Origin of the sequence: Paenibacillus agaridevorans (assembly GCF_018604145.1) — a bacterium.
Taxonomy (GTDB): domain Bacteria; phylum Bacillota; class Bacilli; order Paenibacillales; family Paenibacillaceae; genus Pristimantibacillus; species Pristimantibacillus agaridevorans.
The window spans coordinates 265,344-323,014 of sequence record NZ_CP075889.1; the positions used below are offsets into that span (position 1 = coordinate 265,344).

41 protein-coding genes (2 of these 41 cut by a window edge) are annotated in these 57,671 nt (G+C 52.1%); 35 read left to right on the plus strand and 6 right to left on the minus strand.

The window, feature by feature from the left end; translation table 11 throughout:
* The 3 genes from KJW29_RS01045 to KJW29_RS01055 all read left to right on the plus strand — a co-directional run.
* On the plus strand, positions 1-483 hold the final stretch of the coding sequence (locus KJW29_RS01045) for an ADP-ribosylglycohydrolase family protein (protein WP_214628420.1). The gene continues 1,398 nt to the left of window position 1, outside the view; 483 of the gene's 1,881 nt are visible here — the last part of the coding sequence; the start codon falls outside the window, past its left edge; it ends in the stop codon at positions 481-483.
* The gene (locus KJW29_RS01050) at positions 473-1,306 is read left to right on the plus strand and encodes an amidohydrolase family protein (protein WP_214628421.1); all 834 of its coding nucleotides are present in this window, start codon (positions 473-475) and stop codon (positions 1,304-1,306) included. The genes KJW29_RS01045 and KJW29_RS01050 overlap by 11 nt, the downstream gene beginning before the upstream one ends.
* A 254-nt stretch (positions 1,307-1,560) precedes the next feature.
* Positions 1,561-7,818: a choice-of-anchor L domain-containing protein gene (locus KJW29_RS01055; protein WP_214628422.1), complete on the plus strand. Its 6,258-nt coding sequence runs from the start codon at positions 1,561-1,563 to the stop codon at positions 7,816-7,818.
* A 187-nt stretch (positions 7,819-8,005) separates the two neighbouring features.
* Here the strand turns inward: KJW29_RS01055 and KJW29_RS01060 are convergent, their stop codons facing one another.
* Positions 8,006-8,956: a helix-turn-helix domain-containing protein gene (locus KJW29_RS01060; RefSeq protein ID WP_214628423.1), complete on the minus strand. Its 951-nt coding sequence runs from the start codon at positions 8,954-8,956 to the stop codon at positions 8,006-8,008.
* Positions 8,957-9,077: 121 nt separating this feature from the next.
* Between KJW29_RS01060 and KJW29_RS01065 the strand changes: the two genes are divergently transcribed.
* From KJW29_RS01065 to KJW29_RS01090, 6 genes are all read left to right on the plus strand, one after another.
* A complete protein-coding gene (locus KJW29_RS01065; protein ID WP_214628424.1) occupies positions 9,078-11,282 on the plus strand; it encodes a response regulator transcription factor in 2,205 nt (734 codons plus the stop codon).
* A gap of 326 nt (positions 11,283-11,608) precedes the next feature.
* Complete coding sequence (locus tag KJW29_RS01070) at positions 11,609-12,580, plus strand: ABC transporter permease (RefSeq protein WP_214628425.1); 972 nt, start codon at positions 11,609-11,611, stop codon at positions 12,578-12,580.
* Positions 12,577-13,470, plus strand: a complete 894-nt coding sequence (locus KJW29_RS01075; protein ID WP_214628426.1) for a carbohydrate ABC transporter permease — start codon at positions 12,577-12,579, stop codon at positions 13,468-13,470. The genes KJW29_RS01070 and KJW29_RS01075 overlap by 4 nt, the downstream gene beginning before the upstream one ends.
* A gap of 96 nt (positions 13,471-13,566) precedes the next feature.
* On the plus strand, positions 13,567-15,150 hold the full coding sequence (locus KJW29_RS01080; protein ID WP_214628427.1) for an extracellular solute-binding protein: 1,584 nt from the start codon (positions 13,567-13,569) through the stop codon (positions 15,148-15,150).
* A gap of 51 nt (positions 15,151-15,201) precedes the next feature.
* Positions 15,202-16,365, plus strand: a complete 1,164-nt coding sequence (locus KJW29_RS01085; RefSeq protein WP_214628428.1) for a glycoside hydrolase family 88 protein — start codon at positions 15,202-15,204, stop codon at positions 16,363-16,365.
* 109 nt (positions 16,366-16,474) lie between these two features.
* On the plus strand, positions 16,475-21,499 hold the full coding sequence (locus tag KJW29_RS01090; RefSeq protein WP_214628429.1) for a golvesin C-terminal-like domain-containing protein: 5,025 nt from the start codon (positions 16,475-16,477) through the stop codon (positions 21,497-21,499).
* Between the two features lie 162 nt (positions 21,500-21,661).
* Here KJW29_RS01090 and KJW29_RS01095 read toward each other — a convergent pair whose 3' ends face one another.
* Both KJW29_RS01095 and KJW29_RS01100 read right to left on the minus strand, forming a co-directional pair.
* A complete protein-coding gene (locus KJW29_RS01095; protein ID WP_214628430.1) occupies positions 21,662-22,354 on the minus strand; it encodes a VanZ family protein in 693 nt (230 codons plus the stop codon).
* A complete protein-coding gene (locus KJW29_RS01100; RefSeq protein WP_214628431.1) occupies positions 22,351-22,680 on the minus strand; it encodes a PadR family transcriptional regulator in 330 nt (109 codons plus the stop codon). Before KJW29_RS01100 ends, KJW29_RS01095 begins: the two co-directional genes overlap by 4 nt.
* A 207-nt stretch (positions 22,681-22,887) precedes the next feature.
* Here KJW29_RS01100 and KJW29_RS01105 point away from each other — a divergent pair, with 207 nt between their 5' ends.
* From KJW29_RS01105 to KJW29_RS01125, 5 genes are all read left to right on the plus strand, one after another.
* Positions 22,888-23,340: a GNAT family N-acetyltransferase gene (locus KJW29_RS01105; protein ID WP_214628432.1), complete on the plus strand. Its 453-nt coding sequence runs from the start codon at positions 22,888-22,890 to the stop codon at positions 23,338-23,340.
* Between the two features lie 270 nt (positions 23,341-23,610).
* Positions 23,611-24,063: a hypothetical protein gene (locus tag KJW29_RS01110; protein WP_214628433.1), complete on the plus strand. Its 453-nt coding sequence runs from the start codon at positions 23,611-23,613 to the stop codon at positions 24,061-24,063.
* Between the two features lie 119 nt (positions 24,064-24,182).
* Positions 24,183-24,629 (plus strand): double zinc ribbon domain-containing protein, encoded by a 447-nt coding sequence (locus KJW29_RS36690; protein WP_214628434.1) that lies wholly within the window; start codon positions 24,183-24,185, stop codon positions 24,627-24,629.
* Between the two features lie 46 nt (positions 24,630-24,675).
* Positions 24,676-25,257, plus strand: a complete 582-nt coding sequence (locus KJW29_RS01120; protein WP_214628435.1) for an SUKH-4 family immunity protein — start codon at positions 24,676-24,678, stop codon at positions 25,255-25,257.
* 75 nt (positions 25,258-25,332) lie between these two features.
* Positions 25,333-25,689, plus strand: coding sequence for a VOC family protein (locus tag KJW29_RS01125; RefSeq protein WP_214628436.1), 357 nt, complete (start codon positions 25,333-25,335; stop codon positions 25,687-25,689).
* Between the two features lie 47 nt (positions 25,690-25,736).
* Here the strand turns inward: KJW29_RS01125 and KJW29_RS01130 are convergent, their stop codons facing one another.
* A complete protein-coding gene (locus tag KJW29_RS01130; RefSeq protein ID WP_214628437.1) occupies positions 25,737-26,669 on the minus strand; it encodes an AraC family transcriptional regulator in 933 nt (310 codons plus the stop codon).
* Between the two features lie 367 nt (positions 26,670-27,036).
* Here KJW29_RS01130 and KJW29_RS01135 point away from each other — a divergent pair, with 367 nt between their 5' ends.
* The 14 genes from KJW29_RS01135 (at position 27,037) to KJW29_RS01200 (ending at position 50,631) form a co-directional block, all read left to right on the plus strand.
* The gene (locus tag KJW29_RS01135) at positions 27,037-28,764 is read left to right on the plus strand and encodes a sensor histidine kinase (protein ID WP_214628438.1); all 1,728 of its coding nucleotides are present in this window, start codon (positions 27,037-27,039) and stop codon (positions 28,762-28,764) included.
* A 4-nt stretch (positions 28,765-28,768) separates the two neighbouring features.
* Entirely contained in the window at positions 28,769-30,175 is a 1,407-nt protein-coding gene (locus KJW29_RS01140; protein WP_214628439.1) for a response regulator, read from the plus strand.
* A 162-nt stretch (positions 30,176-30,337) separates the two neighbouring features.
* Positions 30,338-32,008: an extracellular solute-binding protein gene (locus KJW29_RS01145; RefSeq protein WP_214628440.1), complete on the plus strand. Its 1,671-nt coding sequence runs from the start codon at positions 30,338-30,340 to the stop codon at positions 32,006-32,008.
* Positions 32,009-32,077: 69 nt separating this feature from the next.
* On the plus strand, positions 32,078-32,971 hold the full coding sequence (locus KJW29_RS01150; RefSeq protein ID WP_087570070.1) for an ABC transporter permease: 894 nt from the start codon (positions 32,078-32,080) through the stop codon (positions 32,969-32,971).
* A 19-nt stretch (positions 32,972-32,990) separates the two neighbouring features.
* Positions 32,991-33,875 (plus strand): carbohydrate ABC transporter permease, encoded by an 885-nt coding sequence (locus KJW29_RS01155; RefSeq protein WP_087570071.1) that lies wholly within the window; start codon positions 32,991-32,993, stop codon positions 33,873-33,875.
* Positions 33,876-33,891: 16 nt separating this feature from the next.
* Entirely contained in the window at positions 33,892-39,060 is a 5,169-nt protein-coding gene (locus KJW29_RS01160) for a hypothetical protein (RefSeq protein ID WP_214628441.1), read from the plus strand.
* A gap of 24 nt (positions 39,061-39,084) precedes the next feature.
* Positions 39,085-40,188, plus strand: coding sequence for a hypothetical protein (locus KJW29_RS01165; RefSeq protein ID WP_214628442.1), 1,104 nt, complete (start codon positions 39,085-39,087; stop codon positions 40,186-40,188).
* A gap of 162 nt (positions 40,189-40,350) precedes the next feature.
* The gene (locus tag KJW29_RS01170; RefSeq protein ID WP_214628443.1) at positions 40,351-42,102 is read left to right on the plus strand and encodes a sensor histidine kinase; all 1,752 of its coding nucleotides are present in this window, start codon (positions 40,351-40,353) and stop codon (positions 42,100-42,102) included.
* 3 nt (positions 42,103-42,105) lie between these two features.
* Positions 42,106-43,710: a helix-turn-helix domain-containing protein gene (locus tag KJW29_RS01175; RefSeq protein WP_214628444.1), complete on the plus strand. Its 1,605-nt coding sequence runs from the start codon at positions 42,106-42,108 to the stop codon at positions 43,708-43,710.
* Between the two features lie 102 nt (positions 43,711-43,812).
* Positions 43,813-44,745, plus strand: a complete 933-nt coding sequence (locus KJW29_RS01180) for an ABC transporter permease (protein ID WP_214628445.1) — start codon at positions 43,813-43,815, stop codon at positions 44,743-44,745.
* A gap of 12 nt (positions 44,746-44,757) precedes the next feature.
* Positions 44,758-45,696: a carbohydrate ABC transporter permease gene (locus tag KJW29_RS01185; RefSeq protein ID WP_108995539.1), complete on the plus strand. Its 939-nt coding sequence runs from the start codon at positions 44,758-44,760 to the stop codon at positions 45,694-45,696.
* A gap of 87 nt (positions 45,697-45,783) precedes the next feature.
* Complete coding sequence (locus KJW29_RS01190; protein ID WP_214628446.1) at positions 45,784-47,331, plus strand: ABC transporter substrate-binding protein; 1,548 nt, start codon at positions 45,784-45,786, stop codon at positions 47,329-47,331.
* A 131-nt stretch (positions 47,332-47,462) separates the two neighbouring features.
* Positions 47,463-49,019 carry a TolB family protein gene (locus KJW29_RS01195; protein WP_214628447.1) on the plus strand — a complete coding sequence of 519 codons (1,557 nt, stop codon included), beginning with the start codon at positions 47,463-47,465 and terminating at the stop codon, positions 49,017-49,019.
* A gap of 76 nt (positions 49,020-49,095) precedes the next feature.
* On the plus strand, positions 49,096-50,631 hold the full coding sequence (locus KJW29_RS01200) for an ABC transporter substrate-binding protein (protein WP_214628448.1): 1,536 nt from the start codon (positions 49,096-49,098) through the stop codon (positions 50,629-50,631).
* A 114-nt stretch (positions 50,632-50,745) separates the two neighbouring features.
* On the opposite strand, the gene KJW29_RS01205 is transcribed toward KJW29_RS01200, so the two are convergent.
* Positions 50,746-51,321 (minus strand): C40 family peptidase, encoded by a 576-nt coding sequence (locus tag KJW29_RS01205; protein WP_214628449.1) that lies wholly within the window; start codon positions 51,319-51,321, stop codon positions 50,746-50,748.
* A 260-nt stretch (positions 51,322-51,581) separates the two neighbouring features.
* On the opposite strand from KJW29_RS01205, the gene KJW29_RS01210 reads away from it, so the two are divergent.
* The 6 genes from KJW29_RS01210 to KJW29_RS01235 all read left to right on the plus strand — a co-directional run bounded on the left by KJW29_RS01210 (position 51,582) and on the right by KJW29_RS01235 (position 55,704).
* On the plus strand, positions 51,582-51,878 hold the full coding sequence (locus tag KJW29_RS01210; RefSeq protein ID WP_087570081.1) for a LiaF transmembrane domain-containing protein: 297 nt from the start codon (positions 51,582-51,584) through the stop codon (positions 51,876-51,878).
* Positions 51,879-51,935: 57 nt separating this feature from the next.
* Positions 51,936-52,622: a PspA/IM30 family protein gene (locus tag KJW29_RS01215; RefSeq protein ID WP_214628450.1), complete on the plus strand. Its 687-nt coding sequence runs from the start codon at positions 51,936-51,938 to the stop codon at positions 52,620-52,622.
* A complete protein-coding gene (locus KJW29_RS01220; RefSeq protein ID WP_214628451.1) occupies positions 52,610-53,146 on the plus strand; it encodes a PspC domain-containing protein in 537 nt (178 codons plus the stop codon). The genes KJW29_RS01215 and KJW29_RS01220 overlap by 13 nt, the downstream gene beginning before the upstream one ends.
* Positions 53,147-53,150: 4 nt before the next feature.
* Positions 53,151-53,873 carry a PspA/IM30 family protein gene (locus KJW29_RS01225; RefSeq protein WP_087570084.1) on the plus strand — a complete coding sequence of 241 codons (723 nt, stop codon included), beginning with the start codon at positions 53,151-53,153 and terminating at the stop codon, positions 53,871-53,873.
* A 101-nt stretch (positions 53,874-53,974) separates the two neighbouring features.
* Positions 53,975-54,991 (plus strand): sensor histidine kinase, encoded by a 1,017-nt coding sequence (locus KJW29_RS01230; protein ID WP_214628452.1) that lies wholly within the window; start codon positions 53,975-53,977, stop codon positions 54,989-54,991.
* 62 nt (positions 54,992-55,053) lie between these two features.
* The gene (locus KJW29_RS01235) at positions 55,054-55,704 is read left to right on the plus strand and encodes a response regulator (protein WP_214628453.1); all 651 of its coding nucleotides are present in this window, start codon (positions 55,054-55,056) and stop codon (positions 55,702-55,704) included.
* 19 nt (positions 55,705-55,723) lie between these two features.
* Here the strand turns inward: KJW29_RS01235 and mobB are convergent, their stop codons facing one another.
* Positions 55,724-56,290: a molybdopterin-guanine dinucleotide biosynthesis protein B gene (gene mobB / locus KJW29_RS01240; RefSeq protein ID WP_246608531.1), complete on the minus strand. Its 567-nt coding sequence runs from the start codon at positions 56,288-56,290 to the stop codon at positions 55,724-55,726.
* A 166-nt stretch (positions 56,291-56,456) separates the two neighbouring features.
* Here mobB and KJW29_RS01245 point away from each other — a divergent pair, with 166 nt between their 5' ends.
* A protein-coding gene (locus tag KJW29_RS01245) for a molybdopterin molybdotransferase MoeA (protein ID WP_214628454.1) crosses the window boundary here: on the plus strand, positions 56,457-57,671 show its 5' portion. 141 nt of this gene lie beyond the right edge of the window; 1,215 of the gene's 1,356 nt are visible here — the first part of the coding sequence; the start codon lies at positions 56,457-56,459; its stop codon lies off the right edge, out of view.

A 57,671-nucleotide genomic window follows, 5' to 3' on the forward strand; every position in this document is an offset into this window, starting at 1 on the left:
GTGTGGGCAACGGAGAAGGTGATGTTTACACTGATTGGGGCTTCATGTTGGACGGTATGGGGACCTGATAGCAACGAAGGCGTTGAAGCCATGTTCCCCGGAAATCGCTTAGAGTGGGACAAGGCAATAAATACAGACGCGGATGGGTGTTACAAAGCCTCGACGACGCTTTATATCCCGTCGGAGCGCCAGTTTAGCCTTATTGCTGCCGCAGACGGTCCTGTTTCGCTTAAGCTCAATGGGAAAATCGTGATCGACTGCCAGCATACGCTGGAATTTATGCCGGCCTATCATCGCGCTCCCAAGGAACAGCGGGCCCAGTTGACGCTTGAGGCCGGAACTTATAAAGTGGAGGTAGAGGCTATTCAGAAGGGGGCTCCCATCCAGGTGTATGTTTTGCCAGTTGCTACCGCCAATACGGCTGATCCAGGTCCGTATTATTATTACACGGATATGCTCTTCGGTTTAAGAAATGAGGATTGACGCCCACCAGCATTATTGGAAACCAGGGCGCGGGGATTATGGCTGGTTAACTCCGGAACAGGGTATTTTGTATGCGGATTATTTGCCCTCTCTTCTGCATCGTACACTGCAACAACATGGCATAGATCGAACCATCGTTGTACAGGCCGCGCCGACGATGAAAGAGACGGAATTTATGCTTTCCTTGTACGAGGAGGAGGAGTCGATTGCCGGCGTGGTCGGATGGCTTGATCTGGATTCCGAGGAGTTTGAGCAACATTATCAGACATTCCGCGGGCATAAGGGGTTTGTTGGATTTCGTCCGATGTTGCAGGATTTGCCGGACGGCTGGATCCTCCAGGGCAGAGTCATGCGTAACTTGAGGTTAATCGCAGAAGATGGTTTCCCCATCGATTTGCAGTTGAGGCCAAGACATCTGCCTGATATGCATAAGGTTCTTCAGTCCATTCCTTCGCTCCGGGCAGTCATCGATCACGCGGCCAAACCGTTTATTGCCGAGAAAGCGATAGAACCATGGAAGGAACAGTTGTCTGAGCTGGCTCGTTTCCCTGGCATGATGTGCAAGTTGTCGGGCTTAGTTACGGAAGCGGATCAGCAACAATGGAGTCGGCTTGACTTCGTTCCTTACGTGCATCATGTTGTGGAGACATTCGGAACGGACCGAATTATGTTCGGCAGCGATTGGCCGGTCTGCTTGACGACTTGTGAATATGCAGAGGTTCTGGAGGTTTTATTGGAGTCGTTGCCATCAGGTTTGTCGGAGGCAGAATATGAGGCTTTATTCGGAGGCAATGCCGCACGGTTTTATAGATTGAGTATGTGAACGAGAGAATACAATGTAATCAATGACCGGTATTAAGAATATGCAGAAGACTCCATACCACTGTCCAAGTGGGTCTGGGGTCTTTTTTGCATAAGAAAAACAGGTAATAAGTCCTAGTTGTTTCAGGTGTCTGATAGATCTAATGTTCAGTATATGTTCAGCGGCAAGTGGTACTATTTTAATAGAAAATGTCGAATTTTAAAACTTGTTGATGATTTATGTCTTTAGCTGTTACATGAGGAGGATGTTTTAAGATGACTAAAGTCTTGAATCGGTTCGTGGCTTATCTTTTACTGGCAACGATGGTGATGTCGGTATTAGGCGGCATTGGAAGTGGCAGCGTGTCGGCTGCTGCCGGATTGAACGTGACTCAAAATAACGATAAGGCAGCGTTGGTCAATTCAATGTTGGGCAATGGGATCACAGCGTCGAATATTAAATTAACGGGTCATGCCAACGCATTTGGTACTTTTAGTGGAGGCAATGGCATTATCGGTTTTGATGAAGGGATTATACTAAGTACGGGCAAGGCTGTTGATGTTATGGGGAATCACCAGACTCCTAACAGAACAACTCAACATAATACGCCTGGCGATCAAAACTTGACAGACTTAGCAAGTCTCACAACACTCGATGCAGCTATATTGGAGTTTGAGTTTGTTCCTCAAGGGGACAAGATTTCGTTCCAGTACGTGTTTTCATCAGAGGAATATCATGAGTATGCAAATGATGAGTACAACGATGTGTTTGCGTTTTTTGTAAATGGCAATAATGCGGCCCTTATACCGGGTACGACAACTCCGGTTTCGATTAACAACGTTAACGGTGGCAACCCTCTTGGGACAAATCCGAAAAATCCGCAGTATTTTATAGATAATGTTGGATCGAGTGGGAAACAGCTTGGCACTGCAATGGATGGTTTGACTATTGTCATGTCTGTATCAGTTGCTGTTCATCCTGGTGTGACGAATACAATCAAGATAGCTATTGCAGATGGTGGTGACGCCTCCTACGATTCAAATGTATTTATCAAAGCGGGGAGCTTTAACGACCGTGCTGCGATGCCAGGAGAGCTAGTCATCGATAGCAGGGAAGATTTTGATATTACGATTGAACGCACCACTGGCAGCGATGGCGCAATATCCGCGACGTGGACTGCAAAGGACGAGAATGGTGCAACGGTTGGTACAGGCGTGGTGTCGTTTAATGACGGTGAAACGTCTAAAACGATTACTGTACCGGGCAATACAGTTACGATCGAGTTAAGCAATCCTACTAATGGGGCTACTATTGCTGCAGGGAGCCACTCCAAAAATCTCTCGGATATATCAGATGCGGGTGCAGTACTTCCGCCGACAATCAGTTTAAATACAACCGAACCTGCGGATTCGGTGGTTGTCACGTTGTCCGCATTAGCTGGAACCATTGAATATACGACTGATAATGGATTGACATGGCTTCCTTATTCTAATCCGTTCTCTGTTAATGACAATGTGGTCCTTAAGGCTAGAGCTGTAGATCAAGGGAATTTCAGCAATGAAGTTACATATAACATCACTAATATTAATCAGAAAAGCCCAGCTCCAGTTATAGCAGATATCACTGCAGCCGGCACAGCGGCAGAAGTGACGGTGGCGAACGTGCCAGCGGGCGCGACGGTTATCGTGTATGACGGCAACGGTGTTGAAATCGGTCGCGGCACGAACAGCGGTGTGGCAGCAGGAAGCGTGACGATTGAAGCTTTGACAGAAATGACGATCGGCGAAACGATCTCCGTCAGCTTGCATGAGAATAACAAATCGGAGAGCGCGAAAGTGACGGTAACGCCAGTGTTCGAGCGCAGCGCAGCGCCATTAGCACCAAATCTGTCGGCGAATGCAACGACAGATGCTGTGACGGTAGCGAACGTACCGGCGGGCACAGTAGTCACGGTGTATGACGTGACAAGCGGCAACGAGATTGGCACGGCAACAAACAGTGGCGGCAGCGCAGCAACAGTCACTGTCACAATAGCGAGCGGCTTGGTGAATAGCCAGGAAGTCGAAGTCACACTAACGGAGCCGCGCAAGCTGGAAAGCACAGCAACGTCGGTGACGGCGGTGTACGATGTGACAGCAGCGCCGCAAGTTTCGGCGATTACGGCAGACGGCACAGGGGCAGAAGTGACGGTGGCGAATGTGCCAGCGGGCGCGACAGTTATTGTGTATGATCACGATGGCGTAGAAATTGGCCGCGCTACGAATAACGGATCAGCAACAGCAAACGTTACGGTTGAAGATTTGATAGAGTTGACGATCGGAGAGGCGATTACGGTTACGATCAGCGAGACGGGCAAGGCGGAGAGCGCGGCAACTACGGTAACGCCAGTGTTCGAGCAAAGCGCAGCGCCATCGGCGTTGGACTCGTCTGCGAATGCAACGACAGATCAAGTAACGGTGCCTAACGTGCCGGCAGGGGCGATCGTCAAGGTATATGACGAAGCAACTGGCAACGAGATCGGCACGGCAACTAACAATGGAGCAGGCTCCGCTCAAGTGGTCGTCACGATTGCGGGCGGCTTGACGGATGGACAAGAGGTTGAAGTTTCCATTACAGGGCTTCGCAAGTTGGAAAGTACAGCTACGCCGAAGACGGCGGTATACGATGTGACGGCTGCTCCATCAGCGTCCGACATTACGGCTGACGGAACAGCTGCAGAAGTAACTGTGGCGAATGTGCCGGCTGGCGCAAAGGTCATTGTGTATGATCACAATGGTGATGAGATTGGCCGCGGCACGAACAGCGGAGCGACAGCCGGAAGCGTCACGATTGTAGATTTGACACAGTTGGCGATTGGCGACACGATCTCCGTCAGCTTGCATGAGAATAACAAGTCGGAGAGCGCGAAAGTAACGGTAACGCCAGTGTTCGAACGCAGCGCAGCGCCATTGGCGCCGAATCTGTCGGCAAATGCAACGACAGATGCCGTGACGGTAGCGAACGTACCGGCGGGCATGGTAGTCAAGGTGTATGACGTGACAAGCGGCAACGAGATTGGCACGGCAACAAACAGTGGCGGCTCTACCGCAACAATCACTGTCACCATTGGAAGCGGCTTGGCGAATAGCCAGGAAGTTGAAGTTACACTTACGGAGTCGCGCAAGCTGGAAAGCACAGCAACGTCCGTGACGGCGGTGTACGATGTGACAGCAGCGCCGCAAGCTTCGGCGATTACTGCAGACGGCACAGCGGCAGAAGTGACGGTGGCGAACATGCCAGCGGGCGTGACGGTTATTGTGTATGACAGCAACGGCGATGAAATCGGTCGCGGAACGAACACCGGCGCAGCAGCCGGAAATGTAACGATTGAAGATTTGACACAGTTGGCGATCGGCGAAACGATCTCCGTCAGCTTGCATGAGAATAACAAGTCGGAGAGCGCGAAAGTAACGGTAACGCCAGTATTCGAACGTAGCACAGCGCCAACAGCGCAGGAATTAGCTGCGAATGCAACGACGGATAAGGTGACGGTACAAAACGTGCCGGCAGGAGCGATCGTCCAGGTATATGACGTAGCAACTGGCGACGTGATCGGTACAGAAACGAACAATGGAACAGCTTCTGCTCAAGTGGTCGTCACGATTGCAGGCGGCTTGACGGATGGACAAGAAGTTGAAGTTTCCATTACAGAGCTTCGCAAGTTGGAAAGTACAGCTACGCCGAAGACGGCGGTGTTTGATGTGACAGCAGCGCTGCAAGCTTCGGCGATTATTGCAGACGGAACAGCTGCAGAAGTAACGGTGACGAATGTGCCGGCTGGCGCAACAGTCATTGTATACGGTAACGATGGCGTGGAGATCGGCCGCGCTACGAATGGTGGAGCGACAACAGCAGACGTAACGATTGAAGATCTTGAAGAGTTGGCGATCGGAGAGACGATTTCGGTTACATTGACAGAAGAGAACAAATCCGAGAGCGTTGCGACTACGATAACGTCAGTATTCGAGCAAAGCGGAGCGCCGTCGGCGGAATCGGCTGGGAATGCGACGACAGATCAAGTAACGGTGTCGAACGTGCCGGCAGGAGCGATCGTCAAGGTATATGGCAAAGCAACCGGCGACGTGATCGGTACGGCAACGAACAATGGAACAGCTTCCGCTCAAGTGGTCGTCACGGTTGCGGCTGGCTTGGCGGATGGACAAGAGGTTGAAGTTACTATCACGGAACTGCGTAAGAGAGAAAGCACACGTACGCCGTTGACGGCAGTGTACGACGTGACCCTTTGGCAGGCTGAGTCCAGTGATATTGTAGCTAATGCAACTGCTAACAAAGTGGCTGTGCGGGATGTACCTGCCGGCGGAACGATAACGGTCCGCAATAATGACGGTAAAATTTTAGGGACTGCTAAAAACTCAGGCAACAGTCCTGCGGAAGTCACGGTGGATCTCTTAGATCCGGCTCTGATATACCAAGAAGAGATCGATGTTACTTTGACAATCGACAATCATTCTGCCAGCGAGCCGTTAGTCGTAACCGTTAATCGGCAAAGCGAAGCTCCTGCAACTAGCACGATTACTGTAGATGTATTGGCAGGCAGAGCTGTGGTAAATAACGTGCCTGCAGGCGCCGAGGTTGTTGTATATGATGATGGAGCTATCATCGGACGAGGCACAAATACGGGTTCGGTTGCCGGCGAAGTTGTCATTGAAGGATTGGAAGAATTGCAGGAAGGCGATATTCTAACTTTCACTGTTACGGTAACGGGAGATTTGGAGAGTGAGGCCACTGCGATTGAATTAGCTTTAACGGACGGGCAAGCGGTAGCGGAAGCAGCCAGATTGTTAAAAGTCGGCTTTACCGAAGGCGATACATGGGAGAGCGTTACAGGTTCTCTGTTCTTATTGTCGGTTGGAGCATATGCGACTGACGTGAGCTGGACCTCCAGCAAACCTACCGCGGTTGTCATACCCGAATCATCCGAACATACACTTACAGCTGATGTAGTGCGCCAAACAAAAGAACAAAGTGTTATATTAACAGCCAAAATAGAAAAGAACGGCGTTGAAAAAACAAGAACGTTCCTGCTTATTGTGAAAGCGCAAGGCGTAACAAAAGAAGAGGACAGCAGCTACAACAGAAATGTACAGGTCGTAAATCAAACTGATGATACCGTACCGATTCCAATCTCCCGCATCCTTGTAAAAAATGATGCAGGTGAAACGAATTCCAAAATCGACAAAGTGATATTGACGCCAGATCAAGCTGCAGATGTGGTTAGCAATGCCGGGTCTGACGGTAATACAGCAACCATCGTAATTGACGAATTGCCAGAGGATGCGGCGGATGAGATCGCGGTCGAAATCCCAACAGGTGCAATGCTTCTCCTGGCGGAACGAGGCTTTGGCCTCAATATTCAGACCGACTACGCAACGATTACTCTTAGCGAAACTACATTACAGGCTATGGATCAAAATAATTTGGATTTGTTCTTCCGCCTGATTCCGCTCAAGAGCCTGGAACTTCAATCGGAAGTAAGGGGCCGGCTGCCGTCGAGCACCGAAGGACGTTATGTCGTCATGCGTGGTTTGCCATTAATTATTGAAACCAATTACAGCGATTTTGACACGACTTTGTTTATTTCTTTTGCTCAAAACAATATCAACCCATCTGCCGTTAACTTAAATAATCTACGCGTCTATATCGAACACAGCGATGGGGAAAAAGTGATGAGGCAAGGAACGATTGTGCGTGACGAGCATGATACACCTATCGGAATGTCTATTGAGATTAATAAATTTAGTACGTTTACGATTGTCGAACTTCAAACGCCGCCAGCGCCGATCATTATACCTAATGTCGATTCCGGTGAGGATGTGGAAAACGGAGAGGCTGGGGAAGAGGAAATCGGCTTCCATTCCGCGTATATTAACGGGTATCCGGATCGCACTTTCCGGCCGAATCGCCAGATTACGAGAGCCGAGCTTGCTGCGCTGCTGGCTCGCAATTTGGGAGAAACGCCAGAGAACACTGTGGGAACGAAGGTAGTATTTAAGGATGTTGCCGCACAGCATTGGGCAGCGGCATACATTGAGAAGGTAAGAGCATTCGGTCTGATTATCGGTGATCCAAATGGCAACTTCCGTCCGGAAGACGCCATTACAAGGGCCGAAATGGCCGCGATAAGCTCCCGATTCAAGCAATTGGTTGCCGATTCGAAGCAAGGGGCATCCATCTACTTTACCGATCTGAACGGCCATTGGGCTGCAGGAGCGATCGATGCGGCGAAGTCGGCCAATGTGATGAATGGATATCCGGACGGCACCTTTAAACCGCAAAATTCGTTAACTCGCGCCGAAGCCGTTGCTACGATTAACCGTTTGTTCGATCGCGGGCCGCTTTATGGCGTTACGACGGATCTTTGGTCCGACGTTGCTGGGACGAATTGGGCATTTGGAGATATTGCGGAAGCATCCATCGATCATTATTATGTAGATCGTCCTGCAGGCGGCGAACAACGAGTAGATAAACCATAGGATGCCGTTGTCGCTTGTTAGGCAAATACTAGTCTTGGACTGACTTTTAGGAAAAAAAGCTCTTGGGATCAAAATATCCCAAGAGCTTTTTCTGTACAGAATTTTACCCCATCTGATCAAAATAATGAAGGCGCTTACTTCGAGAATGGTTTATACTTCGTCTAGACGGGAGATTCGGCAGCTCTCGTTATTCTCGCCTTCGATAGGCGACAGGGGAAGTTCCCGCAATGGATTTAAATACTTTGCTAAAATAATTTGTATCATTAAAACCCAGAGATAAAGCGATTTCCGTAATGGATAATGTTGTCGCGCCGAGCAGCGACTTTGCATGCTGTACTCGAATTTGGTTGACATATTTTACGAGAGACATGCCAAACACTTGCGAGAAGCAGCGGCTGACATAACCTGTGCTGCAATTGCAGTGTCTCGCTATAGTGGTCAGGCTAAAGGTTTCATGGTAGGTACTTTGCACCCGTTCCATTGCGAGCTTGGCAACAGCCTGCACCCTGGATAAGCTGGTTTCGGCAACTGGAAGTTCGATAGTATCGTTAATCTGTGAGGAAAGCAGCGTAGATTGATAAGCAAGCACGACGAACTGACTGATCATCAGTATGACTTTCAGCAAGTCTTCTATTATCGTTTCATCCAACTTCATGGCGATGTTATTATAAATGTCCAGTAGAACTTCTTGATTGACTTGATATTGCTCTGCTTTGCCGCTGATCCAATCCAAATCCTTTTGATCTCGAGCGCCGAATTGTCCGAGAAACACAACGGCAATCGTTTCGCCTCCGTGAACGACAGGGAAGACGATTTCCTCAACGCCCATATAACACTTTCCGTAAAAGGATCGTTGCTCCGTAGCCGCTTTGCGAACAGAGTATTTCCGATTGACGATGCAGCGCTTCGTATTGTGCGAGTTCTTCTTGACCAAGCTGCAGAAGGGATGCGTATGCATGGCATACGGCTCAAAGGAGGCGCGCAAGGATGCATCTTTGAAGGTGAATCCCTTCGTATCATATATCGTTAAGGCGTATCCAAGAGACTTCGATACATGCTCGAAACAGGCGGCTAATCCGTCAGGATACAGCATCCTTTCTTGCAAACTTCGATTTAACTCGGCTGCTGCAGGGTTCATGAACCCGACCTCCCTTTCAAACAGAATAATACTATATCTCCATGCAAAAAAGAAGGCGCTCGCTTTAATTAAAGCAACTTATGCGATTGATTACGATTGATCTGCAACAGGGGGAATTAAAATGATAGCCCGTTTAAAGGGGAGTTACTTCGCCAAATTAATGATGTCGCATTTAGCCCTTACCATGCTTCTAATTACGCTTAGCGGAGGATTATTGCTTAATAAAACGGCTGACATGATTACAAAGGAAATGAGGTCAACCGGAGAGATGCAATTGGCATCCATGAGGGAGACGCTTGAGAGCCAGCAACTGGAGAGCTATAATTCTGCCCTGCTTAATAAAGCATTGAGTACGGTACGAGTAGAAGCGGAAAGCGAGATCCAGTTTTTTTTGACCAATGGCAAAGGAAATAACTATTACCGGATTACTCGTTTGGCGCAAGATTTAAAAACCCTTTCAATGTCCCTTCCGATGCTGCATAACTTATCGTTTTATTTTGCCAATGACAATTTTGTAGTGGATCAATATTTTCATAATTCGCCGGATAACTCGCCGCAAGCAAAGCTGCTGCAATCTGACAAGCCGATCTTGACACATCAGTGGTTTGTACGTGACGTAGCGACGCAGAGCCTGGATAAAGAAAATAAAATTGTCATCACCTATGTCTATACATTGCCCTATATGGCGCGAGCCGGGCAGATTAAAGGGTATATGATTGTCGATCTGGATGCGGAAAAACTGATTGCATCCGTAGGCGAACATCTGACTGCAAACGGAGAAAAGTTGGTTGTTATGAGTGCGGACGGGCAAGTCATAGGCGCTTCTTCTGAATGGGAGGATTCCATGCTGCAATTGGTACGGAAGCATCTGCCGAAACAAGAGGAACAGATGGTGAGAGTCGACGATAATGTTATTACTCTTTTGCCCGCCGACCAGTCGAGATTAAATTGGCATTATGCTTTGCTGCGCCCGCAAACTTCCGTTCTGTTAACGACACAAAAGATGAAAAGCGAGATATGGATGGCCGGTCTTGCAATAGCATTGCTTGGCGCGATTGTTTCCTACGTGGTGTCAAGGAAGGTTTATGGTCCATTCCGCTACATTACCCAGCGGGTCAGAAGCGCAAGCGGCTATGCCAAGTCCGGCCATAATGAAATCGGCTGGCTCGAGCAAGCATTAGGTTTTCTCGATAAGCAGCGTGCAGTTTACATGACTGAGAAAAGGGAGAAGCAATGGAGGGAAGCCATTCTGGGCAATCTTGATTTTACGGGCGAGGAGCTGCTTATTCCGAGCGAGGGCTGCTTTATGCCTGTTTCCTTGGAGCTTGAAGGGATGGAGTACGGTCGTTTTGCGCAATTGCTGGTCAAATCGGGGGAGAAATCTCCCTTGTATGAGGAATTATTGGTCCTCAGCGCTAATGAAGCGGTTATCGTGTATTGGTGCGAAGAATGGAGAAGCGATATGGAAGCGATCATTCGCGATCGATTGCAGTTGGCAGCGTCCGCAGTACCGGAGTCATTCCGTTATATTGCCGGATTTGGAACGGCGACAAACAAATTGGAAGGCATCCCATTATCGGCGGCAGAGGCCCAAACGGCTAGAAGATACGGATTTTTGAGCGAGGAAAGCGGCTGCATCAGCTATCGATTGATTGAACGCAGGAAGGGTTTGTATCCCGAGCTTAAGCTGGAGCCATTTGACACTTTGCTTCGCAGCGGGGGACGTCATGAGCTTGATCAATATTTGACGATGTGCGAGACCGATCTGAGAGGCGAAGAATATTCGATTGAGGCGATCGAGCTTGTGTTGATGCAGCTTCATCTCTATGCCTCAAAGGCAAAGATGATGCTGGACGGCAATGAGAATGAGCCTGTTGCCTTTGTATGGCAGTCTACGCTTGGCAAGGCAATCTCCGAACTGCGTCAGCTCAGCATGACGGTTGTGGAACAGCGTACGGAAAAAAAGAATGTTCGTTACGAAAGGATTTTCTCCGGCATAAAGGAATATATCGATCTTCATATTCATGAAGATATCTCATTGGAGCAGTTGTCGGCAATTACATCATACTCAAAGCAATTCGTATGCAAATTATTTAAGGAAGAGCTGCAGCTGACATTTGTTGAATATTTGACAATTAGAAGGCTCGAGCATGCTGCGCAATTGCTTCGAACAACGACGGATCCGATTGGCGCCATTGCCAGCCGTAGTGGATTTCGCAGTTCGCAGTATTTTTCCAATAAGTTCAAATCCAAATTTGGCGTTACGCCTGTTCAATATCGATCGACACGCAGCGAAATCCGTATGGCGCAGCATGTTCCAGAGTAGCCTTGATCTTGTATACGAGCGATGTCTATTACAATTTGTCGGAACATGCCAAGCGGCTGCTTGCTCCATTTGGTAATTCGATCTGCGCAATGATTTGAAGCCATCCTATACATTTCGTTTTGAACGGTAAAAGGCACCTTTTTTGGAGGTGTCTTTTTGAATTTTTGGAGCACTCGCAGGTGAAAGATGTGTAAAATCGTCAGGCAGACATCGATGTTCAGATCTTACACATCGAATTCAAATTGTTCAATAGATCATAAACCTCCCAAATGTTACATTGAGTCCATAACCAAGATACATCGACACAGGATGAAAGGAGCAAGGGAATGAACAGCAAGATGAATGCGCTGTCAAATGCGTCTGCACGTCATCTTAGGAGCGGCGAGAGACGCGAGTCGCGCTGGACGAAGTATAAGAAGAGCAAGTATTTGTTTCTCATGTTAATTCCTCTATTTGTTTACTATGCCATATTCGAGTACGGCCCGCTGTACGGCATACAGATTGCTTTCAAGGATTATATGATCAGGGACGGTATTTGGAACAGTCCATGGGTTGGAGTCAAGCATTTCGACTACATGTTCAATGCATCTCCGGACTTCTACAAAATATTAAAAAATACGGTCATCATTAGTTTATACCATATTATATTTGGATTTCCGGCCCCGATCTTGCTCGCCCTTATCTTTAATGAGCTGCGGGTCGAGCTGTTTAAGCGAGTGAGCCAAATTATATCGTATTTGCCGCATTTCTTGTCCTGGGTCGTACTCGGCGGTTTGTTGATTACCATTCTCTCGCCGACGACCGGGGCAGTTAATGCGGTGCTGGGCTGGCTTGGCATCGAGCCGATTTATTTTCTCGGCGATCCGAATTACTTCCGTTTCACCTTGATTTTATCATCGATATGGAAGGAAATCGGCTGGGGCACGATTATTTATTTGGCTGCGATGACGGGCATTGATCCGCATCTGTACGAAGCAGCTAAGATGGATGGAGCCGGTCGCTGGAAGCAGACGACTCATATAACGCTCCCGAGCATTATGAGCGTGATTGCTATTTTGTTTATTTTCAAGACAGGTCAAATTCTAAACGCTGGCTTCGATCAAATATTTAATTTGTACAATCCGGCCGTGTACAGCGTGGCCGACATTCTGGATACGTATGTATACCGTGTTGGTTTAATGCAGCTGCAGTACAGCTTCACAACGGCGGTTGGCTTGTTTAAAAACGTAATCGCGTTCTCCCTTGTCCTGTTTACCAATTATATGGTGAAGAAGCTCGGTCAGGAGGGGATTCTATGAAAGCCTTTAGCAGAATGACATTCGGCGAAGCGGCTTTTCAAGTAATTGCCGTTGTCATTGTAACCTTGCTCTGTATTTCGACGCTGTATCCATTTATCCATGTTCTGTCGGTTTCGCTCAGCGCTCCCGCGGAAGCGATCCAGCCTGGCATCCACTTGTATCCGAAGGCGTTTACTATGGCGGCGTACGAGCAAGCGGTCAAGCTCCAAGGAATATGGGTGGGCTTTGGCAACACGATATATCGTACCTTAGTCGGCACCTTTCTGTCCGTATTCGTGATGTCACTAGGAGCGTATGCGCTTTCGAAGAGGCATTTGCCCCATCGCGGCTTTATTACGATGGCGGTCATCGTTACCATGTTCTTTAGCGGGGGACTCATTCCGACGTTCCTGCTTATTAAAGAGATCGGGTTGTACGATACACGCTGGGCGCTGATCATTCCCGGATTGTTTAATACGTTTTATATGCTCATCATGAGAAACTTTTTTATGAGTATTCCTAGCGAGCTTGAGGAATCCGTGAAGATAGACGGCGCGAATGATTTGCGCATTTTGTTTCAACTCGTTCTTCCGCTTTCGAAGCCGATTCTGGCGACGATATCGCTGTGGATCGCCGTCTATCATTGGAATGAATGGTTTAACGGACTCATCTACATTCAGGATCAAAGCAAGATTGTGCTGCAAATATATTTGCGGAGGCTGATTGTCGAGAACAGCGATGCCGACGTACAGCTTCTCATGCAGCAAGCAGCTGGCGACAGCATCCCGATTGTGCCGGAGACGATCAAAGCGGCAGTGCTGATGATTGGAACAATCCCTCTATTGCTGGTGTTCCCGTTTATTCAGAAGCACTTCGTGAAAGGAATCATGCTCGGATCTCTTAAAGGTTAATCTGCAAGCTCCGTGATTGAAACGGAAGTCCTGAACGTTCAGGAACCTCTGTTTTAATATAAATCAATGAACATATAAAGGGAGGCGCAAGCAGAGATGAAATGGATAACAAAGTTAGGAATTGTGGCATTAATTGTGGCATTGGCAGCAGGATGCTCCGGCGGCAACAAGGGGAGCAGCAATGGAAGCGGCAAAAACGGCGAAGCAACAAACAAGCCGTCCGCCAGTTCCGAACCATCCGCAACGGCAAACGATGAGCCGATTGAAATTGCTTGGTTAAGCTTTAACTTCCCCGCAGAGGATGGCAGCATTGGGCAGAAGTATATCGAGGAGAAATTTAATGTCAAAATCAAGAACATTCGGATTGACCGAGCAAATTGGAAGGATCAGTTGAATGTTCGCCTGGCTTCCGATGAGCTTCCGGATGTGTGGCTCTTATGGGGCATTGCCGATGTCAACGCCTATAGCGGACAAAATCTGCTGGCAGAGCTGCCTATCGATGAGATAAAAGCGAAAATGCCTAGCTTGGCCAAGCTTGTCGACGATAATAATCCGGCAGCCTGGTCGAATGGACTGATCAATGGCAAAAATTACGGCATTCCGATTACGAATGTAGATGGGATTTATCCGTTGCTTCCTTATTACAATGAAAATTGGTTGAAAGCTATCGGTTACGATGCTCCGCCGACAACGCTGGAGGAGCTGGAGGATGTTGTATATAAATTTCGGAATAACGACCCCGACCAAAATAGCAAAAAAGATACTTACGGTTTAACGGGAAAAGGATCGTTAGCTGATCTTAATCAAAGCTTTCCTTACGTTTTCGGAGCCTTTGACGTGCAGCCTCAGTTTTGGGTAGAGGACGGAAACGGCGGTCTTGCATACGGCATGACGACCGAAAATGCGCGCGAGGCGTTTAAGTTGCTTAATAAATGGTTCAAGGACGGAGTGCTTGATCCCGAATTTATTACGGCGGATGGCAATAAGAAGGAATTCGAGAACGGCCTGGTAGGCGTGAAGTTTGACCAATGGAATTATCAGCGTCCAACGCTGCGCAAGCAAATCAAGGTGACGGATAGCACCTACTTTCCGACGATCGCGGGAACTCAGGTAGCGGCTCCGGAATACACGGGACATGGAATGGCATGGGGATTGACAGGCAATTACATGGGGATGGGAGTCGATGTGGATAAGACGCCGGGCAAGAGAGAAAAAATCTATGAAATATTAAATGCGGCCTATTCGGACTCAGAGGTAATGAAATATCTGAGTTTTGGCGAGGAAGGCGTTCATCATGATTTGGTTAATGGCCTGCCCGTCATCAAAACAGAGATGACCGCAGACAAGCTTAACAATCTCGGCATCGGGGCTTATTACGGTATATTGTCCAGCAAGTCGCTGGAAGGCGAGCTGCTAAGATATCCAACGGAGGATCTCGAATGGAGAAAGCAAGTCGTTAAGGATATCCCGTTAATGTATGATCAGGTCAAATTTAATATCCCTTCCGCCAGCCAGTTCCCGGATATCAAAAATATGGAGAGCGAATACTTCATTAAATTTATAACAGGCGATGTCGATTTGGATAGCGGATTTGATGACTTCATCGAAAAATGGAAAAAGGCTGGCGGCGAAGTTCTGACCAAGGAAGTCAACGAGATCTACGCAACCAATCAAAAGTGAGCGGTTTGAAAATAGAAGACGGGCAGCACGGGGTGAAAGGATGAATCATGCATGAAGGAAACCATTGCAGGACCCATAGAGGCAAAGCTTGAGCAGGCATGGCAGGTTGGCATAAAGAAGATTTATGCCGGTATCGCGCAATTTCCCGGCGAGCTCCGGGAAATTGCGGAGTCGAAGGATGGCCGGTATTTTGACGAGTCGTATGGGAGCATGTTGGACTTCTATCATATCGGCTGCTGGGTTCCATCCTTCTTTACGGGCTGGGCGCTCATCGCATACGAGAGTTCTGATGACCGCTCTTTGCTTAGATGGGCTAACGGACTGCAAGGCTCTTACGAAAAGAAGGTGTTCGAGCATGCGGATAATACGATGCACGATCTCGGTTTTCTGTACAGTCCTTATTGCGTAAAGCTTTATAAATTAAATGGCGATTTAAACCATCGCAAGACCGCGTTGCGGTCGGCGGAAGTTCTGGCATCCAGGTATGTAGTCAAAGGGGAGTACCTGAAAGCATGGGGAAGAATGGATGAAAATGATCCGTCATCATGGGGAAGCGGGATCGCGATTATAGACACGATGATGAATCTGCCTCTCCTGTTCTGGGCGACAGAAGAGACGGGCAATTATTATTACAGAGACATCGCCATCAAACATGCGGATATGACGATGAAACGGATGGTCAGGCCGGACGGTTCCGTCTATCATGCCTACCGCTTCGATTCGGACACCGGACAGCCGGTCGGAGGCGACAATCATTGTGGCCATAGTGTCGAATCCTATTGGGCGAGGGGCACGACATGGGCGATGTACGGCTTCGCCATAGCTTATCGGTACACGGGCAACAGGCTCTATCTGGAGACGGCTATCCGGCTTTCCGAGCATTTTATCAGCCAGTTGGACGACAAGATCGTGCCCGTTTGGGACTTCCGCTTGCCCGAGCAAGAACCCGACCACAGAGACAGCTCCGCCGCAGCTATCGCAGCCAACGCATTTATGGAGATTCTGCGGTTCGACCCGGGCAACGTTCTTCTCAAGGAATGGACGGACCGGCTGCTGCTGAAGTTGTCCGGGGAAGATTACACGGATAATAACCCGGATTGCCCGGGACTGCTCCGGCAATCGAACGGCAAGCAGATGTATACGATTTACGGAGATTACTTTTATATGGAGGCGCTGGCCAAGCGGCTGTCTAAACCATTTACGAACTGTTGGTAACGGGATCGAGCATAACAACAATCGCGACTGGCTCTTTGAATTTTTCGAGGGGCCAGTTGCCATAGCTGCATGAAAAGTTTCTCTAAAAAGAGGAGGGTAATTCATGTCAATGTCTCGTAAAGTCCTCATTAAGGTTACGCTTATCGCTTTATTTGTCCAAAGTCTGCTTGGGGATTCAATCTTCGGCATGGAGAACAACAAGGTAATGGCAGAAAGTATCGTAGTTATCGTGTATAACGATGACGAGGGATTCACCACGGATTCTCCATGGGTGATTGGACAAGGCGTTGGCTACACGCAAAGCTCGCGTTATTATCATGACGGATCGACAGGCGCAGATCCGGCCAAGTGGGCGCAGTTCACGCCAGACATCCCGGTGGAAGGCTATTACACTATATCCATGTGGGTGCCGCCTTTCGGCACAAGGCCCGAAGCTGCGCCGCTCGAGATCAAATATAGGGACGGCATCAGCACGGATCTGACCATTAATCAAAAGGCAAACAGCAACAAATGGGTGAAAATTGGTACATTCCTGTTATCAGAGGGTACAGAAAATTATCTGAAATTATTAGCCTCGGATGCAGGAACCACGCTTGCCGACGCCGTGAAATTCGAATGGGTGGCTGAAGCGGAGACGCCCGATCCGTCGCCTACTTCCACTTCATCGCCTTCATCTACGCCTTCCCCTGTTCCATCGCCGACTCCGACAACAAGCCCGTCTATTCCGCCCGAAAACGCAACCGTAATTGTTTATAATGACGACGAAGGGTTTACGACGGATTCGCCATGGGTAGTTGGACAAGGAGTAGGCGGAACACAAAGCTCGCGTTATTATCATGACGGTTCGGCTGGCGCCAATCCGACCAAATGGGCCATGTTTACGCCCGATATCCCTGTGGAAGGCAACTACATCATATCGATGTGGGTTCCGCCGCATGGCACGAGACCGGAAGCGGCGCCGCTAGAAATCAAGCATAGGGATGGGTTAAGCACGGATTTCACCATCAATCAGAGGGATGACCGAAATAAGTGGGTTGAAATCGGCACATTCGCGCTCTCGCAGAGCACGGATAATTATTTGAAAATACTTGCCTCGCATCCAGGTTATACGCTAGCGGACGCGGTGAAATTCGAGTGGACGACAAAGGAGGTCACTCCTGCGCCTACACCAACAACTGCTCCAACTGCCACGCCTTCGCCGGGTCAAACGACGCCGATTGCCCCTGGACTGGACGGTGATTTGGCGGAACGTTTTCCGGTGTACCAGGTTTCCGTCAATAAAGTATTGACGGGAGATAATAGAGGATTTGGGGTGCTGGCTCGATACGACGGCAGCGGTCCGCAAGAGGTGTATTTGAGCCGTACCACGCAAACGCCGACCTTTGAACCGTTTGTCCCTACGGCTTATGCCAAAGTATTTGATCCCGACGGCAATATGGTGCTCCTTCACGATTTCAGCAGTCAGCCGCCCGGCAAGAAAGTCGAAATCCTCACGATTCCATCGGGGCAGCCCGGCATATGGACGGTCTCCTTTACGGGCGGACGAGAGGGAGATATCCTTGAAATCGGCCTGCCGGAGACGGATGTTTGGGGCGTGCGGGGCGAGATGGCATTAGGCATTACCGAAACAACGCCCAAAACGGCTTATATTTATCTTGCCGACATCACACAACAAAACCAGCTTCCGACCTTTATGCCTAATTTGGGGAGAGGATACTTTTTTCTCGAGGCTTTTGGCAATGCGCCGCATGTAACCTTGCGCAATCAAACGGGAGCAGTGGCCGGCAATCTGGCGAATGTGGGAGGCAGAAACGTCATCCAATTGGAGTCCACGCCGGTTAATGAGGTATGGTCATTGGATTTGAACGGATTCGGGGGCTATATCGTAATCGACGGAACGCCGGCATTGTTAGCCCCTACAGCTGAAGCTGCGCTGGCATTAAAGGGAGGAACGTTTGAAGCGGAAAGGTTTATCATGCCCGGCAAGCTGCAGGCAAGGCTTAGGGAGAAGATGGTAGAGCTTGCGGAGCAGTCTTTGGAGGTAGAGCTGGATTTTCCGGAAGAAGTGCCGTTGGATCTCGCCAATCCTCGCATGGAGGCGCTATTGTACGGAAAATACGGCAGTCTTCAAGGGTTGGACTATGCCTTTGAGCATCAGATATTGGACAAGGACGATCCGGGTTTCGGCATGATTCTGGATTATGATCCGGCAAGGCCGGTCAAAAATCAATATTCCTCCTTTGCCGGCGCGATGGCTGCCGCGGTCGCCGTGCCGGGGCAGATGAACCCTGCCTACGAAAACGAGGCCTTGTTAAAACGCGCGGTATTAAACTCCATGAGTTTTCTGGCGTGGCTTCAGGGGGACTTTACCTATAAGGATTCCGATCTAAGGGATCTGCCTGTCCCTAGCACGAATTATTTTATAATGGTCGGTCCCATGGTCGTTGATCCTTTTTTACTGCTTCACGATAAGGTGGACCCGGAGACCGCCGCTCTTTGGGAAGAAGCCGTTACCGCCTTTTTGGATAAAAACGCGGATACCAGAAGCTTTCTCTCCAATCAATGGTCGCATAACATACTCGCCCAATTATATATGTATGAGGCGACGGGAGAAACCCGGTTTTTGCGTAATTTCGAAAAAATGGCTGCAGCTTTTATGGATGGCGCCCATGGAGCAAGCTCCAAACTGATGGGATTGCATCCGACGGGTTTTTATATGGAGAACTTTGGTCCGGACGGCAACTATGACAGTCTCAGCTCCTTCCACATGGTGGCGTCCTATCTGGTTTACAAAGAGAGTGGAGCCGCCGATCGCGTTATTTTGGAAAAATTGCGAGCGGGGATTGAAAAAAATCTGTATTTCAAGAGCTTCTATTGGCTGCCGCAGCCGGATGGCAGCATGGCTTCCCCTACAGCGATAAACACGAGAACAAATACCCCCATTCATCAGGCGACGTATCCGGGAGACATTATGATGCGTGCCGAAATGCCTTTGTCGCTGACAAGGTATCTGATGTGGCCGGGTCCTTCCGAAGATCCGGCCGATCTGGCCGGCGGGGATGTGATGGCGCATAGAATCAATACCGATGAATGGGCGATCAAGGTGCTTCAAGCGCTGTTGCCGCTTAAGGCCGGGGCGTATGATATGATCAGCTATTGGCCGCATATTATTTATTCGGCGTTTAGCAAGCCTGTTGCAATAGAGCCTGCCGCGCTTCCGATTGACAGCGAGTTTGGCACCTGGGAGCTTCCGGGGCAAGTAGCATGGAAGCGAGGACCGCTGTACGGAGTCGTATTTTATGATGTAACGGGAGTTTCCGGCAAGATTCCGCAGGCCAAATTTGGAGGCGGTCCAACCGTTATGTGGGGAGAGGGAACAGGGAGCGTCGTTTCCTCGTTGCGGAACAACAAGAACGGCACTATCACGTTACCGTCCGATATGACGCATTCCGGCGTTTTCGGCAAGGATCACAACGGGAAATTTTTTTATACGGGCGAAGAGCGTACGTCTCTGACCTGGATTGTGCAGGATGAAATCTTCGAGCTACGGACACCATTGACCGCTCCCAAAGGAGAGCTGGTCTGGAGGTATGAGCTGGGAGAGCAGCAAACGTTAATAAAGGTCAGTCTTCAGCTGGAGGAGGAAGCTCAAGAGGCATACGTTAACTTGCCGGTCGCATCCGGCGTAGCGGGTACGGAACCTGCGGTATTCGGCGATAATACGCTCATTTATCAAGCGGGAAATTCATCCATGAAGATAGAATGGCCAGCCGATGCGGCCGCGCAATTACAGGAAGAGGTCACAACGGCTTGGGGCAGCGCCCGAAATTTGCAGATCGCTCTGGCATCCGACGGTACGCCTGTAACGATAACGGTATCCATGAAGGAAAACAAGGAAGAACCTGTCGATCCCAATGAAGGGGAGCCGACGAATGGATCGCGGATAGAAAGCATGCCGGTTTCTTCCGACAACGTAGTTTCTGCGAATCGGATTACGGTTGCTGCAACGTCATTGGATCAGCGTACGGGCGAGGCGAAGGCATTTTTAGATAAAGACAATATTCTGGAAGCTCGCAGCAACAGCCAAGCCGGTATTCAGGGAGGCAAGCTCGTGATCGTCGATGTGCCCGAGATTGCAGGGGCGGTTGCTTACACTGTCGTTGTTCCATCCGAATTTTTAACTTCCTACGGTGCGCATGATAAGCTGCGGATTCAGACGGAGATCGGGACGGTGGAGGTTCCCGGCCATATGCTTGCGGCTGCGGTAATCGCTTCCGCAACTGACGTCGAGCTTACCGTCGAGGCATCCGCTGCAGATGAAAAACCATTCCTTTCGTTGAAAGCCGCTGCCGGGGGACAGAAGATAACAGCCATCAACCCGGAGGCCGCTATAATCGTCACGATCCCTTATACGCCGACATCGGAGGAATTAAAGGCATATGAGCATATCGTCGTCTCCTATACGGCGGAAGATGGCCGAGCGCTTCCGATCCCGACGGGAAGTTACGACGAATCTCTGGGAGCGGTAGTGCTAAGGACCAATCAATTAGGGAAGTACGTCGTGTCCTATCGAGTAGTAAACTTTGACGATATAACCGGATACTACTGGGCCGCGCACTCCATTCGGGTATTGGCGTCCAAAGGGATTATGAGCGGAGAAGGCGAAGGAGGCTTCAAGCCGGCAGCGGGAATAACGAGGGCGGACTTTGTCGATGCGTTGGTTCGAGCTCTTGGAATTACGACGACGGTTGATGCTAACTTCGCGGATATACCCGATCGCTCCGATTATTATAATGCCGTTGGCATAGCCCGGAAGCTGGGGATAACAAAAGGGATAGGCGGGAACAGGTTCAAGCCAGACGAGCTTATATCCAGGCAGGAAATGATGGTAATGGTTTCCAGGGCGTTGGCCATGGATAACAAATATAGGTCAGACGGTATCAACAAAGAACTTGATACGTTCAAGGACATAGCGGATATCGCCCCTTATGCCATTTCAGAGATAGCGGCATTGGTAAGAGAAGGCATTGTTCAAGGCAGCGATCATGCCATTCATCCTCATAAACCAGCTTCAAGAGCAGAGGCTGCCGCCATTGTATACAGATTGTATGACAAACTCGACATCACACTTTAAACAAATCAGGAGAAGTTCTGTTTGAGGGCTGACGGGCAGTTTAGTGTGGGTGGTGACGGCGAGCATATATGCGAGAGTGAAGTGATTTTCGTTCATACGGTAGAATGCAAAGAGCAGGAATACGTGCATTCCTGCTCTTTTATTTCGAATCGTACGTCGCATTTACTTTATCGCTGGGCGAAGCTTCTGCAACGTAATTCGCCAACCCATGACAGCCATTAGCCATACCGCGTATCCGATTGCTCCACCGAGTACGTTCAAAATGAGATCGTCTACGTCGAAGGAGCCGAGTCGCGTACCTAGTTGGGTCAGTTCGATGGTAAGGCTCGCCAGCATCGTCCAGAAGATGGTCGTCGAGAAACGCCGTGCCTTAGCGAAGAGGATCGGCAACAGGAATCCAAGCGGAACGAATAGCAGCACGTTGCCGAAGAGATTAAAGAACCAAGTATCAAAATTGTAATTCTGGTAACCGTTGGCGTATAGCAGAATGCTTTGGAACGGTGTCAAGTTGGGATGAGGTTGTCCTATGCTGCGTAGTATAAGTCGCGTTTGGGTCAAAAATAGTTGGTAAACAACGATCAGCACATAAGACGTGAAGACGAACCACGACAAGGCTTGCAACCATTTTCGATACGGTGATACCACCTTGTTAATCAAACCTCCCACAAGCTCCGATCCGCCGAAATCGGCAATAGACAACTTAATCGCATCCGCATCTTGCACACCATCGGTGACATAGCTCCTCCGCAATTGCTCCAGATGATCGAAAAACTCTTCGTACAACTCCCTCTTGGTTTCAGCCGAGGCGTCGATGTTTTGCAGTATTTGGTTTAAATACTCTTCAAAAGAATTCATGCGAAACCAGCCTTTCTGCACGATTGAATCAGTGCGTGTACTTGATCCCAAGCGGCTAACTTGTCAGTCAACTTCTTACGCCCGGTCTCTGTGAGCGCGTAGAATTTTCTCCGACCGCTTGCTTCGGTTTCAATCCAATAAGAACGAAGTAGCTCCTTGTTTTCGAGCCGTTTCAGCGCGGGATAGAGCGTCCCTTGGCTCATTTGGTACGAATCCCGACTCAACTCCTTCAACTGTTGAACAATCTCGTAGCCATAAGTATCCTTGCGCGCGATTATAGAGAGCAGAAGGATATCGATACTGCCTTTCAAAATTTCTTTGTCCATACCGTTCACCTCTTATTATATTGTATAGCGACATATGTCGTTATACAAGTCTACTGTTTGATTTGGTTTGCGAAATAAGGTCGTTACACTAACGGAAATTAGTGCACTCCCACCTTTATTGGGTGTATTATGATTGGTATATTCTATATCTCTGTCAATGGCAATCCTTTCGTGAACAGGGGAACAATGAAAATCGAGGTGTAATAAATGCAAATACGTAAGTTACATACGCACGAAATCCCGCCATTTGAACTATTATTATTAGCGGATCCTTCACAGAAGCTTGTTGAGGAATATCTTCGAAGAGGACATTGCTATATCGCCTCACTGAATGATCAAATAATAGGAGTCTATGTTTTACTGCCAACAAGACCCGATACAGTTGAATTAGTAAATGTAGCAATTGATGAAACGAATCAGGGCAGAGGGTTCGGAAAACAGTTAGTGAAACATGCAATACAAATTGCGAGGGAATTAGGATTCAAAACGATTGAAGTCGGTACTGGAAATTCAGGTGTTGGGCAACTTGCCCTTTATCAGAAATGCGGCTTTAGAATAACTGGAGTAGACAGAGACTTTTTTGTTAGACATTACGATGAAGAAATATTTGAAAATGGTATACAAGTGGTGGACATGATACGACTATCACAAGATTTATAATGGAACGATTGTTGAACTAACGGAAACATTAGCTTAATGACAACAGCGGCAGTCTAAGACTTTATTTTTCAAGTCCTAGTCCGCCGCTGGTTTATTTTCTTAGCATTAACCTTTAGATCGCGGCAACCCGGTTAATTACACAGCCTGCCGGCGAAATCCTGCAGGCTGTGCAGCTAAAGCTTGCAACCGCCTATCTTATTAGAACGTAAGGGGATAAAGCAGAAGCAGAAAGGATGAGCGAATATTTCTACCCCAGCCTTATTCCGAAAAATGAAAACGCCTAGTTTTATTTTCTTCGTCTCCGTTATCTTCGCGTCCGTCTTGACGGGCTTCTTGTCGAGGCCCTATTTCACGGATCGCGTCTTCTACTTGTACGAGGATACGTACAAATTCGCCGGCGAGCAAGAACGACTCGTCACCTACCATAGCAGCACGGCTGATCCCGTCCAAGTACGCACCGAAGACGAGCTAAACCGCACATTGATCATCGGCGGGCAGTCCTATGCGATTGCGGACATAAGCAACCCTTACTCGATCAAGTTCCGCGTGACCTATCCGAACGGCCATGTCTACAGCGTCGAGGATAATAATGGCTTGCTATGGAGCTACGATGACAAAGGCAATAACGTCATGGCTATTCAGGTTTACGCCAACGGCGAGCGGATCAAGGAAGAAGGGGAAGAAGATTTTCAGCCGTCGGCGCTCGTAATAGCAGCGTACTAGGCGCATGTGGATACTGCTTTTGCCGCTTTTATTGAGCAGAGGCCAGGTTCATGCACAACCTTATTCCATATCATACGTTATAGTAGTAAACAGTTTTAAAAGAAGGATGGTATTGCTTAATGGCGGTAAAGATATGTACCGATTGTGGGGAATCAAACGCTGAAGGCTCGTTAATATGTGTTATTTGTGGTAGTTCGCTTAAAGATGCAATGATGGAAGGAACTCCAAACACTGTTAAAGATTATTCTAGAAACGCAACTCCCGCAACATGCCAGCACTGTAATGAACGTTTGGTCCAAGGATCATTAACATGCAGATATTGTGGATCCGTTGTATCAAAGACGGTAAAAGGTTCTCGTTATTATAGTGATCATATTTCCTCAGGGGAAAGCGGAGGATCCACACCTATGGCGACTTTTGGAAGAGGCTGCTTATGGCTCATCCTTGGTACATTAGGATTGGTACTGATCGCTGTTATTACCCAGAGTACAATTAATATTCCGTGGTTCATATTTATCCCAGTCGTGATTCTTGTCTTCTGGATGGCTTCGAAGAAAGGAAAATAACCATAAGATTGGATTTCAGATTGAAAGAAGAGGAGGAAATGGAGCTTTGAAACGTGTTGTCGTTTATGATCCGGATCTCGTCAGATCCGTCAATTTGCCTGAGAAGGTAGAGGCTTTTTTGCTTAAAGAAGGGCTTCCTCTTATCGAACCCGCGGATGCCGTCTTAGGCGTTCGCTTCCAATCGTTCGCGGATATGGGACTTCTGTACACTGGCGAACGCAAGCTGCTGCCCATCGGATACGAATGGGAGCCGGAGAGCGCCATTCTGGGACTGGCTCAAGGTTCGGGGCATCTATATTCCTTCCACCCGACCTCCGGGCAATCAGGATTCGTTAACTCGGATATCCGTTTGTTTCTGTTGTTCTTATCCTGCGTCCGATCGTTTACAGCAAGTCACTCCGAAGGTGATCAAGCGACGATATGGACGGCGGAGCAAATGCGTGAACGGCTGGCCGCCTTCCGCCGCGGTGAGATCGTTCCGCAACATCCGAAACGGCCGGCCTTCGACCGCAAGACGGAGTTGACCCGGATGCGGGCTTTGTTTGAGGAGAAGGACGCGGCCAGCCTGGCAAACGAAAACCAATGGTGGAGCCTCGTGCTTGAGCAACTGGAAGACGGCTTATTATAGGGCTTCGCTAAAACACTCGGTAGTCGAAAGTAATCTATATTGATGGACAATGCTTGTGTCTAAGGAGGGTTAAAAATGAAGGTCAAACGAATTGTCGCCAATATAAACACGAAGGATATCGCGGCAGCTAAAACCTTCTATCAGGATGTGCTCGGCCTTGACTTAGTGATGGATCATGGTTGGATCAGAACCTATGGTTCAAACGAGGAGATGAGCGTTCAAATTAGTTTCGCCTCGCAAGGCGGCTCAGAAACGCCGACGCCTGAATTATCGATCGAAGTCGATAATGTCGATGCCGCATTAGAAGGCATGAAGAGAGCCGGATTTCCGATAGAATATGGGCCTGTCGACGAACCTTGGGGCGTTCGTAGATTCTATGTTCGCGACCCATTTGGCAAGCTAATTAATATTCTTGCTCATAAACAAGGGTAAACTTACGGCCAATCGTAAACGGACGCTGGTATGGCTTGCTTCATGCGCTATTGGGGGGAGAGGGCCGGCGCCTTATGCCGATCCCTGAACTGCTTGGGCGAACAATCGTTGTACCGTTGGAACAGATCGTAGAAGTGTCCAAGGTTTGAGACTCCCGCCGCTTCGGCAACTTCGGCGATGCTGATGTCGCTCGTAAGCAGCTGTTGCTCGGCCTTCCTTATTCGCTTGTAGGAGACGAAGTCAATAAAGGACATGCCGAACGCTTTCTTGAACGTCTTAATAAAGTGGGTATAGCTCATATTAAGAAGGCTGCTGACCTCGACCACGGACAGTTTGTTGCCCAGTCGTTCTTCCACATAGTCAATTGCTGGCTGCAGCCGATGAGCCAATTGGTTGTCGCTATAATTCAGCTGCTTACGCTCATCATGTCTAAGCAGCAATAAGAGAAGATCTTTGATGCGGGAAGAAACGGCAAGCTCGTAACCAAGCTGGCCTTCGTTCATTTCCTTGAAAATATCGCGGATCAGGGCGGCAGAGCGGGTGCGCGCATCGCGGCACTCCCTGTAAATGTAGTTCAGCGTGCTGAGCGGACGAAGAACTTCCGAGAAGTGACGCATGCTGGTCAGCGTGCTCTGATCCCAATATTTGCGCAGATCAATTTGGAACACGAGGTAACTCAAGTTGCCGTCCTTCGTTTGAATCGTCCTGTGAGGTTCGGAGGATCCGAAAAGGCAGATATCTCCTTTGCGCAGTACCAATCGTTCCTCTGTGCAAAAGGCCGTCAGCTCTCCCTTGAGGATAAGGAGAAACTCTACCTCCTCGTGGTAATGCCATTCTGCATACTGTTTCTGTCTCCAATCCTGCTCGACCTGCAATTGAACGGCTTCCGGCGCGGTATCCTTGCAATCGTTTTGCCAGATTCGCATGGCAAGAAACGGATTCTGATAGACAACTTGCTCATGGTGCATCCCGGAATACATGGCTCGGACTCCTTTTGCTTTCGACTTGTATGGGACAGAATGACGTATGGATATCGTAACATAAACCCGAAATTTGATAAAGAATATGACAGAATACCGTATAAATGAAAACGAATCGGTAATCGAACGGAGAACGCTTGTCGCGATAATGTGACAAGCGTTCTTTGTGTATTGAGGTCTGCTCGACGATTATCGGTCGGATTACGAATCTAATTCAAAGAGGAGCTGGCGAATACGAAGAACCGGATCGGCGACTAGTCAATCTCCGATTGACGGGGTTTTCGCTTGATGTTAGTTTATGAATAAGAACGCTCGGCGGATCGCAATGCCACGAACGTTAACTGCTTACAGGACAGGAGCTGCCGGGATGAACAAACAGACAGTACCACTTCCGTCGTCTAGATCTCTCAAGAATCGACTGGTGCTGTTTTTTACGATTATGGTGCTCGCGCCGCTCGTGTCCATTCTGATTCTGTATCTCAGCAACGTGTATCCGCTGTTGAATCAGCGAATCGAGAACGAAATTCAGAACAATCTGAAGCAGTTCGCGACATCGTTGCAGGGAACGTTGGAAAGTCTGAACTACGCCACACAGCGCTTCGCTTTCGCCGACAGCGTGGGGAGCAAGCTGGGGGAGTGGTTGACTTCGGACGATCTGTACGAGAAATCGAAGCTGACACGGGAGATTACGAGCGAACTCAATTTGATCTCCATTACCAACCCCGTGATTGGACTGACCTTTTATTACGACGAGTCCAGCGAGTCGCTGGTGTTTGCAATGCCGCAGGTAAGGGAGTTTAGACTGGACGAGTTGCCGGTCATGTCTAAGACTTCAAGCATCACCTATTTCCGTCCGCATCGATCACTGGATCGTTTTAATCATCGGAATGTACTATCCGTCATTCGAAGAGTCGACTTGCCCGACAACAAACATGTGATGATCTATGCGGAGACAAGTTATAATTTTATGCAAAATATTCTCGAAACCGATCGGACGAATCGCCCGCATCTCATTGTGGACGACACCGGCGTAGTGATTTATTCGGAAGAGGAGAAGGCGTTCCCGCCAGGCAGTCGTCTCGCTTTGGGTGGTACGAAGAAGGTTCGCAGTACTGGGTATTATCTGTTTCATGAACCGACGTATACAGGCTGGAGGGTCGTCAGCCTGGTGCCCAGTGGCACCTACCATAAGGAGATTAACCGCTGGTTGCTGCAGCTTGGCGTCATTCTGCTGCTGTCGCTTGTCGTGGGCCTTATACTCGCGCGGGTGATCTGGCGCATGGTTTATGACCCGCTGAGGAGAATCAACAGCGGTTTCCAACTGGTCGGCACCGGCGACTTGTCTACGCCAATCGCGTCTACCCGAATCGTGGAGTTCGATCAACTGTTGCGGCACTTCGAGAAGATGCGGCTTCGCATCCGGCAACTGCTGGAGGATAACGCCATCAAAGAGAGGCGGCGAGCGGACTTCGAGACGGAGAAGCTGCTGTACCAGATCAACCCGCATTTTATTCATAACACGCTTGATACGATACGGTGGCTTGCTCGCGTCAAGGGCAATCATGAGATCGACGAGCTGGCTTCTTCGCTGAACAAGCTTCTGTATTACAATCTTGGCAAAAAAGGACATATGTCTACCGTCGCGGAGGAAATCGAAGCGCTGCAGGATTATATTGCCTTGCAAAGAGTCCGCTACGACTTCGAATTCCAGGTGTCCGTGCTGGCGGAGCCGGAGGTGCTTCAGTTCGCGATACCGCGATTTATCCTGCAGCCTCTCGTTGAAAATTCGCTGTATCACGGCAATCTCGGCGAGAACGGGGTCATCACCGTCACGATTGGGCGATTGTCCGGCGAGCCTGTATTCACGATTACAGTGCGGGACAATGGAGCGGGCATGACGCAGCCCAAATTGGATATGCTGATGCAGGACGGTCTCGGAACAGACGGCAAGATCGGTCTTGGCATTGGCACCTACTACGTGCGCAAGGTGCTGGAAAATCAATTTGGACAGTCCGCGGACTTCGGCATAGAAAGCGTCGAAGGTGAAGGCACTTGCGTCTATCTCAAGCTGCCCATCAGACAGGAGGGGACTTAACGAGATGAACGTGTTGGTCGTGGATGACGAAAAACTGGTTCGAGCTGGCTTTATCGCATTGATGCCATGGGACAAATTCGGAATGAAAGTGGCGGGCGAGGCGGCCAATGGCGAGAAAGCGCTGGAATTTTTGTCGGCCAATCCTGTGGATCTGGTCATTACCGACCTGGCGATGCCCGTATTGTCGGGACTGGAGCTGATGCATGTCATGAAGGAGCGGCATCCCGACATTCCGGTCGTCGTGCTGACGTTCCATCAGGATTTCGAGCTGGTGCAGGAAGCGCTGCGCCTCGGCGCTATCGATTATATTGCAAAGGTAGAACTGGAGAAGGAGCAGCTGGAGCAGGTATTGGGCCGGATCAAGGCGCGTATCGGGAAGGAACGTCAACGAGGCGGCATGGCGCAAGTGAGTTTGTCGCTGGAGACACTGGCGCTCGCCTATTATATCGGCAAGCGCGGAGGTAAAGCGGCGGAGCGTCCTGCTCATATGGTCGCAGAAGCGCAGGAACTGGATGACGGCGTCTGGTACGTGCCGCTTCCCGAATACAACAAGGAAGGCGGGGCAGTAAGCATTCAGCAAGCACTTGGCAGAGAATGGACGGTGCTCGGTTTCGAGAGGCCGTGCGGCATAGAACGGGATCGGCTCGGCAAAGCGGCGCGGCGCTTCCGGGAGACGGGGCTGTTCTATCTGTCCGAACCGGAACGTCGCGTCTACCGGGTCGATCCGGAGGCTTGGCTTGCGGAAGCGATGGCTGAACCGGAGACCGTAGCGCTTCAGTCGTCATTGCAACGGAGCTGGATCGAATGGCGATGGCTTCGCGATGACGAGGTGTATGCTGAGCTACTGCGGGCGACAAAGGATGCGCGCCTGCCTGCCATCCGAACGCGGGACATGCTGCTGTCGTCGCTGCGGGAGCTTCGCACGTTCGGAGTGGCCGGAGAAGCGGCGGGTCTGGAGCCGGATCTCGAGCGCATGACGGATTGGAGCGGCTGCGTCGACATGCTGGACGGCATCCGTCGACGATATCAGTCCGCCTTTCTGCATAACGGGTATTCGTCCGAGGTAGTAGAGAGCGTCGCGAAGGCGATTCGGTATGTCGAGGAGCATTTGGAAGAAGATTTTAGCCTCGTTGATGTCGCCGTAGCGGTTAATCTCAGCCGCAGTTACTTCAGCCAATGTTTCCGTGATATGGTGGGCAAGCCGTTCGTTGAATATGTGCGCGCAGCTCGCATGGAACGGGCGAAGCGTCTGCTGGAAAGCACGGACAAACCTATCTACTGGGTAGCGGAACGCTCCGGATATGCCGACGAAAAATATTTTAGTAAAGTATTCCGCAGCCAATACGGGCTGCTGCCGCGCGAATACCGCTCCCGCTATATCGGCACAAGTGGAGAAACGTCCAGCCCATAGTGGATTTTCGTCCGCTGCTAAATCTTTCTTTAGGCGACATGAGGCAAATATGCTCTTAATCAAGGACCGTTTCCCGACTTGGAAACGGTTTTTTTCATTTATAATAAAAGTGCGATCGCAAGCTGAACAGTTAATTAAACAAATACGCTAGGGGGATGTAACGTGTCAACACGATTTATCAGAAACTTCACTCTATTGTTTGTCCTGTCCGCCATGCTGACGACTGCCTGCACCGGTGGAGCGGGCAAGCCGGAGAGCACCGCTGGAACGGGGAGAAATACGGCAACAGCCAACCCGGAGGCAACCTCCATCGTCGAAGAGCACGATCCCTTTGGACGTTACGAGGAGCCGCTCGAAATTTCCATTGGCAAGTCGCTTAATCTGTCTGACAAATCGCTGCCGGAAGGAGATACGCCGATCAGCAACCAGTTTACGCGTTATCTGGAGAAGCGGCTGAATTTGAAGTTTAAAGCTTATTGGCAAGCGGGAGGCGAAGCTTACTCCCAGAAGGTAAGCGTAGCGACCGCCAGTGGCGATCTTCCCGACGCTATGGTCGTGTACTCGTACTCCGAGCTGCGCAAGCTGGTGGACGCCGGATTGGTAGAGGATATGACCGAGGTCATCGAGCAATACGCGTCTCCGCTCGTCAAGGAAATCTATGCGGCGGGCGATCATGCGGCGACCAAAGCGGCCACGTTCGGCGGACGGGTGATGGCGATTCCCGCTTCGCAGGGACTGGGCGACTCGATGTACATGATGTTCATCCGCCAGGACTGGCTGGATAAGCTCGGGCTGCAGGCGCCGACCACGCTGGAGGAACTGGAGCATGTCATCGCTGAGTTTCTGGATAAAAATCCGGGCAACGTCAAGGATCAGATCGGCTTGCCGGCTTACAGCCTGTTCGGCATGACCAACAACTTCCCGACGCTGAATCCGATCTTCGCTTCCTACGGCGCGTTTCCGACCAACTGGGTGAAGGACAAGGACGGCAATGTCATGAGCGGCCTGATCGCCCCGGAGACGAGAGAATCGCTGGCGAAGCTGAGAGAGATGTATGCGGCGGGTCTCATCGACAAGGAGTTTGCGCTGCGCAAGGATGTGTTGGAGCCGATCATCAGCAACCGTACGGGCGTCTTCTTCGGACCGTGGTGGATGGGCTTCAACCCGCTCAACCAGTCGATGCAGAACGATCCGGAAGCACAATGGAAGGCATATCTGGCGCCGCTCGGCAAGGACGGCAAATACAACACGCATGTGCAATCGCCTTCTTCGATGTTCTATGTGGTGAAAAAAGGCTACAAACATCCCGAAGCGATCATGAAGCTGGTCAATGTGCAGACCGAAAACGAACAGGGCCTTGATCCCGAGGCCGATATGGATCTCGGCGTGGACTGGGTCAACGAGCCGCTGCGTGCGCCAGTCGACTTCCCGGATTCCATCGAAAAGGATGCTGAGAAAGTCATCAAGGCTCTGAACAACGAGCTGCCAGCGGATCAGCTTACGAGCAAACAGAAGCGCATTTATGAAAGCTGGCTTAAAACAAAAGACAACCCTACCTCAGATATTGCAGCTTGGTCGGAAGCCTTCTCCTATGTTGTCGGGGGCGGACAACTGCTCCAGCCTCAGCTCAATAAAGTGCCGAGCCTCTACTACGGCGAAACGAACACAATGGTGACGAAGGGAGCGGCTCTCGGCAAGCTGCAGCAGGAGGTGTTTAACAAAATTATTATGGGCTCGGCGCCGATCGAAGCGTTCGACCAATTCGTAATTGATTGGAAGAAGCAGGGCGGTGACGAAATAACGGCCGAGGTGGCCGAACTCCTGCAGCCATAAAACGATAAATGTGAAAGTGGTGCCCGCGACAGTCCGGCGCCACTTTCCTTTGAAGGGGGAGGAGCCGTCATGGGGAGAAAAAAAACGTTTGCGCTGGACTACCATCTCATGCTTGCGCCCGGTATTCTGCTGCTGGTGCTGTTCTCTGTCGTGCCGATGTTTGGCATCGTTATCGCGTTTCAGCAATACAGTCCGGGCCGCGGCATCTTTCATTCGGAGTGGACGGGGCTTGACAATATCCGCTATATGTTCCAGTTGCGGGACAGCGGACTTATTTTTAGAAATACGTTGTTTATCGCCATTATGAAAATAGCGGGCAATCTGGCCGTGCCGATCGTATTCGCGCTGCTGCTGAACGAACTGCGGATGAGGCTGTTCAAGCGGATCGTGCAGACGGTCGTTTATTTGCCGCATTTTCTGTCATGGGTTATCCTGGCAGGTATTCTTACCGATATTCTGGGCTACAAGGGTTTGGTCAATCAACTGCTCAGCGTGTTTGATATCGAGCCGATTCTGTTCTTTGCCAGCAATAAGTGGTTCCCGGCGATATTGATCGGAAGCGAGGTGTGGAAAGAATTTGGCTTTAATACGATTGTGTTCCTCGCTGCTTTGGCAGGCATCAGCCCGGCGCTGTACGAGGCTGCGGCGCTGGACGGCGCGGGGCGCTGGCAGCGGCTGCGGCATGTGACACTGCCGGGCATGCTGCCTGTCATTGTGCTGCTCGCTACGTTGGGGCTCGGCAATGTGCTTAATGCGGGCTTCGATCAAGTGTTCAACTTATACAATCCCGTCGTCTACGAGTCGGGCGATATCATCGACACTTATGTGTACCGCAGCGGTTTGATGGATGCCCAGTATGGTCTTGCCACCGCTGTCGGCTTGTTGAAGTCCGTTGTCAGCTTCGTGTTGATTATATGCTCTTACGTGCTGGCATCCCGCTTTGCCAATTATCGAATCTTCTGAAGGACGGAGGTGAACATCCATGATGAAATCCCATTCTCTGTCCGACAAGCTGGCGGACGGCCTGATCGCGCTGGTGCTGGGCGGTGCCGCCTTGCTGTCGCTTTATCCGATCTGGTATACGGTGGCCGTCTCGTTGAGCTCCAGCGCCGCGGCAGCCGGGGGGCTGGTTAAGCTATGGCCGGTCCAATTCACGCTGCAAGCTTACAGGACTATTATGGACGATCCCGCTTTTTTTCGCGCGTTCGGCGTTTCCTTGCAGCGTGTGGGTCTTGGGGCGCTGATCAACTTCGTGCTGACGGTGCTGATGGCGTATCCGCTGTCCAAATCCGCAGCGCAGTTCTCCGGACGCAATGTGTACATGTGGTTTGTTGTATTTACGATGCTGTTCAGCGGCGGACTGATTCCGTGGTATCTGACCATCAAGGAATATGAATTGCTGAATACGATCTGGGCGCTGGTGCTGCCGGGGGCGGTGCCGGTGTTCAACGTCATCCTGACAGTCAACTTCTTCCGCAGTTTGCCGCGGGAGTTGGAGGAGGCTGGTTATATGGATGGCGCTGGGCCGTGGTATGTGCTGTGGAACATCTTTGTCCCGCTATCCGCGCCCGTGCTTGCGACCGTAACTCTGTTCAGCATCGTCGGCCATTGGAACTCCTTCTTTGACGGGCTGATCCTGATCAGCAATCCGGAGAAATATCCGTTGCAAACCTATGTACAACAAATGGTTGTCCGTTTTAGTACGGAAAGTATGACGCCGGATCAGCTCAAAAATCTCGGGGAGCTGTCCAACCGGACGCTCAATGCGGCAAAAATATTTGTCACCATGCTTCCTGTGCTGCTGATTTACCCGTTTCTGCAACGCTTTTTTATTCACGGCATTATGCTTGGATCGGTCAAAGAATAACAAGGAGGCTGCCCTGATGAACCGTCGTTTGAAAACGGGATTGCTGCTTGTATTAGCCCTTTTGCTTCTTTTTCCCATTCTGCCGGGCTCGAGCTTGCCCGCCGCGCAAGCGGCCGAAGAGATTGGAGACACCGCGTACGCGCTGACGAGCCCGCCCAATGTGGACAGCCTTATTACTAGCGAACCGGACAAGGTGATCGCAGACCACTATTCGCTGTACGCCAAATCCTCGTCGCCGGACTGGCGGGAGTTTCTGCACTCCGACTCTGGCAAGCTCCCTCTGCTGCCAGGGAACAGCTATTTGGTTACATTTAAATACAGAATCGCTGAGACTCCGCAGAATTACGCGTATTTTTTTGCATACACGCCTTCAGGCGGCAATGCGGAATCGTTGGGCTGGGCCGAGCTGGAGGGGGAGCCGGGGGAGGTTCATGAGTATAGCGCTACGATCGATCTGACGACAAGCTCCCGTACGGACTACCACCTCGTCTTTGGACTCCGTGGCGGCGGAGCCGTTTCCATCGATGATATCGCAGTAAAGAGAGGCGGCGTGTCCGTCGACAAGGAATCGTTCGAACCGGAGGCTCCTTTGTACCAGACCTATCTATACGCCCCGTCCTGGCCGGGACATGGCGTTGTGACGGATCTACCGGAGCAGGTTATCGACGGGCTGTACGCGTTGCGGAGCGTTTCGGATCAGGGAGCCGAGTGGGTGGAGTTTTTGCATTCCGATCCCGTTCAGCTCACGCTGGAAGCTTCGCAAACTTATACGGTTCGCTTTCAGTATCGGGCTCTGCAGCCGCTGGGCGATTATTTATATTTTTTCGCCAAAAGCGATACGGGCGGCGAGCCCGCTTCCGCCTCCAGTTGGCAAACATGGGAGGACGACGCGGCCGCGCAAACTTACACGGTAACGAAGCAGTTCCAACTCGGTCCTCATGATGATTACCGCCTGATCTGGGGTATTCGGGGCGGCGGTGCGGTATCCGTGGACAATATTGAGGTGTATAAAGGAGGCGTCGCAGGCAAGCTAGTCTACAAAGAAGGCTTCGAGCCGCTCAAGGCGCGTGATTTCGACGATACGCCCTATCAGTCTCCCTGGGGCGACGGCGGTTTCATCACCGCCAACAAAAGCAAGGTTTTAAACGGGAGCTATTCTGTAACTGCCAAAACAACGACGGGCGTAGAGTGGAACGAGGTGCTGCACTCCGTTCCGTCTGAGCTTCCGCTCGCTGAGCAGGGCGAATATTTTATCGAATTCGATTACCGTATTATTCGTCCATCCCCTCTGACGTCGAAGCCGGCGAATGAAAAGTATTTTTACTTCTTTGCTTATTCGCCGACGGGATCAGCGGGCTGGACGCCGCTGGACGAGGATCGCGACGGCATGCCCGACAACGATGGCACCCTTAAGCTGGAGGGCGCGCCGGGTTACACGTACCACGTCGAGCATAAGTTCAAGCTGGGCAATTACAACGATTACCGACTGGTCTGGGGAATCCGTAATGGCGGCGAAATTTCGATCGATTCCATCAAGCTCTACAAGGATGGCAAGCTGATCTCCCATGAGGATTTCGAGCGCTTATGGACAGGGGATTACAGCGGAACTTATCTGGAGCAGCCGGAAACTGCGGACGAGGGCGGCCGAGTGACGGGAGAGGCGGGGCTGGCCATCTATGGCAGCCGGTCGTTGGCCGCCGAAGGGAAGGCAGCCGGACCGGTGGAGATCGCACGCACCGACTCATCAAGGTTTGTTTTACAGGCGGGTGAGAGTTACACGGTTCGGTTTAAATACAAGGTAATCGGCGCTGGCGTCGATGTTTTGTTCGAGGCATGCGATGGAGCATGCGGTACGGCGGGCGACAGGGGAGCGACGACGGCCACCGCCCCAAGCGGACTGATTTACGATCATGAATCGACCTTCACGCTAGGCGCCTCCGACGATTACCGGCTCCATTTCTTTGTGGACGGGCCGGGAACCGCTGTCATTGACGATTTGGTTGTCGTGCATGACGGACTGGTCATATACCGTGAGGATTTCGAGCCGCGACCGGCGCGGGATTTCTACAAGGAAACATTACGGCTCGACGATGACGGCGCGTTGTCTTATACGATCCGTGAAGCGGAGACGCCGCTCGAGGCCATTCAGGCCGAGGAGTTGTACGGTTCTTCAGCCTTGACAGGCGCATGGGATGTCCGTACCTACGAATGGGCAGCGATGAACCGCACCTTGCACCTGCGCAGCAAGCCGTCCGAGGACTCTACTTTGACGCTGGGCTTCAACGGGACGGGCATCCGGATCTACGGCATGAAGTTTTCATGGGTAGGACAGATCGGCTACAGCATCGACAATGGAGCCATTGAGGGCGTCATTGACGGCAACAACGATCTGATGTTCACTGCTTACGACGAGCTGCTGTCCGTCACCGGCCTGTCCCCGGGCAACCATACGCTGAAGCTGACCTCCCTGAACGACGAGACGGGATATGTGAAACACAACTCCTTCTGGAAATCATGGGATGTATGGCTTGACTACATCGAAGTGATCGACGGCTCAGTCATTGGCCCCGGTCTCGGGGCTCTCGGCGGCAGCGGCTGGACGGAAGTGACGGGCGGCGCTTACCATAACGGCAAGGCGGCGCGGATTTCGCCCGGTGGAGAGCTGCGCGGAACTTTCATCGGAGACAGTTTAGAGGTTTATGCGCTCAAGGAACCGGGCGGCGGAGAAATGACCGTTTATCTGGACGATGTACCCCATACCGTCAGTCTGAATTCGGGTTCCGCTCCTGCATCGGTACAGCAGGTATTCAGTTTCTACAATATTCCGAGGGGCAATAACGAGACAGATTCGCATCATATGTACCGGATCGCGGCAGGCACGTCCATGGCAAATGTGGATTACGTCCGGATCGGGCGCAAGGCTTATGCGGATACCGGCAGGCTGACGCTTGATGTACCGTCGTATCCTGCTGGACAACGGCTGGCGGCGGTGGCGGTGCAAGCCGTCGTGCCGGAAGGATCGACGCTGCAAATCCAAGCGCTGGACGCCGGGCAGAACGTGCTAGTTCAAACGGAAGGCTGGCTGCTTGATATGGGAGCGGTCGCTGACGGTGCAGCGAAAAAAGTGGTAATCAGATTGACAGGCGGTACCCGCACGCGCTCGCCGGAAATTCAGGCGGTGTATTTGCTGGCCGGCCGCTCGGCTTCGGATACGTCGGAGCCGGACGAGGTGCTGATCGGGCCCGATACGGGCACGATCAAGGAGACGAAGGAGACGCTGAATAACGGTATCGGCAACTTTGTATGGCTGCCGAAGCGAGGCTATTTGGCTACCAACGGCTGGCAAGGCAATTCGAAAATTGATATTTTGGTGTCCGCGTCGCAGTTGCAGGCAGGCGGCACCGGTTTTATGGTCAGCCAGCGGAGAGGGCTTGGAGACATTGCGCGCCCTGCGAAGGTGACGGAAGGCTGGGTGCAGGACACGACACCGGATATTTTTACCGAGGAAGAGGTCGGAGTGCTGCAATCCATTGGAGGAAATTACTTTCTGGGGCTGCATGCTGAGGAGATGGACATCTCCATGGTACAAGGAGCGCTGCGGCAGGAGACGCGCGAAGACATGGGCGACCTGTACAACTTCGCCACGGATGCTGCAGGCCGAGCGAAGTATGAAGCGGAGATCGGCCTATATGCCGATCGTTATCAGAGTTGGGGCACCGAGGCGCTGGTCAACAGCGCGCTGACGTACCAGCATGCGACGTATCGGGCCGGAGCCGACTGGGTAATCGGCCAGTTGCAGGAGCATATGGTCAGCGGAGGCGTACAGCTTGCTTATCTGCGAGGGGCCTCGTATCAGTTCGACAAGCCGTTCGGCACATGGCTGTCGCTGTGGTTCGACCATAAGGTGCCGACCGAAGATCCGCAAATGATCCAGTATCAGAATCAGTGGGGCATCGGGAACATGAATACCGGCTATAGCGTTAACGAGATGAGGCGTTCGCTGTTCCTTGCCTACTATTCGGGCTCACGGATGCTGGTGCCGCAGGACGGTATTACAGTATTCACCGACAAAGGCAGAGACGGCGATTGGCAGCCGTCACTGTGGGCGCAGGAGGTCAAGGCGTTTCATGCGTATGCCGACAACCACAGGGCCGGCAGCCCGGTGAAGCGGGTCGCCATCATGACCGACCTGAACAACGGCTATACGCCGTCCACGCTGTGGCAGGGCTGGCCAAGCTGGATGTATCCTCCTTACGATAAAGGCAATCCGATCGGCCAGCGCTGGGGCCTGTTGCCTGCCGAACGGCCGGAGGAGTCGCAGCGCGAGACGATGAAGCTGCTGTACCCCGGCTCCGAGAATAGCGGCGGGCTTTTCAAATATCCGGGTGTGTTTACCTCCACGCCATACGGTCCGGTCGATGTGGTGGCATCTGATATTGCGCCGGAGAAGCTGGCCCAATACGACGGCGTAGTGCTGATGGGCAGATTCCTGGGAGATCAAGGGCTGTTCGACAAACTTAAGGACTATGTCGAGGGCGGGGGATGGCTGTACGCCAACGCCAGTCAGTTCACGGCGTATGGCCAGGAGACTGATTTTTGGGGAGGCAGCTACAATACGGCGCAGACGAGCAACGCTTCGGCCACTACGACGCTTGTGAGCGAGCTATCTTCGGTCGTGACGACAGATACGCTGCCGCAAGGACAGAGCTACGCGTATGCATCCATGTCGGTGACCGCACCCTCGGCTGCCGTTATCGCGAAGGCTGCAGGCGGCGATCCCGTCGCCGTCAGAAATATATACGGCAGCGGTAAGGTGTTCCTGTCGCTGACCGATTACGACCTGAACAGCAACACGTTCCCGGCGGCGACTATGCTGCCTTCGTCCGCCCGCATGATCGGAGCTTTTACGGCGCAGCTCAACAGCGCGGAGGTGGTCGTCGGCGGAGCGGAAGGGCTGGAATATTTGCCATTCCGTCAAGCTGACGGCAAGCCGGGCATCGTACTGGTGAATCACCGCAGCGATGTTTCCTTGAGCGTATCGCTGCGCTGGCCGGGTGCGGCCTCGGCCAACGCCCGAGACATCGTGTCGGAGACCGATTATACGTTGCAGGTGTCGGGATCGGATCGCTTGCTGCCATCGTTCGCGGTGGCTCCCGGACAGGTTGCGGTGCTGGAACTGGATTGAATTGCGACACTAGGAGGCATATTGATGCAAGAGAAAACATCTGTTATCGTCGTAACCGACATGTATCATCCGGCGCAAGATCCCGGCGACAACTTTGACATTCTGACCGCTTATTCTCTGCCGGAAATTGACCTGTTGGCCGTCATACTGGATGTGACCGAAAAATTCCGATCGCCCTATGCGAACGACAACAATCCGATGTTTCGCGACATGCGCGGCCTGGGCCGCGACCCTGGTATCGTGCCGATGTCGCAGCTCAATTATATTTACAACCGCAAGGTGCCCTTCGCGCCGGGACCGTTCGTGCCGATGAAGGGACCGGACGATACGATGGAGGATACGCCGGCTTACGGACAAAGAGGCATCTGTCTGATGCTGGAGACGCTGCGCCGAGCGGCAGGGCAGGTGGAGGTTCTGTCCTTCGGCTCCGCCCGCACAATTGCGGCTGCTTACAATCGCGAGCCGGACCTGATGCTGGAGAAGGTGCGTCGGGTGCATCTGTCCGCCGGCTCCTCTGACCCCGGCTTTCTGGAATGGAACGTGCTGCTGGACCCGAATGCGATCAGATGCCTGTTGGACAGCCGGCTGCCCGTCGCGCTGTACCCCTGCGCCACTGGAGATGGACCGTTTGCGTATGGTCGACACAATTCGTTTTGGCTGCTGCCTAATCTTTCCTTCGTACGGGATATGCACCCGCGTCTGCGGCGGTATCTCGCGTTTGCTTTCCTGCACGAGAGCCGGATGGACTTTCTACGAGCCGTGGAAGAGGAAGCAAGAGCGGAGCAACTAGCGGAGCTGGACGGCATGAGCCATAATGTATGGGAAACGGCGATCTGGGCCGAGGTATCTGGACGTGCCCTTGTACGCCGTGCAGACGGCAGCTTCCGTCTACTGCCCCGGGCGTTATGCAAGCAGGGGGATACGGTGCTGCCGGGGGAGCTTGTGCCATGTACGGCTATTGTGTATGACAACGGGGCTTATGAAGTAAAGCTGCACGGGAAGGAACGGGGCAGCCTGCCGCAGCGCTGGTTGTACGAACGCGGCGATCCCCATGAGAACGAAGCGGCGTTGCGCGAGGCGCTGCCTGCATTGTACCGCTCGTTTGATATTTGCTCACATAAAGAGTGAACGGTGAATGCAAAGGTAAGTTTGCCATAGGAAAAGAGCAGTCCATTTTCTACTGAAGATGGCTGCTTTTTTGTGTTTGCGAGATCTGAAGCAACCCTCCGGACAAAGAGGATTATTGGCAAGATTTGTAGAATGGTTAGTTATCGTGAGGGGGAAGCCGCCTTGAAATTCGTTTATTCGATTCGAACCATTTTGATTGCGGGTTTTTTGGCGGTCATGCTGCCTACCCTTTTGTTCATGATGATTAATCACTTCTATTCCAGAGATATCGTTCGCGACAAGGTAACGGAGACGTACAGCAATACGCTGGATATCTTCGTCGGGCAGACGGACGACAATTTGGATGAAATTACGAACTACCTTCTTAAGATGTCCATTCTGGACGTGGATGTCGGCATGTTAATGTCGTTCCCGACAAACGACGATATGTATACGCTTACGAAGATTCGGATCGATACCAAGCTGAAGCGGGACGTCGACATCTATAATGTCATTGACAGCGTGTTCTTGTATCACGAACAGGACATTATTATGGGCACGAACAGCGAATACAATAATATGAAGGATATTATACAGACGCATATGGGCGAGCGCACAGCCAGTTCGGCATCCATAACGGACGACGTGAGCCGGAGATGGGAGGTTCGGTTCGATCAGAGAATGCCGGGGGGATTTTTCCTGCTGAATAGCATTGAGGTCAATGCCGGACTTCATGTCGGAGCGCTGATTCGGTTGAAGGACATTAACGAAAGTCTCCTCACCCAATGGAGCGACGGTGTCATCGGCGATACGGGGATCTGGCTGCGGGAAGAGGATCGTCTCAAAAAACGGCTTACGGAAAATGAACCTCCTGTAGATGCCGGGGCTACACGGATTACGAATGTTTCCTATCAGACGCTGAGCAGTAGCGATAACGGAAAGTCCTATCTCGTCATGAACCGGCCCAGCCGGGTTGTTCCCGTCGCTTATCAAGTGATTGTTCCCGAGCAGGCGCTGCTGAAGGAACTGAGCTTTTTCCGCAATGTCGCGTTATTCGCTCCGATTGGCCTGGTTCTGATTTTGTCCCTGTATTTGATCTTCATCCGCAAAATGTTGTTTAAGCCGCTTCAGGAGCTGATCTTCGGTATGCGGAAAATCTCGTTGGGCATGCTGGATGTCCGTCTCAAGCGGGGCAAGACGATCGAATTCGAGTTTCTGGGCGAAACCTTTAACAAGATGGCGGAGCAGATCAAGACGCTTAAGATCGACGTGTACGAGGAGCAGCTTCGCGTCAAACAGGGGGAGCTGCGGCAGCTTCAAAGCCAGATAAACCCGCATTTTTATATGAACAGCTTAAATATTATTTATAACCTGGCCGCTCTTAACGATACGGAATCCGTAAAAAAGATGTCGCTTCACCTGGCCGACTACTTCCGATTTATTATGCGTAGCAACTCGGACACCATTACGATCCGGGAGGAGCTGTCGCATATCGGCAACTATATTACGATTCAGCAGATCCGATTTCCCGATAAGCTGGCCTGCGCCATTAAAGCGGATGAAGAAGTAACCAAACTGCCGATTCCGGCGCTTACGCTGCAGCCTTTCGTAGAGAATGCGATCATACATGGCTTCAAGAACAGGCGGAAAACCTTCCAAATTTCGATTACCGCGGCAATAGGCGAGAGAGAGGGCCAACCCGCATTGACGCTGACGGTTGCCGATAACGGTACGGGGTACGATGAGGCGGTGTTAGATCAGCTCCGGCAGAAACGGTATGTGCCTCAAGGCGATTCCGGGGGACTTGGCATTATGAATGTTATCGACCGATTGTCGATTCTGTACGGAGACCGCTGTTCAATCGAATTCGGCAATAGCGCCGACGGCGGCGCCGTGGTCACGATCAGCATTCCGTTGCAAGGGGGAGGAGCTTAAACGATGTATAATTTGTTGGTCGTGGATGACGAGGATATAGCGATTCGCGGGATCCGCCATGGAATCGACTGGAGCGATACGGAAATTGCGGAGCTCTTTGTCGCATATGACGCGGAAGAAGCCAAAGAGATGATGCAGGAGCATCGGATCGATATCTTGTTATCGGACATCGATATGCCCGGCGACAACGGCATTGAATTGCTTCGATGGGTAAATGGGAATAAGCCGGATACCGTGACGTTGTTCCTGACAGGCCATGCGGATTTTGTTTATGCTCAGCAAGCGGTGCATCTCGACTGCTTCGATTATTTGCTCAAGCCGATTGACCATGCCCAATTAAAACAATGTATCGCGGCCGCCGCGATGAAGGTAAAGGAGCAGCGCCAGCTCGTCGAGATCAAGGATACGTTCGCGACGGTATCCGAGCAGTGGAGACAGCAGCGGCCCGCCATGGTCGAGCGGTTCTGGCAGGATTATCTGCATGATCGCGTACCGGCCCATCCAAGCAGGCTGGAGCCGATTTTGGGGACCTACGACATCCCGCTGCAAGGAGACAGTCTCATCCGTATGATCGTCGTCAGCATCGAGCAATGGCGAGAGGAATGGTCGGCGAGAGACGAAGCGATTATGACTTATGCGGTCAAGAAGGCAGCCGAGGAGCTGCTGCTCGAGGGGCGTGCCGGGACCGTCGTGCAGGAACCGAACGGCATGCTCTACGTCATCGACTACCACCCTCATCCCGAAGAAGAATCCGGGCTGGAGTCGCGTTGTCTGCATCTGATCCAGCAATGCCGCACGCTGCTGCATTGTCAGCTGTCTTGTTACGCCGGCTCGCCGGTCTTGCTGCAGGAAGCGAGGGCGGAAGCGCAGAGGCTGCTGGAGCAGGAAAAAAACAATGTCAGCCAAGGCGGCACCGTATGGCTCCATGCCGAACCGGGCAAAAGCAAAAGCAATCACACCGCGTATGAATTCCCGTTTGCGGATTGGAGTTCCTTGCTTTCGCTTGGCAAACGAACGGAGCTTGCGTACCGAGTGGACGAATGTTTCGACCGGCTGCTGGAGCGCAGGGCGAACTATACGGAGCTTGCTTCGTATTATTTTGGCTTTATGCATATGCTGTTCGGCTGGTTAAACGAGAGAACGTTGCAGGCATCCGACGTATACCCGGCGAACGAGTGGGAGGACGGCGCGGCCGCGCTGAAGTCGTTGTCCAAGCTGCGGGCTTGGACCCACCGGATCTGCATGATGACGGCTGACTATTCGTCGAAGAATGGCAAGGCGGTATCCAGCGCCGTGGAGAAGGTCCAGCAACATATGAAGGAGCATCTCCACGAGGATTTTAGCCGTGAACAGGCCGCTGAGCTTGTTTATCTGAATCCTGCTTATCTCTCCCGGCTGTTCCGCAAGGAAACGGGACTGACGTTAACCGACTATCTGGTGGAGCTCAGAATGGCCAAGGCGAAGACGGAGCTGGCGAATACGAACAACCGGATCAGCGATATCGCCGTATCGGTCGGATATTCCAACTTCTCGCATTTCTCCCAGGCCTACAAACGCGTCACGGGACTTACTCCTCAGGAGTACCGAAAAAAGTTTCAAAACATCTAATAGTCACAGCGCCGACAATGCGGTCATTACGCCGACAGATGCCGGCGTTTTTTTTATTTACACTAAAGTAGTAGCAAGCAAGAAACAGGAGGAGGGAAGGCGATGGACATTCTTCGCGGCAAATTTCAGAGGAGCGTCTTCCGCAAATACTGGATGTTCTATCTGATGATGCTGCCCGGAATCGCCATATTGGTCGTCAATAACTATATTCCGATGTTCGGCATTCTGATCGCGTTCAAAAACATCAATTACACCGACGGCATTCTTGGAAGCCCTTGGACGGGCTTGCGGAACTTCGAATATTTGTTCAAAACGAAGGATGCCTGGATCATTACGAGAAACACGCTGCTCTATAATGGAAGCTTCATCGTGCTGAATCTGATCGTGCCGCTCGCGTTCGCCCTGATGCTTAACGAGATGAGAAGCCGCTTTCTGGCGAAGCTGCATCAAACCATCATGTTCCTGCCTTACTTCCTGTCGATGGTCGTCGTCAGTTATCTGGCGTTTGCCTTTATGAGCGACGAACATGGATTTCTGAATACGACGCTGCTGCCGATGCTGGGATTGGACGAGGTGAAGTGGTATTTCACCAAGGAGGTGTGGCCGTACGTATTGCCACTGGTCAACACGTGGAAGTGGGTCGGCTATTACACAGTTATCTACATGGCGGCGATCATCGGCATAGATGAGGAATATTACGAAGCCGCTACCATCGACGGAGCCAGCAAGTGGAAGCAAATGACGCGAATCACCATTCCGCTTATTACGCCGGTCATCGTCATCATGACGCTGCTTCAGATCGGCCGAATCTTTAACGCCGACTTCGGTCTCTTCTTCCAGGTGCCAAGAGAATCCGGCGTATTGTTCCCGGTGACGAACGTCATCGATACCTATGTCTATCGAACATTCCTGACCGTTGGCGATATCGGACTGTCCTCGGCAGCGGGGCTGCTGCAATCGGTCGTCGGCTTCACGCTCGTGTTTCTGTCCAACTGGATCGTCCGGAGAATCAATAAGGATAACGCGTTATTTTAGGAGGTGGTCGGCATGGAGTCAATAGTAGCGGAGAAAGCGCCAAGCGCATCCAATCCCCAAAACAAGTTATCGTTGCCGGCTTCGGCGGGCATCCATCTCTTCTTCATTCTTTATTCCCTGTTTTGCATCATCCCGGTCATTCTGATCATTATGGTATCCATCAGCGATGAGTCGACCGTTGTTCGCGAAGGATACCAATTCTTCCCGTCGAAGTTCGACATGGGCGCCTATGAGTTCCTGTTCAAGGATGCCAGGCAAATAATTCGCTCATACGGCATCTCCATCTTCGTGACGGTCTTCGGCACGTTATCAAGCTTAATCATTATGGCCCTGTACGCATACCCCATCTCCCGGAGCGACTTTCCGCATGCGAAGCCCTTTACCTTCTTCGTTTTTTTCACTATGTTGTTCGGCGGCGGTCTTGTTCCGTGGTACCTTGTCTACGTGCAAATGCTGGAGCTGAAAGACAACATTATGGCGCTTATTTTGCCCCTTGTCATCTCGGCCTTTTTCGTCCTGATCATGCGAACCTTCTTTATCACAACCATCCCGTCGGCGGTGCTGGAATCGGCCAAGATCGACGGCGCTGGCGAGCTAACCATCTTTATGAGAATCGTCCTGCCGTTATCGCTGCCCGTGCTGGCCACCGTGGCCTTGTTCCAGACGTTGACGTATTGGAACGACTGGTTTCTCAGCCTGGTGTTCATTACGAAGGATGCCAATATTACCGTGCAATATCTGATGTATAAAACGATGCTGAACATTCAATTCCTTGCGAACAACAGTACAGCGGCCGCGGCGATTCAAGCGGCGGGCGGGACGTTCCGGTTTCCGAGCGAAACGGTGCGGATGGCCATGGTCATCATCGGCGTCGGCCCTATTATTTTCGCTTACCCTTTCTTCCAAAAGTACTTTGTGAAAGGGCTGACGGTCGGCGCGGTCAAGGGATAATCCCGCAGTTATGTCTTATAGCATTGGCTTGAGCTAGCTGACGCTAGTTAAGCATAAATTCATTATTCCATTCGGGAGGTCTTAACCATGACAAAGAAAAGTCGAGGAAAATGGGTATCGCTGCTCTTGCTCTCCATGATAACGGCATTGATCGTATCGGCATGCTCGGGCAATAGCGGCAGCGGCAAGGAGACGGCGGCGACGAATAAACCGGAGCAGAGCGCGGCGACCGGCGGGGAAGCAACCGAGGCGCCGGACGAGCTGAAGCCGCACAAATTGACGCTGGTCTACCCGGGTACGCCTCAGACGGACGAAGCCGTCGTGGAGGAAGCGCTGAACAAGCTGCTGACGGCAAAGATCAACGCCACAATCGACCTCATGCCGATCGACTGGGGCGCATGGGACGACAAAGTCAATCTGATGATCGCGGGCCGCGACGTCATCGACATCTATTTCACCGCGCAATGGAACGGTCACGCGAACAACGTTTCCAAAGGCGCGTTCATTCCGCTTAATGATCTCATCGATCAATATGGCCAAGGGATCAAGGAAACGCTGGATCCCGCTTTCCTGGAAGGAGCCAAAATCAACGGCAAAAACTACGGCGTCCCCACCAATAAGGAGCTGGCTTCCGCAGGAGGAATCGTCTACCGCAAGGACGTGGCCGACGAACTTGGCATAGACATGAGCGCGGTGAAGGAGCCTAAGGACCTTGACGCGGTATACGCGGTCGTAAAGGAGAAACGTCCCGACCTTGTGCCTTTATACACGAACGGCGCGGTCTTCAACGCCCACTACTTCGGAAACTACGATTTTCTGGGAGACTCGACTATTCCGGGGGCCCTGCTTAAGGACGAAAACGGCACGACTGTAGCGCCTGTCGAGGACTCCGCCCGTTATCAGGATTATTTGAAGCTGGCGCGCGACTTTTACGTGAAAGGTTACATTAACGCAGATGCGGCCACGACCCAGGTAGCGCCACAGGATGCGTGGAACGCGGGCAAAGTATTTTCCACGATAGAGCCGATGAAACCGGGCAAGGATGCGGAAATTGCCAGCGCTGCAGGTATTCCGGGCAAAACGGCGCAAATCATCATGACATCAAAGACGGTCGCGACTTCCGAGACGGCAGGCTCCATGTTAGGCATTTCCTCGACATCGACGAACCCGGAGCGGGCCATGATGTTGATCAACCTGCTGCATACGGACAAAGAAATCAATAACCTTCTGAACTTTGGCATCGAAGGCGTCCATTATACGAAGAACGGCGAAATCATTTCGCCAACCGGTAAAACGGCCGATTATGCCCCGGGCTCCGCATGGATGTTCGGCAGCCAATTCCTCAACTACGTATGGGATACCGAGGCCCCCGACAAGTGGGAGCAATTCAAAGCGTTCAACGAAGGAGCGATCTCCTCGCCCGCGCTCGGCTTCGTCTTCGACAGCGAGCCGGTCAAATCCGAAGTAGGCGCCCTTGCGAACGTTATCCGCCAGTTCCAGAAAGCCGTAGAGACGGGTTCCGTCGAACCGGAGCAAGGATTAAAGGAATATCGTCAAGCGCTCAAGGACGCCGGCATCGACAAGGTCATAGCCGAGAAGCAGAAGCAATTCGACGACTTCCTGGCAAGCAAGTAATAGAGGTGGAATCGAAAAACCTTGATCTCGGCCCGTTGCGGGAGGTCGGGGTTTTTCGTTTCTCCAATCGCAACCCAACCTTCCCGGCAAGCGTCTAATAGTTAACCAGGTGCTGGAAGGGGAAGGTCGAAATGAAAAAAACAGTTATTTTGATCCTGTTATGCGCGTGTTTGGCCTTAGCGGGTTGTAAGGGGGATGGGGCGGAGCGGGAATCCAATGCCGTTACCCCGCAGCCTACTTTGCAGTCGATGCAGACGGTGTCCGCGACTCCGGTTCCAACAACAGAGAATGGGACGATAGGAGCGTTTGAAAAAGTGGAAACGGAGAATGGGTTCCGGCTCGCAACCGATGGGACATACAATCCCTTTCAACTGTTCACGGCAGCCAGCGACGAAGGAACGTCGTATGTCGTCCACGTACTGACAAGCAACGAATCGTTAATGAACGGTGTCCGGTATGGAGCCATCGCGGCAGTCATGCATCCCGATAGCGGAGAGTTTCGGACCTATCCGCTCTTCAGCGCCATAATCAATGACAGCTATGCGGCTCACTCGATAGCGAAAGGCTACGGCATGCTGGACAGCCGCCATTTGCTGTATATCGCTGTTCATGACGCGAACGACGAAGGAGCCGTTCAATCCTATAGCGTAGAAAAGCTGGATATTACATCCGGCGAAAAGACCGTAATCGTACCCGCAATCCGGGAATTGGACTCGATATCCCAAGAGGAGCATTTTGCGCCGGGATGGCTGACGGCATCCGGAGAATCACTCGTGTTAAACAGCTATTCGGAAGGAAAGCTTTGGGTGATAGATATCGCGGACGGCGAAGTACGGCAATTGCCGAAACAAACGAAGCATAGCTGGCCTTTTTTTCTAACATCGGTATCGCCGGACGGCGAATTGATCTGGCATTTGGACAGTGACAATAGTCGATTCGTGTTGCTCGATTTAGAAGGGAACGAACGATCAAACGTCCCTTTTTCTTCGGAGGCCATCAGGGGGCAAAGCGGCTGGTTTTATTGGAGCCCGAACGGAAAGTACGCCATATTCGATGACTCATCCACCTCCGAGCAAAACCCTGTTATTTATGAGGACGCCGAATTCTCGCTAAAGGCGATGAACAAGCTGAACATCTATACGAGGGAAGGAAATGGACAGAGCATCATGTTCGATCGGAGCAAGGGGCAATTCGTTGAGGTTGCCGGATGGCTCGGGGCAGAGGATGAGTATGCGGTGCTGCGTTTCTATGATGTGGAGGGCGCTTCTGCATCGCTTGTACCGGATAGCGTCAGCTTCTTGCTTCTTCATCTGCCGACCGGCGGGTTGACGGCTCTCCAGCCAAACGCGGATAGACTGCCGGGCGAGAAACTCGAGCTCGCTTCTCTTTATAAGAACAGGCCAGGTCTGCGGGAGCCGCTGCTGCTGGTAGATTTGGACAGCCATACTTACGTGCTTCTGTCAGACAGCGGAGCTTGGGCGAAGCAATCCTCTAATGAGGCTTCAAAACGAGCTTGGATTGAGGCGGCGTCCCAACTAGGAGGCACTCTTTTGCATTGGGAAGGAAAGGATGACACTCGGGGAATTGAGAAGGAGAGCCTCGTTTTGCAAGAGAATGTACGGGAGATAAGCTTCGCGGGAGAGAATTGGATCGTCACGGAGGATATGGTCTACATTCGAATGGACTGATATATTGCTTTTTGATTGTGATCCATTAAAATAGAAGTAGCTGGAATGAAACGGAAAAAGATGGGGGAGAGCGTCGATGCCGTGGAGACACTCGAAAGGTTCGATTGTTCGCGCTCTGCTGTTGGCGCCAATGATGCTCTCCTATCTGTTGCTGCTTGGAAGCTGTTCTTCCCCCAACGGAAATGAAAGCGCTTTTCGAAGCGATGCGTCCACGGATCAGCCTCATGAGACGGCAGGACCGTACACGATCAAATTCGTGTATACGGGAGCGGGTCAGAAGGATGAGGCGGCGGTAGAAGCTGCTATTAACGACTACCTTAAGGGCAAGCTGGACGCCAGGATCGATCTGATGCCCATTGATTGGGGACAGTGGGAGGACCGAATCAATCTGATGATTGCTTCCCGCGAGAAGGTGGATGTCATCTTTACGGCGCAATGGAACAAACATGCGGTCAATGTCGCCAAGGGGGCATTTCTGGAGCTCTCGGAGCTGCTGGAGAGCTACGGGCAAGGGATTCTGGGGAGCCTGGATCCCGCTTTCCTGAGCGGTTCGAAGATCGACGGAGGCAATTACGGCGTACCCACCAACAAGGAGCTGGCCGCGCAGGGGGGCATTATCTACCGGAAGGATATCGCGGAGGAACTGGCTATCGATATGTCCCTCGTCCACACGATTGCGGATTTGGAGCCCGTCTTCGCCCGAGTTAAGAGTATGAAGCCGGACATGACTCCCATCTATATGAGGCAAGGCGAGACGTTTAACGCTCATTACATTGGCAACTATGACGCGCTCGGCGATACGTCGATCCCCGGCATCCTGCTCAAGGACGGAGACAGTACCGAGGTTAAACCGAATTATGAGACGGAACGATATGTGGAGACGCTGCGCATTACGCGCGAATTCTATCAGAAGGGCTACATTAATAACGATGCGGTCACCAATGGCACGATGAATATGGACGCGCTTATGGGCGGCAGCGTATTCTCCATTACTTCTTCGCTAAAGCCAGGCAAGGCTGAGGAGATTGCCATGGCGACAGGGCTGGTCGGCAAGCTGGCGCAGAGGGAGCTGAATGCCAAGACGATCTCCACCTCGGAGACGGCGGGCTCCATGCTGGGCATCTCTTCGACGTCGCAGCGGCCGGATCTGGCGATGGGGTGGATCAATCTTCTCCATACGGACCGCGCTCTTAACAACTTGGTCAACTACGGCATGAAAGGCATTCATTACGAACAAGCAGGAGAGGGCATCATTAGACAAACGGACCGTACGCAGGACTACAATCCTTCTTCGAACTGGATGTTCGGCAATCAGTTCCTGAACGACGTATGGGATACCGAAGATCCGGACAAATGGGAGAAGTTCCGGGCGTTTAACGAAGAGGCGCATCTGTCTCCAGGATTGGGCTTCGTCTTCGACAGCGCTCCTGTCAAAGCCGAGGTGGCAGCCGTCGTTAACGTGGACCGGCAATACCTTAACGCGCTGGATACCGGCACGGTGGATATCGACCATGTGCTACCGCAATACGAGGAGAAGCTGAAGTCGGCGGGGATCGCCCGGATTATCGAAGAGAAGCAGAGGCAATTCGACGCTTATCTGGCGGCAAAATAGAATCTGACGGCTATGCGGTCAGCAGACGCAGAAACGCCGCGGAACGCGAAAGATCGCGCGCCGCGGCGTTATTGGTTGTTGCTGAGTGCATACTTATAATAGAAGCAATTTTTTTTAGAGGACGCTGCCGCCGAAGATCATGCGGTGTTCCCACTGCGTGCCCTTGACGGAGTCGACGCGTACGCCGCCGCTTTTCTTGGAGTAGGTGTGAAGAATGCGGCCGTTGCCCAGGTAGAGACCGACATGCGTCACTTTCTGCTTCGACTTGCTTAATTTGCTGTAGCTGGATGCGGAAGAACCTTTATAAGACATAAAGAACACGAGATCGCCGCGTTTCAGGCTGGACCAGCTTGTCTTTACGGTAGAATTTTTTTTCACCCACGCAGCCTGGGTTGCGGACGAGCCGGGGATGGTTACCCCTGTTGCCTGCTTATAGATATGCTTTACGAAGTCGGAGCAGTCAAACGTCCGCGTCGTGCTGCGGTTCGAGCCGAATTCGTAAGGCGTACCCATATATTTGCCGCCGAGCTTGATCGTTGCTTCGATCTTCGAAGACTTGGATGCGCTTGACGTAGCGGCATGGGCATGTCCATCGATTGGAAGCGGGACGACACCGGTTGTCAGCAAGGCTGTTGCGACTACGCTGGCGATCAGGCTTTTCTTGATTATGTGATGTTTCGTAGTTGTCATTTATGATGCACCTCCTGGTTGATAGCTATACCGTAACATGGCAGGAAAGCGTTTATAACCTGCAAAAACTGGGTCTTTACCCAAATCCGCTTCTTGAGACGGGTTGGCGACTCGACCAAAGTCTAGTTCAGAAAGTGCCGAAAGTCTGTTTTGCCAAGGCTTTAAACCATCTATACTAAGTACATAAGCAAGAGCAACAAGATTTAACGCGGAAGCGAATATGAAGAAATTCTAATTGTAGAGAGGAGAGAAAGTTGGAGATGAATGGAAAAAGCGCACTTGGCGTATTACTGATTATCGTAGGCGGACTAGCTGCCTTGAACTTTCTGAACATCGACTTCGGCCGGATTATCGGCTTCCTGATTCCGTTTATTCTAGTGGGCTTCGGTATTCTGGGGTGGATGAATAACAAAAGGCTGATCGGCGGCATTCTAATCGGATTGGGCGGCATCATGCTGCTAGGCAAGCTCGGCGGTCTGCTGATGCTGATCCTGGCAATCGGATTGGTTGTAGCAGGCGTATCGTTGTTCAAAGGCGGAAATCGGAGAACATATTAAGGGATAGGCGGATGAGCGGCGGATACGCCGCTCGGAACCTTCGAGGAGGATACAGAGATGAGCATCGTAAGACGAATTCGCGACATCACCGTCGCAACGCTGAACGAAAGGCTGGAGAAGGCCGAGGATCCGGTTCGGATGATCGATCAATTCCTCTGGTCCACCAGGGAAGATATCATTCAGGCAGAGAAGCTGCATCAGCAATATACGAATCATTCCAATCACCTGAGAGCCCAGTGGCTGCAGGCCGAATCGCAGAAGGAACGCCGCGAACAGCAAGCGATGACCGCCCTCAAGGCGGGAGAAGAGAATATGGCGAGGTTCGCGCTTCACGAGAAGGCGACGGCTGATGAACGAGCGGCTCAATACAAGGATTTGTTCGAACAGAGCAGACAGCATACATTGGAGCTGGAAGAACAGCTTCGCGAGATGCGCAGCGAATATCAAGCGGTCTATGACAAACGCGAATATTATGCGGCACGCATGGAATCCATCAGGCTGCAGCAACGCTTGAACAGCCGCTTCGGCGGTTATGGAGAGAGCGGCCCGCAGCCAGGGGCGATGTTCCGCCGGATGGAAGATCGCATCAACGACCTGGAGACGGAAGCAAAGAGCATCCGGGACGTACGCCGAATGGGGCATGAAATGGACTGCTCTGGCCTTGGAAGCACGGTTAAATCGGTGATCGATCGAGAGCTGGATGAGTTGAAGCGTAAACTTCAGAAGGAAGGATGGTCATCTTGAGAAAATTATATCGCTCTACGCGCGACAAAAAGCTGCTGGGTCTGTGCGGCGGACTCAGCGAGATGTTAAACGTTGATGCTACTTTGCTCCGGATTCTGCTTGTCGTCGTGACGATCTTTACGAGCGGTACCGTCATCTTTATCTACCTCATCGCAGGTATGGTTATCCCGAAGGAGCCGCCGATCCATGGCGGATACGGTCACGGCGGATATGGCCCCGGACCCGGCCCTGGAGGATTCGGCGGGTACGGCGGTGGCCATAACGGCGGCTACAATAACGGCGGTTACAATAACGGTGGATACAGCAACGGAACATATGGCTCTGCCAGCGGGCAACAAGGACCATACAATGCGTCGTATGGTACTTCGACTCCTCCTCCTCAGGACAAGTGGGGATACCGCAAAGAGGATCCTGCAGCGACACCCGGATTCGACAGCATGATGGACGATCTGGAGAAGAAGGCGCTAAGACGTGAAATCGACGAATTAAAATCCAAAATCGCGAAATACGAGAAGGGAGAATAATATTATGGGAATCTTCAAAAGAATGAAGGATATGACGAAAGCATCGGTAAATGAGGTACTCGACAAAATGGAGGATCCGGTAGTCATGCTGAACCAGTATCTGCGTGACATGGAATCCGAAATTCATCAAGCTGAGGTAACGGTTGCCAAACAAATGGCGAACGAGCGTCGCATGAAGCAGCGTCTTGACGAGTCGGTACGCAGCGCGTCCGACCGCGAATCGAAGGCGGAAGCGGCATTGCGCGCCGGCCAGGAAGAGCTTACTCGCAAGCTGCTGGAAGAGAAGCTGTATTTTGACCAGAAGGTGACGGAATATATCGATCTCCATGCACAAGCGAAGGCGCAAGCGGAAGAGCTGATGCAGCAACTGCACGGCATGAAGGAAGAATTCTACCAGCTTCGCAACAAACGCAACGAGCTCGCTTCCCGCGCTCAAGTTGCCAAGGCGCAGAAGCAAATGGCTCAGCTTAGCGCGAACCACACCATCGACAGCGGTTCTGCTTCCCGCGGCTTCTACCGGATGGAAGAGAAAATTATGCAGCTGGAGGCGGAAGCGGATGTTCTTCGCACCCCTTACGGCAGCTACAGCGGCGGTTCGGCTGGATCCACGCCGGTCAGCTCGGCAGATCTGGAGAAGCGCATGAAGGTTGACGAGCAGTTCGAAGCGCTCAAGAGCAAGCTGAATGCGGGCAATGCTCCTGCGGCAAACAACGACGCAACAGAATAATGAGGACGAAATGAGGATAGCGGCGGACCGGAGACGGTCTGCTCTTTCCTGCTTTGCCACGTTGAACAACCTCATATACAATTACATAAGGAGCGTTCCAGATGCAAGCAGAACAAGATAAGCGCAGCCAGGGCGATGAAGGTCCAAAGGCAGCCCGCAAGCGCAATACGGCGGAGACGGTACTTTGGCTGCTCATTATCGTCAGTCTGGCGGTCATCGTTCTGCAAGGACTCGATGTAGTGGAGCTATACACGCTCAAGGGCAAATGGGCCGTCATGGGATTGATCGGCGTAGGCGGCGGACTTGTGGCCGCAACGATTATGAGTTATCTTCAAAATTCCAAGCTCAAGGCCGCGCTCAAGAGACTGACGGAGCAGCAGCGCAAACGTCCTTCGTATACGGTAACGATTGATTCCAATGATCCCGATGCCGTTAGCCCGGATGAACTTGCCGATGATCCTAATTGGAGGGAGAAGGTCAGGTTCACCGCGGTCATCGAAGAGAGGCAGCGTCTGGCTCGCGAGCTTCATGATGCTGTCAGCCAGCAGCTGTTCGCCATCTCGATGACGGCTACGGCTGTCAGCCGTACGATAGAGCGGGACTGGGAACGGGCGAAGCGTCAAGTGCAGCTCATCGAGGAAATGGCGGCGGTGGCGCAATCCGAGATGCGGGCGCTGCTTCTTCATCTAAGGCCTGTCCATTTGGAGGGCAAGAATCTCGGTCAAGCGTTGAAGGCATTGATTGAGGAACTGCAGCAAAAGATACCGATGGAAATTACGCTCGAAGTCGACGAGACGATTACGCTGCTGCCTGCAGCGGAGGATCATCTCTTCCGAATTGCTCAGGAGGCTCTGTCGAATACGCTGAGGCATTCCAAGGCGGACAAGATGACTATCCGCCTGATGCGTCTCGACAATCGGGTTCATATGACCTTGCAGGACAGCGGGATCGGCTTCGATCTGGAAGTGAAGAAACAAACGTCTTACGGTTTGCTCACGATGGAGGAACGCGTGAACGAGCTTGGGGGCAGCATGCAAATGATGTCCCAGCCTGGAGAAGGAACGACAATACATCTGTGGGTGCCGGTAGACGGCCAAGTCAAGGCCGGGGCTCAATAAATCAAGGTTGCGTACAGCGGAGTTCCGGATGGTAACAACCTACTGGGGGAGAGATGGAAGATATGGAGGCGCCAATCAAAGTGCTGCTGGTCGACGATCACGAGATGGTGCGTATCGGACTTGCAGCCGTGCTGGATACAGAGGATGGTATCGAGGTAGTGGGAGAGGCCAGCAATGGCCCGGAAGGTATACGGCTGGCTACGGCTTATAAGCCCGACATTGTATTGATGGATCTGGTCATGGAGGGCATGGATGGCGTCGAGACGACGGCTAAGCTGATGGAGCAGCATCCGGATTGCAAGGTTATCGTACTGACGAGCTTTATCGACGACAGCAAGATCTATCCCGTCATCGAAGCGGGAGCCTTCAGCTATCTGTTGAAAACATCCCGCGCAAATGAGATCGCCGAGGCGATCCGCGCGGCGGCGCGCGGCCAATCCGTGCTGGAGGCGCAAGTGGCCGCGAAGATGATGAACCGGTTCCGGCAGCCCAAACATCAGGAGAAGGCTCCTTTGCACGACGACCTGACGGAACGCGAGATGGATGTTCTCAAGCGGCTCGCGCAAGGCAAGTCCAATCAGGAGATCGCGGACGAGCTGTTTATCGGCGTAAAGACCGTGAAGTTTCATATTACGAATATTTTTAACAAGCTGGATGTGGACGACCGTACACAAGCCGCGATCTATGCCCATAAGCAGGGAATTGCGGAGTAACCAAAACAAAGCTGCGGCATTATAAATGTTTGGCGGCCTGGGAAAGAATGTGCGCGGCGATTTCCCCGGCGTCGTTAATGCTATAGACAGGCAGCCCGTTCAATCGCTCGGAGACGGCAGGGAGCGACTGAGCCCCAGGCCATAGGACGGCGGCGCTTATATGGGATAAGCTGGCGAGCAGCCCTGCGTCGACTTCCTCTCGTACGAGCACGAGCTTCGGATGCTTCTCTCTCTTGAAACCTTCGACCAGGACGATATCGACATGCTGCATATGAACTAGCAATTCGGCAAGCGATGACGGTTTGTTGCTTAGTATTGCACTACGTCTCGAAGAGGAGATGGCCGTTATGTCGGCGCCTGCCTGTTGATGCCGCCAAGTATCCGTGCCGGGTTCATCCATGGTGAAATCATGAGCATCGCTTTTGACTGTGCCAACCTTATAATTCCGCTGCTTCAGCAGCTCCGTCAACCGGCAAACCAAAGTGGTTTTGCCGGTGTTTTTGTGTCCGACGACTTGGATGACGAAGGGGCGGGTAAGGGGAATGGCATGAAGCTTCATGAATTCGTTGTGCTGCGGATTCTCCAAATGAAAGCTCCTCTCGAAATCATTTTGCTCATCTTACCATATTTTTGCGGGAAGATGCGGAATCTGGAGAGATGAAATTGATGCATATGGCAGGTTGTCTCACTCGCTCTGTGATACAATGGAGGAAGAGAGATGGGCTCAAGTTCATGGACCTGGAGGAACGTGCATGGAGAAAGAGAAGGGGTCATTGGATGGCGTGGAGCGAGTAAACTCGCCAGGGAGCGATGGACGCTTTAACCGGCGGGCGATTACGCCGGAGGAGGCGCAGCGGCGTGTCGTTGCCGCTGCAAGAACTGTCGGCAGCGAACTGGCGCCGCTGGCCGAAAGCGGCGGCCGCCGCCTCGCGGAGTCGCTGCGCGCGACGAGCGACTGGCCGCCGTTCCCGCGCGCGGGGCTCGACGGCTACGCCGTGCGCGCGGCGGATACCGCGGGAGCGGCGCCGGACTCGCCGGCGTTGCTCCGCGCAGCGGCTGCGGTCGCGGCGGGCGAGCTCGCCGCCGCGGCCCTTGCGCCGGGGATGGCTGCGCGCGTCATGACCGGCGCGGCTGTCCCCGAAGGAGCCGACGCGGTCGTCATGCTGGAGCAGACCGCGGAGGCGTCTCTGGCCGGGGGCGCAGCGGCGGTGCTCGTGCGAGCGGCCGCCTTGCCCGGCCAGAACGTGGCGCCCCGAGGCGAGGAATTCCGCCTCGGGAGCCTGCTGGCGGAGCCCGGCACGCTGCTGAGGCCGGGCCACGCCGCTTTGCTCGGCACGTTCGGCTATGCCGACGTGCCGGTGTACCGGCGCCCCCGCGTGGCGATCTTTGCCACCGGCAGCGAGCTGATGCCGGTGGAGGCGCCTGCCGCGCCGGGACGGATCCGCGACAGCAACAGCGCGATGGTCGCGTGGATGGCCGAGCAGAGCGGGGCGGTGCCTTGGCTGTGCGGCACGCTGCCGGATGATCGGGCGGCGGTAGAGGAAGCGCTGCATCGCGCAGCGGAGGAAGCCGACCTCATCATAACGACGGGCGGCGTATCCGTGGGCGATTACGACGTGATGGCTTGCCTGCTTCGGGAGCTGGGGGCTGCAGCAACCCGCGTCTACGGCGCCGAAGCAGACGCAGTGAGGGAGAGCGGCCTCTTGTTCAACAAAGTCGCGATGCGTCCGGGCAGTCCGACTTCGGCCGCGATCTACGAGGGCAAACTGTTGCTATGCCTATCCGGCAACCCCGGGGCTTGCTTCGTCGGCTTCGAATTGTTCGCGCGCCCGGCACTGCTAGCCATGCAGGGCTGCGCTTCGCCGCTGCCGCGCAAGATAACCGCGAAGCTGGCGCTTTCCGTATCCAAAGGCAGCCCGCATATCCGCTTCGTTCGCTCTCGCCTCCGGTATGGAGATGATGGTATT

Excerpts from the sequence above, each read along its gene's own strand:
- KJW29_RS01175 (WP_214628444.1), top strand. The coding sequence starts at position 42,106 with ATGTATAATTTGTTGGTCGTGGATGACGAGGATATAGCGATTCGCGGG.
- KJW29_RS01125 (WP_214628436.1), top strand. The coding sequence starts at position 25,333 with ATGAAGGTCAAACGAATTGTCGCCAATATAAACACGAAGGATATCGCG.
- KJW29_RS01200 (WP_214628448.1), top strand. The coding sequence starts at position 49,096 with ATGCCGTGGAGACACTCGAAAGGTTCGATTGTTCGCGCTCTGCTGTTG.
- KJW29_RS01095 (WP_214628430.1), bottom strand. The coding sequence starts at position 22,354 with ATGAATTCTTTTGAAGAGTATTTAAACCAAATACTGCAAAACATCGAC.
- KJW29_RS01180 (WP_214628445.1), top strand. The coding sequence starts at position 43,813 with ATGGACATTCTTCGCGGCAAATTTCAGAGGAGCGTCTTCCGCAAATAC.
- KJW29_RS01225 (WP_087570084.1), top strand. The coding sequence starts at position 53,151 with ATGGGAATCTTCAAAAGAATGAAGGATATGACGAAAGCATCGGTAAAT.
- KJW29_RS01105 (WP_214628432.1), top strand. The coding sequence starts at position 22,888 with ATGCAAATACGTAAGTTACATACGCACGAAATCCCGCCATTTGAACTA.
- KJW29_RS01165 (WP_214628442.1), top strand. The coding sequence starts at position 39,085 with ATGCAAGAGAAAACATCTGTTATCGTCGTAACCGACATGTATCATCCG.
- KJW29_RS01080 (WP_214628427.1), top strand. The coding sequence starts at position 13,567 with ATGAAATGGATAACAAAGTTAGGAATTGTGGCATTAATTGTGGCATTG.
- KJW29_RS01230 (WP_214628452.1), top strand. The coding sequence starts at position 53,975 with ATGCAAGCAGAACAAGATAAGCGCAGCCAGGGCGATGAAGGTCCAAAG.
- KJW29_RS01135 (WP_214628438.1), top strand. The coding sequence starts at position 27,037 with ATGAACAAACAGACAGTACCACTTCCGTCGTCTAGATCTCTCAAGAAT.
- KJW29_RS01235 (WP_214628453.1), top strand. The coding sequence starts at position 55,054 with ATGGAGGCGCCAATCAAAGTGCTGCTGGTCGACGATCACGAGATGGTG.
- KJW29_RS01100 (WP_214628431.1), bottom strand. The coding sequence starts at position 22,680 with ATGGACAAAGAAATTTTGAAAGGCAGTATCGATATCCTTCTGCTCTCT.
- KJW29_RS01160 (WP_214628441.1), top strand. The coding sequence starts at position 33,892 with ATGAACCGTCGTTTGAAAACGGGATTGCTGCTTGTATTAGCCCTTTTG.
- KJW29_RS01195 (WP_214628447.1), top strand. The coding sequence starts at position 47,463 with ATGAAAAAAACAGTTATTTTGATCCTGTTATGCGCGTGTTTGGCCTTA.
- KJW29_RS01155 (WP_087570071.1), top strand. The coding sequence starts at position 32,991 with ATGATGAAATCCCATTCTCTGTCCGACAAGCTGGCGGACGGCCTGATC.
- KJW29_RS01060 (WP_214628423.1), bottom strand. The coding sequence starts at position 8,956 with ATGAACCCTGCAGCAGCCGAGTTAAATCGAAGTTTGCAAGAAAGGATG.
- KJW29_RS01070 (WP_214628425.1), top strand. The coding sequence starts at position 11,609 with ATGAACAGCAAGATGAATGCGCTGTCAAATGCGTCTGCACGTCATCTT.
- KJW29_RS01085 (WP_214628428.1), top strand. The coding sequence starts at position 15,202 with ATGAAGGAAACCATTGCAGGACCCATAGAGGCAAAGCTTGAGCAGGCA.
- KJW29_RS01140 (WP_214628439.1), top strand. The coding sequence starts at position 28,769 with ATGAACGTGTTGGTCGTGGATGACGAAAAACTGGTTCGAGCTGGCTTT.
- KJW29_RS01065 (WP_214628424.1), top strand. The coding sequence starts at position 9,078 with ATGATAGCCCGTTTAAAGGGGAGTTACTTCGCCAAATTAATGATGTCG.
- KJW29_RS01205 (WP_214628449.1), bottom strand. The coding sequence starts at position 51,321 with ATGACAACTACGAAACATCACATAATCAAGAAAAGCCTGATCGCCAGC.
- KJW29_RS01210 (WP_087570081.1), top strand. The coding sequence starts at position 51,582 with ATGAATGGAAAAAGCGCACTTGGCGTATTACTGATTATCGTAGGCGGA.
- KJW29_RS01185 (WP_108995539.1), top strand. The coding sequence starts at position 44,758 with ATGGAGTCAATAGTAGCGGAGAAAGCGCCAAGCGCATCCAATCCCCAA.
- KJW29_RS01190 (WP_214628446.1), top strand. The coding sequence starts at position 45,784 with ATGACAAAGAAAAGTCGAGGAAAATGGGTATCGCTGCTCTTGCTCTCC.
- KJW29_RS01050 (WP_214628421.1), top strand. The coding sequence starts at position 473 with ATGAGGATTGACGCCCACCAGCATTATTGGAAACCAGGGCGCGGGGAT.
- KJW29_RS01090 (WP_214628429.1), top strand. The coding sequence starts at position 16,475 with ATGTCTCGTAAAGTCCTCATTAAGGTTACGCTTATCGCTTTATTTGTC.
- KJW29_RS36690 (WP_214628434.1), top strand. The coding sequence starts at position 24,183 with ATGGCGGTAAAGATATGTACCGATTGTGGGGAATCAAACGCTGAAGGC.
- KJW29_RS01220 (WP_214628451.1), top strand. The coding sequence starts at position 52,610 with ATGGTCATCTTGAGAAAATTATATCGCTCTACGCGCGACAAAAAGCTG.
- KJW29_RS01150 (WP_087570070.1), top strand. The coding sequence starts at position 32,078 with ATGGGGAGAAAAAAAACGTTTGCGCTGGACTACCATCTCATGCTTGCG.
- KJW29_RS01055 (WP_214628422.1), top strand. The coding sequence starts at position 1,561 with ATGACTAAAGTCTTGAATCGGTTCGTGGCTTATCTTTTACTGGCAACG.
- KJW29_RS01110 (WP_214628433.1), top strand. The coding sequence starts at position 23,611 with ATGAAAACGCCTAGTTTTATTTTCTTCGTCTCCGTTATCTTCGCGTCC.
- KJW29_RS01215 (WP_214628450.1), top strand. The coding sequence starts at position 51,936 with ATGAGCATCGTAAGACGAATTCGCGACATCACCGTCGCAACGCTGAAC.
- KJW29_RS01130 (WP_214628437.1), bottom strand. The coding sequence starts at position 26,669 with ATGTATTCCGGGATGCACCATGAGCAAGTTGTCTATCAGAATCCGTTT.
- KJW29_RS01075 (WP_214628426.1), top strand. The coding sequence starts at position 12,577 with ATGAAAGCCTTTAGCAGAATGACATTCGGCGAAGCGGCTTTTCAAGTA.